At 65.8% G+C, this 49174-nt stretch carries 44 protein-coding genes and 4 pseudogenes; 21 read left to right on the top strand and 27 right to left on the bottom strand.

The window, feature by feature from the left end; translation table 11 throughout:
• Nucleotides 1-427: pseudogene (locus tag A7D16_RS12325) on the top strand (integrase core domain-containing protein); the annotation flags it as partial.
• A 328-nt stretch (nucleotides 428-755) separates the two neighbouring features.
• On the opposite strand, the gene A7D16_RS12320 reads toward A7D16_RS12325, so the two are convergent.
• The 6 genes from A7D16_RS12320 to A7D16_RS12295 form a co-directional block, all read right to left on the bottom strand.
• Nucleotides 756-1202, bottom strand: coding sequence for a universal stress protein (locus A7D16_RS12320; protein ID WP_064633116.1), 447 nt, complete (start codon nucleotides 1200-1202; stop codon nucleotides 756-758).
• Between the two features lie 248 nt (nucleotides 1203-1450).
• A complete protein-coding gene (locus tag A7D16_RS12315; protein WP_064633114.1) occupies nucleotides 1451-2032 on the bottom strand; it encodes a sugar O-acetyltransferase in 582 nt (193 codons plus the stop codon).
• A 514-nt stretch (nucleotides 2033-2546) separates the two neighbouring features.
• Complete coding sequence (gene uvrD, locus A7D16_RS12310; RefSeq protein WP_064633112.1) at nucleotides 2547-4733, bottom strand: DNA helicase II; 2187 nt, start codon at nucleotides 4731-4733, stop codon at nucleotides 2547-2549.
• A 273-nt stretch (nucleotides 4734-5006) separates the two neighbouring features.
• Nucleotides 5007-6401: an FAD/NAD(P)-binding protein gene (locus tag A7D16_RS12305; protein ID WP_064633110.1), complete on the bottom strand. Its 1395-nt coding sequence runs from the start codon at nucleotides 6399-6401 to the stop codon at nucleotides 5007-5009.
• A gap of 224 nt (nucleotides 6402-6625) precedes the next feature.
• On the bottom strand, nucleotides 6626-8044 hold the full coding sequence (gene cls / locus A7D16_RS12300; RefSeq protein ID WP_064633108.1) for a cardiolipin synthase: 1419 nt from the start codon (nucleotides 8042-8044) through the stop codon (nucleotides 6626-6628).
• 16 nt (nucleotides 8045-8060) lie between these two features.
• On the bottom strand, nucleotides 8061-9368 hold the full coding sequence (locus A7D16_RS12295) for a LysR substrate-binding domain-containing protein (RefSeq protein WP_064633106.1): 1308 nt from the start codon (nucleotides 9366-9368) through the stop codon (nucleotides 8061-8063).
• A gap of 101 nt (nucleotides 9369-9469) precedes the next feature.
• Between A7D16_RS12295 and A7D16_RS12290 the strand changes: the two genes are divergently transcribed.
• The 3 genes from A7D16_RS12290 (at nucleotide 9470) to A7D16_RS12280 (ending at nucleotide 12440) form a co-directional block, all read left to right on the top strand.
• Nucleotides 9470-10141: a 4-carboxy-4-hydroxy-2-oxoadipate aldolase/oxaloacetate decarboxylase gene (locus A7D16_RS12290; RefSeq protein WP_064633104.1), complete on the top strand. Its 672-nt coding sequence runs from the start codon at nucleotides 9470-9472 to the stop codon at nucleotides 10139-10141.
• The gene (locus A7D16_RS12285) at nucleotides 10134-11189 is read left to right on the top strand and encodes a 4-oxalomesaconate tautomerase (RefSeq protein ID WP_064633102.1); all 1056 of its coding nucleotides are present in this window, start codon (nucleotides 10134-10136) and stop codon (nucleotides 11187-11189) included. The genes A7D16_RS12290 and A7D16_RS12285 overlap by 8 nt, the downstream gene beginning before the upstream one ends.
• A 228-nt stretch (nucleotides 11190-11417) precedes the next feature.
• Entirely contained in the window at nucleotides 11418-12440 is a 1023-nt protein-coding gene (locus tag A7D16_RS12280; RefSeq protein WP_064633100.1) for an amidohydrolase family protein, read from the top strand.
• A 300-nt stretch (nucleotides 12441-12740) separates the two neighbouring features.
• Here the strand turns inward: A7D16_RS12280 and rpmG are convergent, their stop codons facing one another.
• From rpmG to A7D16_RS23630, 9 genes are all read right to left on the bottom strand, one after another.
• Nucleotides 12741-12908 carry a 50S ribosomal protein L33 gene (gene rpmG / locus A7D16_RS12275; protein ID WP_002809462.1) on the bottom strand — a complete coding sequence of 56 codons (168 nt, stop codon included), beginning with the start codon at nucleotides 12906-12908 and terminating at the stop codon, nucleotides 12741-12743.
• A 13-nt stretch (nucleotides 12909-12921) separates the two neighbouring features.
• On the bottom strand, nucleotides 12922-13158 hold the full coding sequence (gene rpmB / locus A7D16_RS12270; protein WP_002809459.1) for a 50S ribosomal protein L28: 237 nt from the start codon (nucleotides 13156-13158) through the stop codon (nucleotides 12922-12924).
• Nucleotides 13159-13639: 481 nt separating this feature from the next.
• Nucleotides 13640-16855 (bottom strand): efflux RND transporter permease subunit, encoded by a 3216-nt coding sequence (locus A7D16_RS12265; protein ID WP_064633098.1) that lies wholly within the window; start codon nucleotides 16853-16855, stop codon nucleotides 13640-13642.
• Nucleotides 16856-16932: 77 nt separating this feature from the next.
• The gene (locus A7D16_RS12260; protein WP_064633096.1) at nucleotides 16933-18204 is read right to left on the bottom strand and encodes an efflux RND transporter periplasmic adaptor subunit; all 1272 of its coding nucleotides are present in this window, start codon (nucleotides 18202-18204) and stop codon (nucleotides 16933-16935) included.
• A 197-nt stretch (nucleotides 18205-18401) separates the two neighbouring features.
• Nucleotides 18402-19673, bottom strand: coding sequence for a TolC family protein (locus A7D16_RS12255; RefSeq protein WP_064633094.1), 1272 nt, complete (start codon nucleotides 19671-19673; stop codon nucleotides 18402-18404).
• A gap of 55 nt (nucleotides 19674-19728) precedes the next feature.
• Nucleotides 19729-20112, bottom strand: coding sequence for a hypothetical protein (locus A7D16_RS12250; protein ID WP_064633092.1), 384 nt, complete (start codon nucleotides 20110-20112; stop codon nucleotides 19729-19731).
• A 542-nt stretch (nucleotides 20113-20654) separates the two neighbouring features.
• A complete protein-coding gene (locus tag A7D16_RS12245) occupies nucleotides 20655-22472 on the bottom strand; it encodes a DUF885 domain-containing protein (protein WP_064633089.1) in 1818 nt (605 codons plus the stop codon).
• Nucleotides 22473-22628: 156 nt separating this feature from the next.
• Entirely contained in the window at nucleotides 22629-23267 is a 639-nt protein-coding gene (rsmG, locus tag A7D16_RS12240; RefSeq protein WP_064633088.1) for a 16S rRNA (guanine(527)-N(7))-methyltransferase RsmG, read from the bottom strand.
• A complete protein-coding gene (locus A7D16_RS23630; RefSeq protein ID WP_153043160.1) occupies nucleotides 23264-23548 on the bottom strand; it encodes a hypothetical protein in 285 nt (94 codons plus the stop codon). Before A7D16_RS23630 ends, rsmG begins: the two co-directional genes overlap by 4 nt.
• 123 nt (nucleotides 23549-23671) lie before the next feature.
• Between A7D16_RS23630 and A7D16_RS12235 the strand changes: the two genes are divergently transcribed.
• Together A7D16_RS12235 and A7D16_RS12225 are read left to right on the top strand one after the other, a co-directional pair.
• Entirely contained in the window at nucleotides 23672-25300 is a 1629-nt protein-coding gene (locus tag A7D16_RS12235; protein ID WP_064633085.1) for an alkaline phosphatase D family protein, read from the top strand.
• A 251-nt stretch (nucleotides 25301-25551) separates the two neighbouring features.
• Nucleotides 25552-25851 (top strand): annotated as a pseudogene (locus A7D16_RS12225) (PhoD-like phosphatase N-terminal domain-containing protein); the annotation flags it as partial.
• A gap of 105 nt (nucleotides 25852-25956) precedes the next feature.
• Here A7D16_RS12225 and A7D16_RS12220 read toward each other — a convergent pair.
• Nucleotides 25957-26553, bottom strand: a complete 597-nt coding sequence (locus A7D16_RS12220; RefSeq protein ID WP_064633079.1) for a 4'-phosphopantetheinyl transferase family protein — start codon at nucleotides 26551-26553, stop codon at nucleotides 25957-25959.
• Between the two features lie 126 nt (nucleotides 26554-26679).
• On the opposite strand from A7D16_RS12220, the gene A7D16_RS12210 reads away from it, so the two are divergent.
• Nucleotides 26680-26931: a GlsB/YeaQ/YmgE family stress response membrane protein gene (locus A7D16_RS12210; RefSeq protein ID WP_039404974.1), complete on the top strand. Its 252-nt coding sequence runs from the start codon at nucleotides 26680-26682 to the stop codon at nucleotides 26929-26931.
• A gap of 60 nt (nucleotides 26932-26991) precedes the next feature.
• Here the strand turns inward: A7D16_RS12210 and A7D16_RS12205 are convergent, their stop codons facing one another.
• The 4 genes and pseudogenes from A7D16_RS12205 to A7D16_RS21570 form a co-directional block, all read right to left on the bottom strand.
• Nucleotides 26992-27429, bottom strand: a complete 438-nt coding sequence (locus A7D16_RS12205; RefSeq protein WP_064633075.1) for a GFA family protein — start codon at nucleotides 27427-27429, stop codon at nucleotides 26992-26994.
• Complete coding sequence (gene xth, locus A7D16_RS12200; RefSeq protein WP_064633073.1) at nucleotides 27426-28205, bottom strand: exodeoxyribonuclease III; 780 nt, start codon at nucleotides 28203-28205, stop codon at nucleotides 27426-27428. The genes A7D16_RS12205 and xth overlap by 4 nt, the downstream gene beginning before the upstream one ends.
• Nucleotides 28206-28473: 268 nt before the next feature.
• Nucleotides 28474-28857, bottom strand: a complete 384-nt coding sequence (locus A7D16_RS12195; protein ID WP_239686992.1) for a hypothetical protein — start codon at nucleotides 28855-28857, stop codon at nucleotides 28474-28476.
• A 361-nt stretch (nucleotides 28858-29218) separates the two neighbouring features.
• Nucleotides 29219-29695: pseudogene (locus tag A7D16_RS21570) on the bottom strand (ankyrin repeat domain-containing protein); the annotation flags it as partial.
• A gap of 249 nt (nucleotides 29696-29944) precedes the next feature.
• Between A7D16_RS21570 and A7D16_RS12190 the strand changes: the two are divergent.
• On the top strand, nucleotides 29945-31090 hold the full coding sequence (locus A7D16_RS12190) for an ROK family transcriptional regulator (RefSeq protein ID WP_064633070.1): 1146 nt from the start codon (nucleotides 29945-29947) through the stop codon (nucleotides 31088-31090).
• A gap of 80 nt (nucleotides 31091-31170) precedes the next feature.
• Here A7D16_RS12190 and A7D16_RS12185 read toward each other — a convergent pair whose 3' ends face one another.
• The 4 genes from A7D16_RS12185 to A7D16_RS12170 form a co-directional block, all read right to left on the bottom strand.
• The gene (locus A7D16_RS12185; RefSeq protein ID WP_153043159.1) at nucleotides 31171-31437 is read right to left on the bottom strand and encodes a hypothetical protein; all 267 of its coding nucleotides are present in this window, start codon (nucleotides 31435-31437) and stop codon (nucleotides 31171-31173) included.
• Nucleotides 31438-31935: 498 nt separating this feature from the next.
• Entirely contained in the window at nucleotides 31936-33663 is a 1728-nt protein-coding gene (locus A7D16_RS12180; protein WP_064633066.1) for a cation acetate symporter, read from the bottom strand.
• Entirely contained in the window at nucleotides 33660-33977 is a 318-nt protein-coding gene (locus A7D16_RS12175; protein ID WP_005995490.1) for a DUF485 domain-containing protein, read from the bottom strand. The genes A7D16_RS12180 and A7D16_RS12175 overlap by 4 nt, the downstream gene beginning before the upstream one ends.
• 69 nt (nucleotides 33978-34046) lie before the next feature.
• Nucleotides 34047-35429 carry a DcaP family trimeric outer membrane transporter gene (locus tag A7D16_RS12170; RefSeq protein WP_064633064.1) on the bottom strand — a complete coding sequence of 461 codons (1383 nt, stop codon included), beginning with the start codon at nucleotides 35427-35429 and terminating at the stop codon, nucleotides 34047-34049.
• A 295-nt stretch (nucleotides 35430-35724) separates the two neighbouring features.
• On the opposite strand from A7D16_RS12170, the gene acs reads away from it, so the two are divergent.
• The 5 genes from acs to A7D16_RS12150 all read left to right on the top strand — a co-directional run bounded on the left by acs (nucleotide 35725) and on the right by A7D16_RS12150 (nucleotide 40420).
• Complete coding sequence (acs, locus tag A7D16_RS12165) at nucleotides 35725-37668, top strand: acetate--CoA ligase (protein ID WP_064633063.1); 1944 nt, start codon at nucleotides 35725-35727, stop codon at nucleotides 37666-37668.
• Between the two features lie 316 nt (nucleotides 37669-37984).
• Nucleotides 37985-38653: a response regulator transcription factor gene (locus A7D16_RS12160; protein WP_016901792.1), complete on the top strand. Its 669-nt coding sequence runs from the start codon at nucleotides 37985-37987 to the stop codon at nucleotides 38651-38653.
• Between the two features lie 524 nt (nucleotides 38654-39177).
• Nucleotides 39178-39579 carry a hypothetical protein gene (locus tag A7D16_RS23530; protein ID WP_161945033.1) on the top strand — a complete coding sequence of 134 codons (402 nt, stop codon included), beginning with the start codon at nucleotides 39178-39180 and terminating at the stop codon, nucleotides 39577-39579.
• A 70-nt stretch (nucleotides 39580-39649) separates the two neighbouring features.
• Nucleotides 39650-40213, top strand: coding sequence for a peroxiredoxin family protein (locus A7D16_RS12155; protein ID WP_082925790.1), 564 nt, complete (start codon nucleotides 39650-39652; stop codon nucleotides 40211-40213).
• A gap of 3 nt (nucleotides 40214-40216) precedes the next feature.
• Entirely contained in the window at nucleotides 40217-40420 is a 204-nt protein-coding gene (locus A7D16_RS12150) for a hypothetical protein (RefSeq protein ID WP_064633058.1), read from the top strand.
• A 221-nt stretch (nucleotides 40421-40641) separates the two neighbouring features.
• On the opposite strand, the pseudogene A7D16_RS12145 reads toward A7D16_RS12150, so the two are convergent.
• Nucleotides 40642-41067: pseudogene (locus A7D16_RS12145) on the bottom strand (MBL fold metallo-hydrolase); the annotation flags it as partial.
• A gap of 263 nt (nucleotides 41068-41330) precedes the next feature.
• Here A7D16_RS12145 and A7D16_RS12140 point away from each other — a divergent pair.
• Nucleotides 41331-41636 (top strand): ArsR/SmtB family transcription factor, encoded by a 306-nt coding sequence (locus A7D16_RS12140; protein ID WP_064633056.1) that lies wholly within the window; start codon nucleotides 41331-41333, stop codon nucleotides 41634-41636.
• Nucleotides 41637-41748: 112 nt separating this feature from the next.
• Here the strand turns inward: A7D16_RS12140 and A7D16_RS12135 are convergent, their stop codons facing one another.
• Entirely contained in the window at nucleotides 41749-42738 is a 990-nt protein-coding gene (locus tag A7D16_RS12135; protein ID WP_064633054.1) for a quinone oxidoreductase family protein, read from the bottom strand.
• 45 nt (nucleotides 42739-42783) lie between these two features.
• On the bottom strand, nucleotides 42784-43593 hold the full coding sequence (locus A7D16_RS12130; protein ID WP_064633052.1) for an oxidoreductase: 810 nt from the start codon (nucleotides 43591-43593) through the stop codon (nucleotides 42784-42786).
• Nucleotides 43594-43744: 151 nt separating this feature from the next.
• On the opposite strand from A7D16_RS12130, the gene A7D16_RS12125 reads away from it, so the two are divergent.
• The 7 genes from A7D16_RS12125 to A7D16_RS12095 form a co-directional block, all read left to right on the top strand.
• Nucleotides 43745-44347 (top strand): TetR/AcrR family transcriptional regulator, encoded by a 603-nt coding sequence (locus tag A7D16_RS12125; protein ID WP_064633050.1) that lies wholly within the window; start codon nucleotides 43745-43747, stop codon nucleotides 44345-44347.
• A gap of 237 nt (nucleotides 44348-44584) precedes the next feature.
• Nucleotides 44585-44782: a hypothetical protein gene (locus A7D16_RS24480; RefSeq protein ID WP_064633118.1), complete on the top strand. Its 198-nt coding sequence runs from the start codon at nucleotides 44585-44587 to the stop codon at nucleotides 44780-44782.
• On the top strand, nucleotides 44779-45789 hold the full coding sequence (locus tag A7D16_RS12115; RefSeq protein WP_064633048.1) for an aldo/keto reductase: 1011 nt from the start codon (nucleotides 44779-44781) through the stop codon (nucleotides 45787-45789). The genes A7D16_RS24480 and A7D16_RS12115 overlap by 4 nt, the downstream gene beginning before the upstream one ends.
• A complete protein-coding gene (locus tag A7D16_RS12110; RefSeq protein WP_064633046.1) occupies nucleotides 45786-46658 on the top strand; it encodes an amidohydrolase family protein in 873 nt (290 codons plus the stop codon). The genes A7D16_RS12115 and A7D16_RS12110 overlap by 4 nt, the downstream gene beginning before the upstream one ends.
• Nucleotides 46655-47425, top strand: coding sequence for an SDR family oxidoreductase (locus A7D16_RS12105; RefSeq protein ID WP_064633045.1), 771 nt, complete (start codon nucleotides 46655-46657; stop codon nucleotides 47423-47425). Before A7D16_RS12110 ends, A7D16_RS12105 begins: the two co-directional genes overlap by 4 nt.
• A gap of 228 nt (nucleotides 47426-47653) precedes the next feature.
• The gene (locus A7D16_RS12100; RefSeq protein WP_064633044.1) at nucleotides 47654-48511 is read left to right on the top strand and encodes a fumarylacetoacetate hydrolase family protein; all 858 of its coding nucleotides are present in this window, start codon (nucleotides 47654-47656) and stop codon (nucleotides 48509-48511) included.
• Nucleotides 48512-48725: 214 nt separating this feature from the next.
• The coding region (locus A7D16_RS12095; RefSeq protein ID WP_153043145.1) for an IS110 family transposase at nucleotides 48726-49174 on the top strand (449 nt) is incomplete at its 3' end.

Raw genomic sequence — 49174 nt, 5'->3', positions numbered from 1 at the left:
GGTTGCAGCGCAATTGCTGCGCAATGTGATCCAGGCGGTGCCCTACACCCTGCACACGGTTCTGACGGATAACGGCATCCAGTTCACCAACCGCAGTTCCGACCGCCATGCCTGCCCCCACATTTTCGGTCGAGTCTGCGAGGAGCACGGCATCGAACACCGCTTGACCAAGGTCAAGCACCCCTGGACCAACGGGCAGGTCGAGCGGATGAATCGGACCATCAACGAGGCCACTGTCAAACGCGTCCATTACGACGATCACGCACAACTGCAACAGCATTTGGCCGACTTCATCCACGCCTACAACTACGGTCGCAGGCTCAAAGCCCTGAAGGGTCTGACACCGTATGAATTCATCTGCAAACAGTGGACATCCGAACCCGATTTGTTCAAGGTGGATCCGATCCATCTAATGCCGGGACTGAACAACTACGTGCCGATGTGGGGTTTCATGCGCGAGCTGAGCCAGGATGCACAACACGGTTATGCACCGGCGCGTGCCGGTTCGCTGCTGGCGCATCCTGCTCCGCTGATGCATACCGAAGCACTACGGCGTCTTGCCCAGCCGGCACGCCGCTTTGCGGGTCAGCCGGAACCAATGGAAAACTGATCCGCTCGACGTAGGAGCACGCCTGCGTGCGATGAAGTGTTACCGATAACGCTTCATCGCGCGCAAGCACGCTCCTACGAAAGAATCTGCGCCCTGAACCATATGCCGCGTTGCGGGTGTTCTTGTGCAGCAAGACATCTGCCGATCAACGAATCACCAGCACCGGAATCGTGCTATGGGTCAGCACTTCCACCGTCTGGCTGCCGAGCAGCATGCGCCGCACACCGCGGCGGCCATGCGAGGTCATGATGATCAGATCGCTGTTGCATTCCTTGGCGGTCTGCACGATGCCTTCGGCCGCAAAGCGATCCAGCACGTGCCGCGGCGTGGCCTTGATGTTGGCGGCGGCGGCCAGCTCCAGCGCCGGGCGCAGGATCTTTTCGGCGGCTGCTTCGCGCTCGGCGCGGTATTCCGGGCTGGCCTCGTAACCCACACTCCAGCCCATTGCGTCGTACATACCCATTGCCCACGGTTCGGACACGGTGACGATATCCACTTTTGCAGCGGTCGCCTTGGCCAGCTCCAGGCCTTGGAACAAGCCGCGATGCGACAGCTCGGATGCATCGATGGCGATCAGGATTCGTTTGTACATGATGACCTCCCGGATGGACCGGCGGCCTCGCCGGCGACTTCAGATTGACAGCACTCAGCAACACATACCTTGATACGGATCAATCGGGCAACTGGCAGACGGTAACGCTTGCAATGCCGGCCCACCGTGGCGAGCGGCAGTCAAGCACGTGCCGGCAGCACGCGCGAACCTGCAGTGTAAAAGCGACATCCCTCGCGCGGTGTCGGCCGTGCCTGAATGACCGCACGCAGCCACCCTGTTCACCGCTGTCAGTCGGTGGGCACGGCATCGGCCGCGTGCCGCGGTTCGCGCACGCGCGCCGGGTTGCCAACGGCGGTGGCGCCGGCCGGCACGTCGCGCGTGACGACCGCACCGGCACCGATCAGCGCATCGTCGCCGATGCTGACACCGGGCAGGATGATCGCCCCGCCCCCGATCCACACGTTGCGCCCGATGCGGATTGGCCGCCCGAACTCCAACCCGCTGGCACGCCCGGCCGCATCGCGCGGATGGTCGGCGGCATAGAACTGCACCGCGGGGCCCACCTGGGTGCCATCGCCGATATGCACGTCGCAGATATCCAGAATCACGCAATTGAAATTGAGGAACACGCCCGCACCCAGACGGATGTTGTAGCCGTAGTCGCAATGAAACGGCGGCCGGATCACCGCGCCCTCCCCCACCTCGGCTAACCGCTCGACCAGCAATGCATGCCGCTGCGCGGGCGGCTGCGCGCCGGTGGCGTTATAGCGCACCATCCACTCCGCAGCTGCCGCCTGATCGGCCTGCAGCTGCGCATCGGCAGCGTTGTAGAGTTCGCCTGCCAGCATCTTTTGTTTTTCGGTTTGCATGCCGCCGCGTGCCTGTGTGCAATGAAGTGGTGGCAGGGTGGCATGGGTGGAGCTCGGTACGCATCGAGCGATGCACCAATCGACTCGATTACCGATCTAAAGCGGCTAATAAACGTAGTGCGCGCGCTTGGCAGCGAGGGCATGGTTTGTCGGCCGCAATGGTGGATGCAGTCGGAAATCCGGATCAAACCCTGAGTGAGTCGAGCGCGCAGTACCCTCGCCGCTCGCGGGACACGCCATGAACCCGTCCATGGGCTCGCTGGCGGCATCCATGCCGCCAACGGTCCCGCAATCGGTAAGGACACCGCACCAGATGGTTTGCTGGTGGTGTTATTGAAAGCCAAAAGCAACGGAGGCCACGCTTCATCCAGCTACCGCTTGCCGCACACAGTCACCCGATCTTGGCTCAGCGCGTAACCTGCACCAGCGGCCGGCTGCTCTTGCTCCGCTCACAATGCACTCGCGCGCCGTCTTCGCTGCCAAACAAAAAGCAATCGCAGGCAAGTGAAACTGACTACACCACCGTCAGATTCGCGTACGCCATCACCAGCCACTTGGCGCCGACTTCGTCGAATTGCACCTGCACGCGCGCATGCGCGCCGGCGCCTTCGTAATCGACGACCACACCGCCACCGAACTTGGGGTGCTCGACGTTGGCGCCGAGCTTGATCGGCGCCGCTTCCACCACGCCATGCACGGGCCCGCCGCGCGCCGCGCCCAGCGAAGCAGTGCGCGAAACCTGTACCTTCGGGCGCACTTCGTGCAGCAGATCGCGCGGGATTTCGCGCAAAAAGCGCGAGGGCACGTTGTAGTTGTCCTGGCCGTGGATACGCCGCGATTCGGCATAGCACAGCACCAGTTTCTGCCGCGCGCGGGTGATACCCACGTACGCCAGGCGCCGTTCTTCTTCCAGCCGCCCGCTCTCTTCCAACGAACGCGCGCTCGGGAACAGTCCATCTTCCAGGCCGACCAGAAACACGATGGGGAATTCCAGGCCCTTGGCCGAATGCAGCGTCATCAACTGCACGCCTTCTTCGCCGGCCTGTGCCTGGCCTTCGCCGGCTTCCAGCGAGGCATACGCCAGGAACGCGACCAGCTCGGTCATGCCCTGGCTGTCTTCATCGTCGGGGCGATTGAAGCGCGAGGCGACCGAGACCAGTTCGTCCAGGTTCTCGGTACGCGATTCCGAATCCAGCCCGCCGCGGCTTTCCTTGGCCCAATGCTCGCGCAGGCCCGAACGCATCAGCACGTGGTCGATGCGTTCGGCCAGTTCCATTGCACCGGTTTCGGCATGCAGCTGGCCGACCAGGCTCAGGAACGTAGCCAGGGCGTTGCGCGCGCGTGCGGCCAGCGTGTTCTGCTGCGTGCACAGCATCGCCGCTTCCCACAACGACAGCGCATTGGCGCGCGCCAACCGGCGCACTTCGTCCAGCGTGCGATCGCCGATGCCGCGCGTGGGCGTGTTGACCGCGCGCTCGAACGCCGCGTCGTCGCTGCGATTGGTGAGCAGGCGCAGGTACGCCAATGCATCCTTGATTTCGGCACGTTCGAAAAAGCGCATGCCGCCATACACGCGGTAGGGCAGCTGCTCGGAAATCAGCGCTTCTTCCAGCGCGCGCGATTGCGCGTTGCTGCGGTAGAGCACCGCCACTTCGCCGTAGCTGCCGCCGTCACGCACCCACTGCCGTGCGCGCTCGACCACATAGCGCGCTTCGTCCACTTCGTTGTAGGCCGCATACAGATCGATCGGGTCGCCATCGCCCGAGTCGGTCCACAGCTGCTTGCCGATGCGGTCCGGGTTGTGCGCGATCACCGCATTGGCCGCGCCCAGAATATTGGCGCTGGAGCGGTAGTTCTGCTCCAGCCGCACAGTCTGCGCACCAGGGAAATCCTTCAGGAAGCGCTGCACGTTTTCGACCTTGGCACCGCGCCAGCCATAGATGGCCTGGTCGTCGTCGCCCACCACGAACACGTTGCCGGACTCGCCGGCCAGCACGCGCACGAAGGCGTACTGGATGGCGTTGGTGTCCTGGAACTCGTCCACCAGAATCTCGCGGAAGCGCGCGCGGTAATGCGCCAGCAACGCAGGCGTGTCGCGCAGCAGTTCGTGCGCGCGTAGCAGCAATTCGGCGAAGTCCAGCAAGCCGGAGCGGTCGCAGCGTTCCTGGTAGGCCGCATACACCTGCCGGCGCACCTCGGTCCAATCGTCGTTGGGCTCGGGCTGGATGTGCTGCGGACGCCGGCCTTCGTCCTTCTGTTCGTTGATCCACCAGCTCATCTGCTTGGGCGGATACTTGCTCTCGTCCAGTTCCAGCGATTGCACCACGCGCTTGACCAGCCGCAGCTGGTCGTCGCTGTCCATGACCTGGAACCCTTCCGGCAAGCGCGCGTCCTGCCAATGCAGACGCAACAGCCGATGCGCGAGCCCATGGAAGGTGCCGATCCACATCCCGCGGCTGCCATTGCGCAGCTGCAGGTCGGTGCGGTGGCGCATTTCGCCGGCGGCCTTGTTGGTGAAGGTCACCGCGAAGATGCCGTGGTTGGGCACGCCCTGGACTTCATTGAGCCAGGCGATGCGATGGATCAGCACGCGCGTCTTGCCGGAGCCGGCGCCGGCCAGCACGAGGTAATGCCCCGGCGGTGCGGAAACGGCCTCGCGCTGGGCGGGGTTTAAATGATCGAGCAAATGAGAGACATCCACCGCAGCATTTTACCGGTTGTGGCGTCGCTGCGGCTGAGATTGCGATGAAGCGGTTGGGATTGCGAGGCTTCGCACGTACCCTCATCCGGCGCTATGCGCCACCTTCTCCCGGCGGGAGAAGGAACAAAGCCCCTCTCCCGGCGGGAGAGGGGGTGGGGTGAGGGTACGGGGCGAAGCCGCTCCCAATGGTGGGTGGCCCAAGGCTTCGCCCGTACCCCCATCCGCCCCTGCGGGGCACCTTCTCCCGAGGGGAGAAGGGAACAATCGGACCAATCACCGCCCCAGCATTACCAACACATCCCGCGCAATCGCCGCAGCCTGCTCGCGCAACTCCGGCACCGCCAGGCTTTCCCACAACGAACCGATACGCAGGCTACCGATCACCCGCAGCCGCGGATTGGTGCGGCCATCGGCATCGATCAGGCTACCGTCCGCGGCACTCTCCACACCGATCCCGTGCGGGCCGGCCACCGCAATACCCTGCCCCAGCAATTGCTGCAGCAAGGGGTTGCGCATCGCCTGCACGCGCATTTCCACGCCGGTGGCATTGACCAGGGTCTGCACATCCAGCTGCAACGCATGCACGGCACTGGCGGCCCCGGCGCTCACGCGTACGCAGGCGCCCACCTCGAAGGCCACATCCAGCCGCGCGCGATGCACCTGCAGCTGCCCACGTGCCTGCATCGCCTGCAGCTGCGCATGCACCGGTGCGGCGATGCGATGCCGATGCACATCCCAGTAACGCACCACATGCCGCAGAAAACGGCGCTGGTCGGCCACCGACAGCGTCTGCCACAGCGCCTGGCTCAACGGCCGGATGCGCTCCATCACGCTCTGCCAGGGCAGGCCCTGCGCTGCGGCGGCACGCACGTGCCGGCGCAGCGTGCGCATGCGCATGCGCAGCGGCATCGCCAGCAGCGGTTGCGGATCGAACGCGGCCACGCCGCCATGCGCCTGCGGCAACGGCAACAACCCATGCCGCGAGACCACATGCACGGCGCCGCGATGCGCCTGCGCCGCCAGCGTCACCACCGTATCGGCCATGCTCAACCCGGAGCCGACGATGCATACCGCCGCGTCCTGCGGCAATGCTGCCACCGCCTCAGTGTCCCAGGCCTCCACCCGCTGCGCATGCGACAACCCGGCGGCACCGCGCAGCGGTAGCGGCCGCAGCGCATTGCCGACCGCCAGCACCACGCTAGTGGCCTGTAGCGTTTGCCCATCGTCCAGCTGCAACAGCGCGCCGGCTGCGTTGGGCTGCAACGTCTGCACGCGTGCAGCGTGCATGGTCAGCGTTGCAGGGCTATGCACACGGGCAGCCTGCAGGCGATCGCGCAGATACGGCGCGTAATGCCGGCGCCCCACGAACTGCTGCGGCAGCTGTGCATCGTCCAGCTCGGGGCAACACGCATTCGCACGCAGGTAATCGACGAAATCCTGTGGCGCTTCCACCAACGCACTCATCCGCATCGCCGGCACATTGAGCAGGTGTTCGGCACGCGCTGTGGAATACGCCACGCCTTCGCCAAGCGCCGCGTGCGGCTCGATCAACACGATTCGCACCGGCGCGGTGGCCTGACGCAACAGCTGCAGCGCCACCAGCACACCGGATGCGCCGCCGCCGACGATGGCGATCACTGCATCGCCGGGATCACGCAATGTATTCATGGGGCAATTGTAGGCGATGCGTCACGCCGCACCGATGACAGCCGCCATCCGGCCGGCGCGCAGATAGAGCGGTCGCCTGACGCGTCCGTTGCAGGGCCGGCACTCCAGGGCCTGGCCAGGGCGTGCCAATGCGCGCTTGCTCGCACCACTGCCCCCACAGCCGCAGACATCGACACACCTACCAACCGGCACTGCGCCGCCCCAGACCACGCATACGCGCCCCCTTACATCAACGCATCGGCCAGGCGCGCAATGCCCTCGCGGCTGCGGCGCCAGGCCGGGCGGCGGCGCCACTGCTCCAGCTCCAGTTGGCGTGCATTGGCCAGATAGTCCTGTTCGATCTCGCGCAAGCGCCGCACCACGCCGCTGTCGTAGCACAGCATGCCGATCTCGGCGTTGAGCGCGAACGAGCGGATATCCAGGTTGATCGAGCCCACCAGCGCGATGTCCTCGTCCATGCTCAGATGCTTGGCATGCAGAAAGTGCGGGCGGTACAGCGCAATCTTCACGCCGCAGCGCAGCAGCTCTTCGAAATAGGCTTCCTGCGCCCACGCAGCCAGGCGCTGGTTGTTGCTCTCCGACAGGATCAACTGCACATCCACGCCCGAGACCCCGGCGATGCGCAACGCGCTCAGCAAGGCCTCATCCGGCACGAAGTAGGGCGTCACCAGCACCACCTTGCGCCGCGCCAGATGGATCACCGCATTGATCGCATCGCGCGCGTTTTCGAACGGGTACGCCGGCCCGCTGGGCAGCAACTGCGTGGCGATATTGGCCTCGCACACCGGTGCGTCCGGCCAGACATCCAGGCGCTGCCCGGTTTCGGTGAACCAGTCGCTGGCGAACACCGCTTCCAGATGATTGACCACCGGCCCGCGCACGCGCGCCACCAGTTCGCGATTGGGCACCCCATGGATGAAGCCGGCCTCGGCCAGATTCTGCGAGCCGACAAAGCCCACATGGTTGTCGATCACCGCAATCTTGCGATGGTTACGCAGATCCATGCGCCCGCTGCGACGCCAGCGCAGGCCGCCCGGCAATACCGCCAGCACCTCCACGCCGCCGGCCTGCAGCCGCTTGCGATAGCGCCGCAGACCGCGCTTGGCGCCCACCGCATCCAGCAGCACGCGGCAGCGCACCCCGCGCGCACTGGCGCGCTGCAGCGCCGCCACCACCGCATCGCCCACCGCATCGTCGAACATCAGGTAATACAGCAGGTGCACGCGTTTTTCGGCCGCATCGATCGCGGCGATCAGCGCCTGCAACGCGTGCGCGTAGTCGTCCAGCAATTCCACCGCGTTGCCCAGCGTCGGCATGAAATCACCTTCGCGCTCGATCAGCGGCACCACTTCGGCGCTGCTGGTGTCTGCCTGCGGGGTCCAGCGCAAGGCGTGCAATGGCAGTTGTTGTTCGCGAATCACCTGCGAGGCGGTGGCCTGCCGCTCCACCCGCAGACGCGACAACCAGGGGTGGCCGAACAGCAGATACAGCGGCAGGCCGACCACCGGCACGAAGCCGATCAGCAGCAGCCAGCTGCGCGCCGCACCAGGCGTGGTGCGGGCGGGAATCCATAGCAGCGCGGCCAGGCGGATTGTCCAGTCCAACGCCAGCAGCCAGGTCCCTGTCACCCAATCGGGCAGCATCAGTGTTCCGTTTTCATCAGGAAGCCGATTCTGACTTGGCCGCGCGTAAACGCAACGGCAGCGGCGCACAGGCAGGCACGCAATAGCGAAACGGCCCGCCCTGCGCATCGGCCGGCTGCACGCGTTCGGCACAGACCTGCCGCAACGTCTGCACGAATGCCGACTGCGCGCGGGTGGGGTACCAGTCGCTGCGCGTGGTCATGCCGATCTGCCGGCGCAGCAACGGCCCGGCGCTGCCGATCTCCTCGAGCAGCCCGGCGCGCCGCTCGAACAGGAACTGATCGCGCGACATCAAGGTCAGCCAGTCGTCCTCCAGCAGCAGCCCGCGCACAGTCAGCTCGGCGCCGCATTCGATCCGCAGCGGCGGCGGCTCCAGCTGATGCTCGCGGAACAGCTGTTCCCAGCGCGCGCGCACCGGTGTGCCGGCGGCGGCGATCACCCAGGGGTAATCGAGCAATTGCGCAAACGCATAGGCCCGCCCGGCCAAGGGATGGCCGCTGCGCGCCACGATCACCGGCTCGTCGTCGAACAGCGGCTCCTGCAGCACATCGCGCACCGGCAGCGGCTCGCGCAGCGCACCGATCAACAGATCCAGCCCGCCTTCGCGCAGATGCGCCAGCAATTCAGCGTACGGGCCCTCGACCACCTGGACGCTGGCCCCGGGATACGCGCGCGCAAACCGCGCCAGTACCTGCGGCAACAGGATCGCCCGCGCCAGCGGCATCACCCCCAGGGTGAGGCGGCCGGCGTGCTGCGAGCGCAGTGCGGCGACATCGTCCAGCCCGGCACGCAACTCGGCCAACGCCAGCCGCACCTGCCGCAACAGCCGCACCGCCACCGGCGTGGGCTGCATGGTCTTGCCGCGGCGTACCGTCAGCGGCACTTCGATCACATCGGCCAGCGATTGCACCGCGCGGTAGATCGCCGGCTGCGAGACGCCGGCGCGCACCGCCGCCAGCGAATAACTGCCCGCCACATCCACCGCCACCAAGGCCTGCAATTGGCCCAGCGACACCCGCCGTTCCAGGCCGGGGCGCGCCGGCAGGCGCAATGCACGCCGGGCCACCCGGATGCCCCGGCCCAGATGCGCCAGCACCCGCTCGATGCGCGGCACCAGCAACTGGGTGGCCTCGGTGCCCAGCATGCCGCCCGGATGCCGGTCGAACAGGCGTACCCCCAGTTGCTGCTCCAACCGCGCCACCGCCTGGGTCAACGCCGGCTGCGACAGATTCACCTGCGGCGCGGCCGCGCTGATGCTCCCGGCCTGGTGCACCATGGCCAGGGCATAGAGGTGACGCAGATTCGGTTCCGGGATCGGCTGCATGCTCTAACTATAAGCAAAACCAATATGCATACCTCAAATGAATCTTGAGCCAGCTTGCTCTGCCCAGCCAGACTCGGCGCACCCTTAACGAGGATGGATGGATGAGCCAGGTCGTCACCCGGATCGCGCGCACCCCGCTGGCCATCGTCGACGGGCTGGCGCAGGCCGGCGTGGCCACCGTGCACGAGGCGCAGGGCCGCAGCGGGCTGCTGCATCACCGCCTGCGCCCCATCTATGCCGGCTGCCGCATCGCCGGCACCGCGGTCACCGTGTCGATTCCGCCCGGCGACAACTGGATGATGCATGTGGCCATCGAGCAACTGCACGCAGGCGATGTGCTGGTGGTGGCGCCCACCAGCGACTGTTGCGACGGCTACTTCGGCGACCTGCTCGCCACCTCGGCGCAGGCGCGCGGCTGCCGCGGGCTGATCATCGATGCCGGCGTGCGCGATGTGCGCGATCTCACCGCCATGCAATTCCCGGCCTGGAGCCGCGCCATCTGCGCGCAGGGCACCATCAAGGAGACGCTGGGCTCGGTCAATGTGCCGCTGGTCTGCGCCGGCGCCTTGGTGCAACCCGGCGATGTGGTGGTGGCCGACGATGACGGCGTGTGCGTGGTGGCGCGCGAACGCGCCGCCGATGTGCTGGCCGAAGCGCAGGCGCGCGAGGCACGCGAGCTGCTCAAGCGCGAGCGCCTGGCGAATGGCGAACTGGGCCTGGACATCTACGCGATGCGCGAACGTCTGGCAGCCAAAGGCCTGCGCTATGTCTGAGTGCGTGCGCGCGATGTGGATGCGCGGCGGCACCTCCAAAGGCGGCTTCTTCCTGGCCGACGAGTTGCCCGCCGACACCGCCGCGCGCGATGCGTTTTTGCTGCGTGCTTACGGCTCGCCGGATCTGCGCCAGATCGACGGCATGGGTGGCGCCGACCCGCTGACCTCGAAGGTGGCCGTGGTGTCGCGCTCCACACGTGCCGACGCCGACGTGGACTATCTGTTCCTGCAGGTGGCCGTGGAACAGGCGCAGGTCAGCGATGCGCAGAACTGCGGCAACATGCTGGCCGGCGTCGCCCCGTTCGCGCTGGAACGCGGCTTGCTACCCATACGCCATGGCCAGACCGAGGTGCGCATCTTCATGCGCAACACCGGCACCCTGGCCACCGCCACCGTGCAGACGCCCGATGGCCAGGTGCGTTATGACGGCGATACGCGGATCGATGGTGTGCCCGGCACGGCGACGCCGATCGCGCTGGCATTTGCCGATATCGCCGGTTCTTCGTGCGGCGCGCTGCTGCCGACCGGACACGCGGTGGATACGCTCGACGGCTCGCAGGTCACCCTGATCGACAACGGCATGCCGTGCGTGGTGGTGCGCGCCAGCGATGTCGGCATCAGCGGTTACGAAGACCGCGCCACCCTCGATGCAGACGCTGCGCTCAAGGCGCGCCTGGAAACGCTGCGCCTGCAGGCGGGCCCGTTGATGCGGTTGGGTGATGTGCGCGAGGCCACGGTGCCGAAGATGATGCTCATCGCCGCACCGCGCGCGGGTGGCGCGATCAGCGTGCGCTCGTTCATCCCGCACCGCTGCCATGCGTCCATCGGCGTGCTGGGCGCAGTCACCGTCGCCACCGCCTGCCTGTTGCCCGGCTCGCCTGCACATGCGCTGGCGCAGTTGCCCGGTGGGCGGACACAACGGCTGGATGTCGAACACCTCAGCGGGGCGAGCAGCTGCCTGATCGATCTCGACGCACACGGCGCCGTGGTCCGTGCCGCGGTAGTGCGCACGGCACGCAAACTATTCGATGGGGAGTTATATGGCTGACTATTCCGATGCATCGCTGCGCTGCAGCGACCGCGATCACCGGGTCACATCTCTGCGTGTGCCGCGCGATGCGGCTGCTGGAACGCAGTGCGCGGCGACCTTTACGCGCCTGCATGCGGGACCTACGACATATGTCGGGGCCTGCAGATTCCGTGCACCCAACCGGCCCACCTTACGCACGGGCAACCGCTCGCTCGCCGCTTCCGCTGCAACCCACAGACCATTGCCATGATCATCGACTGCCACGGCCACTACACCACCGCGCCCGCCGCGCACGATGCGTTCCGCAAGGCGCAGATCGCGCATTACGACGATGCGCAAGCGCCTGCACCGGTGTATCCGCACATCGGCGACGACGCACTGCGCGAAAGTATCGAACTGCATCAACTGCGTCTGCTGCGCGAGCGCGGCGCCGACATGACAATCTTTTCGCCACGTGCCAGCACCATGGCCCATCACATCGGCGACGAAGCGGTCAGCCAGGTGTGGACGCGCCACTGCAACGATCTGATCGCGCGCGTGGTGCAGCTGTATCCGCAGACCTTCATCGGGGTGTGTCAGCTACCGCAGTCGCCGGGTGTGTCGATCGCGCATTCGATCGCCGAACTGGAACGCTGCGTCAATGAACTTGGATTCGTCGGCTGCAACCTCAACCCCGACCCATCCGGCGGCCACTGGAACGGCGTGCCATTGACCGATCGCGCCTGGTATCCGTTCTTCGAAAAGATGGTCGAACTCGACGTACCAGCCATGGTGCATGTATCGGGCAGCTGCAACGCCAATTTCCACGCCACCGGCGCGCATTATCTCAATGCCGATACCACCGCGTTCATGCAGTTTCTGGAAGGCGATCTGTTCGCTGATTTCCCCGACTTGCGCTTCATCATCCCGCACGGCGGCGGCGCGGTGCCGTATCACTGGGGCCGCTTTCGCGGCCTGGCCGACATGCTCGGCAAACCGCCGCTGTCCACGCATGTGATGCGCAATGTGTTCTTCGACACCTGCGTGTATCACCAGCCCGGCATCGATCTGCTGTTCGAGGTCATCGACATCGACAACATCCTGTTCGGCTCGGAAATGGTGGGCGCAGTGCGCGGTATCGACCCGCAGACCGGCCACTACTTCGACGACACCAAACGCTATATCGATGCCCTGGCGATTTCCGATGCCGACAAACGCAAGGTATTCGAAGGCAATGCGCGGCGGGTGTATCCGCGGCTGGATGCGCAATTGCGTGCGCGGGGTTTGTAGCCCTTCTCCCACCGGGAGAACGTGGCCCGAAGGGCCGGATGAGGGTACGTGCGAAGCCTCGTGTCATCCGTCCCGAGTGGCTTCACCCGTACCCTCTCCCCAACCCCCGCTCCGCGCCCCGGCCCGCGCCAGCGGCGCGAGCGCTCCAAAGCACGCACACCTTCGGTGCGCAAGCCGTGCCTTGTCGCCCCGAGGGGAGAGGGGCTTTGTCACGCACCAATACGGAATTCCAAATCCACAAACGCAAACACCCGCCGTTCGGCGGGTGTTTGCTTGGATGCAGATCGCGTAATCGGTGGATTACTTGATCTTGCCTTCCTTGTACATCACGTGCTTACGCACGACGGGGTCGTATTTCATCATTTCCATCTTCCCCGGAGTGTTTTTCTTGTTCTTGTCCGTGGTGTAGAAGTGGCCGGTAGCGGCCGAGGAAATCATACGAATCTTGTCACGCTTGCCTTTTGCCATGACTGCTTACTCCTCAGACCTTTTCGCCGCGCGCACGCAGCTCTTTCAGAACGGCATCAATCCCGTTCTTGTCGATGGTGCGCAATGCATGCGCGGAGACACGGAGCTTCACCCAGCGGTTTTCGCTGGCAACCCAGAAGCGACGCTCGTGCAGGTTGGGCAGGAAGCGACGACGGGTTCTGTTGTTTGCGTGGGAGACGTTGTTACCCGTCTGCACACGCTTGCCGGACACTTGGCATACGCGGGACATTACGCACCTCGATAAAGTTCGGTGTCTTCCTTAGCCAGGAAAACGGCGGCCCCGACAGCAGCCTGGCTGCCACGCAACGTTGGGAATCAATCACTTAACGCTGGGAACAGGCCGGCACCACATCGCGCTGGGTGCCGCCGTCCGGAACGATCCGGGCACAGCGAGCCGCGCATTATGCACGGCAATCCCTTGTGCTGCAAGCACTTAGCCAGGCGCCGATGACGTGCGGCAGGCACCTTGCGCACGGTGCCTGCGATGCGGCCTGCCTGCCGCATCGCTTGCCGTCGCCGCCCCCAGCACTCCCCTGCCGATGTGGCGAGCGAGGTGCCGGCCGCTTGCGCGCGCTCGGGCCGCAGCAGAAAACGCCGCAGCACTCCCGGGACAGGTCCCGCCCCGGCATCGGCACGAGCCCGCCCGCGTTGATCGCCGCCCCGGTTACACCCGGCGCCACCGATGTCCCTCCAGCGCGAACAGGGCACGCTCACGCCCCGCCCCGCTGCGGAACAGCGCCATCCGCTGGCGCCGCACGCGCGGCCTTGTCCCGATGCAGCCAGCGATACAGCACCGGCAACACCAGCAGCGTCAACAACGTGGAGGAGACGATGCCGCCGATCACCACCGTGGCCAGCGGGCGCTGCACTTCGGCGCCGGCACCCACATTGAAGGCCATCGGCACGAAGCCCAGCGCAGCCACCAGGGCGGTCATCAACACCGGGCGCAAACGCGACAGCGCGCCTTCGCGCAGGGCCTGCTCCAGCGACATGCCTTCGGCACGCAGGCTGCGCACGAAGGCGATCATCACCAGGCCGTTGAGCACCGCCACGCCCGACAACGCGATAAAGCCCACGCCTGCGGAAATCGACAACGCCAACCCGCGCAGCGCCAATGCCACCACGCCGCCGGTCAGCGCCAGCGGCACGCCGCTGAACACCACCAGCGCATCGCGCAGCGAACCGAACGACCAGTACAGCAGCGCAAAGATCAGCAACAAGGTGCCCGGCACCACCCAGGCCAGGCGCTGGCCGGCGGAGATCAGTTGCTCGAAGGTGCCGCCGTAGCCAATCCAGTAGCCGGTGGGCAGTGCGACCTCCGCCCGCACGCGCTGCTGCACCTCGGCGACAAAACTGCCCAGATCGCGATCGCGCACGTTGGCGGTGATCACGATGCGGCGTTTGCCGTCTTCGCGATTGATCTGGTTCGGGCCAAGCACAGTCTCGATCCTGGCGACCTCACGCAACGGCACGGTGGTCGGCGCGCCGCTACGCCAGCCGGCCGCGCGGCTGGATTCGTCGACATCGCCACGCTCGCCGTCGCCGCGCAGCGGAATCGGCAGATCCGCCAATGCCGTCGGGTCCTGTCGCAGCGATTCCGGCAGGCGCACCACGATGTCGAAGCGCCGGTCGCCTTCGAACAATTGCCCGGCCTGCCGCCCGCCCACCGCAGCCGCCACGGTGTCCTGCACCACGCCGGGATTGAGCCCGTAACCGGCCAGCGCGGCGCGATCGGGCACCACCGCCAGCATCGGTAGCCCGGTGGCCTGTTCCAGGCTCACATCGGCCGCACCCGGCACCGCGCTGGCAATCTCCTGCACGCGCTGCCCGAGCGTGACCAGCGTGTCCAGATCGTCGCCATAGACCTTGATCGCCACATCCGCACGCACGCCGGAAATCAGCTCGTTCATGCGCATCTGGATCGGCTGGGTGAACTCGTAGTTGTTGCCGGGCAGTTGTTTGACCGCCTGCTCGATCTCGGCCAGCAACTGCGCCTTGGGCTTGCGCGGGTCCGGCCATCGATCGCGCGGATGCATGATCAAGAACGTATCGGCCACCGACGGTGGCATCGGGTCGGTGGCCACTTCGGCAGTGCCGAGTTTGCCGAACACATGCGCCACTTCCGGAAACTGCTTGATGCGTTTTTCCAGTGTGGATTGCATGGTGATGGCCTGTTCCAGGCTGGTGCCGGGAATGCGCAAGGCATGCAGCGCGACATCGCCCTCATCCAGGTTCGGGATGAACTCGCTGCCCAGGCGCGTGGCCAGCACCGTGCATAACGCCACTGCTGCCAACGCCGCAATGCCCACCCAGCGCCCGTGTTGCAGCGCGCGATCGAGCAAGGGCGCATAGACGTCGCGCGCCCAGCGCATCGCACGATTTTCCTGCTCGGCCACCTTGCCGCCGAGCAGCAACGCAATCGCTGCCGGCACGAAGGTCAACGACAGCAGCATCGCCCCGCTCAGTGCCAGCACCACGGTGATCGCCATCGGGTGGAACATCTTGCCTTCGATCCCGGTGAGCGCGAACACCGGCAGATACACCGCGGTGATGATGCCCAGCCCGAACAGGCTGGGGCGGATCACCTCGGCGGTGGCTTGGGCGGTGAGCTCAAAACGCTCATCGCGCGCGAGCACGCGTCCCAGGCGCAATTGCGCTTGGCCGAAGCGGCGCAGGCAGTTCTCCACGATGATCACCGCGCCATCGACGATCAAACCGAAATCCAGCGCGCCCAGACTCATCAGATTGCCGGACACGCCGCCGCGCACCATGCCGGTGAGCGTGAACAGCATCGCCAACGGAATCACCGCGCCCGTGATCAACGCCGCACGCACATTGCCCAGCAGCAGGAACAACACCACGATCACCAGCAACGCGCCTTCGATCAGGTTCTTGGCGATGGTGACAATGGTGCGGTCGACCAAGGCGGTGCGGTCGTATACCGGCACCGCCTGCACGCCGGCCGGCAAGCTGGCGTTGGCCACTTTCAACCGCTCGGCCGCGGCCTGCGCCACGGTGCGGCTATTGGCACCGACCAGCATGAACACCGTGCCGAGCACCACTTCGCTGCCGTCCTGGGTGGCCGCACCGGTACGCAACTCGCGTCCTTCGCCCACCTGCGCGACATCGCGCACGCGAATAGGCACCCCTTCGCGCCGATCCAGCACGATCGCGCCGATCTGCGCGATGTCGTCCACCTGCCCCGGCACCCGCACCAGAAACTGCTGGCCGTTACGTTCGATATAGCCGGCGCCGAGATTGCGGTTGTTGGCCTCGACCGCCTGCGCGACGTCATCCAGGGTGAAGCCCAATGCCACCAGGCGCGCCGGATCCGGCGTGATATGGATCTGCCGCGCATAGCCGCCGATGGTGTTGACCTCGGTCACGCCCGGCACATTGCGCAGCTGCGGGCGCACCACCCAATCCTGCAGGGTGCGCAGGTCGGTCGCTGTCCACGCACTGCCATCGGGCTTGCGCGCATTCGGCTTGGCTTCGACCGTATACATGAAAATTTCGCCCAGCCCGGTGGCGATCGGGCCCAGTTGCGGCTCCAGGTCGGCCGGCAGTTGCGACTTGACCTGCTGCAAGCGCTCGGCCACCTGCTGCCGCGCGAAATACAGATCGGTGCCATCGGCAAACACCGCCGTCACCTGCGACAAGCCATAGCGCGACAACGAGCGGGTGGATTCCAGCCCAGGCAGCCCTGCCAGCACCGTCTCCAGCGGAAATGTCACCCGCTGCTCGGATTCCAGCGGCGAATAGCCAGGCGCCGCGGTGTTGACCTGCACTTGCACATTAGTGATATCGGGCGTTGCATCGATCGGCAAGCGCGAAAAGCTCCACGTCCCGATTGCAATCAACACGCCGGTCATTGCCAGCATCAGCCAGCGCTGTGCGATCGCAAAGCGGATGATGTTAGTCAGCATGGCGACGACCTCCACGCACACGCAGCATGAGTGCGCGCGCTTGCGGTCGAGGAAGACGCAAACCGGAGAGGCAACGATCAATGATCATGCGAGGCCCCCGACTTTTCGATATCGGCCTTCACCAGATAACTCTGCTCCACCACCACCGCATCGCCCGCTGCCAGACCCGATAGCACTTCCACCTGCTGCGCATCGCGCGCGCCCAGCTTCACCGGCCGCGCCTCGTACACATCACCCACGCGCACGAACACCACGTCCCAGTCGCGGAACTGCTGCAACGCCCCCACCGGCACCACCATCGCCGCCGGCTGCTGCGCCACCGTCACCCGCGCCTTCACTGCAGAGCCCGGCCGCCACAAGCCGTCGCTGTTGCGCAACACTGCGCGCGCCACCGTGCTCTGGCTCGCCGTGGCAGTGCCCGGCAATACGCGCTCCAAGGTGGTTTGCGCCACCATGCCATCGCTGATGCGCGTCACTGTCACCGGTGCGCCGGCGGTGATGTGGCCGGCGTCGGCGCCGAAGATGTGCAGATCCACCCACAAGGTGGACAAATCGGCGATTTCGAACAGCGTCTGGCCTTCACCGGCGTTGCTGCCCAGGCTGGCATTGCGGGCAAGCACGGTGCCAGCGATCGGTGCGCTTACCGAATAGGTGGTCAGGCTCAGGTTGCTCTCCACCGTGGCCAGTACCTGGCCGGCGCGCACCTGGTCGCCGACATTGACGCGCAGGCTGCGCACCGGGCCGGGGAAGCGCGCAGTGGCCTGCGCCTGCGCACCTTCTGCCGGCGTCAACAGACCTTGCACTTCATGCTGGTCGGCGATGCTGCCAGCGCCCACCGGCGCGATGCGAATGCCGGCGTCCTGGGCGATTTTGGCCGCGATGGTGGTGCGGCCTTCGTAGCTGGGATAGCGCCAGCGATGCGGCTTGCCCTGCACGGTGGCGCGCACGTCCACATCGAACGAATGCGGTTCGCCCACGGTGCTGTCGGCCAGCAGGCTGCCATCGTCACGTGGCCGCAGCCGATGCACTTCATCGACGCCGCCGAGCCGTTTCAGATGCACTTCCACGTTGCCAGCAGTGGCCGGCAACGGTTTGCCATCGCGGTAGAGCCAGGCCTGGTAGGTGGGCGGTGTGCCGTCTTCGGCGATCGCCAGCTCCACGCTGTCGCCGTCCTGGCTGAGCAGGCGCCCGCCGTGTGCGCCTTTTTGTGCTTCTTCGCCATGTGCGTCGGCTTCGCTTTCGCCTTCGGCGGCGTGCCCTGCGTGGTCGTCGTGCGACTCTTCGCTACTGCGGCCGCAGCCGCTCAGCAGCAGCGCCAACAGAAGCGGCGCCATCAAAAAACGTGTCATCGCAATGGGTCCTGGTTGGCGCCGATGCAGTGCGTCGGGCGAACGAATGGAGATGGCTTGTGCTGGACGCGCGCCAGGCATGGGCAGTGCTTCGCGGCCGCTGGAGGATGCAGTTGCGACTGCAGTTGCAGTTGCAGTTGCAGCAGAGCCAACCGTGCGTACGCAGTCCGCGCGAAAAGATGAGAAGGCGTCAGCGCTCATGGCGTCACCTGCGCGGCGCTGTCGAGCACGAACGGCTGCCCGGTCAGGCGCTGGATTTCGATCAACGCGGTCTGCGCTTCCAGTGCGGCGGCCAGTTGCTGCTGACGTGCATCGCTGCGCTGCGCCTGTAGCTGCGCCCAATCCAGATAACTGGTGGCACCGGCGCGGTAGGCGCGTTCGGCGGCGGCATCGGCGCGCGCGAGTGCGGGCAGCACATCGCTGCGCATGCGCGTGGCTTCCAGCTGTGCGGCGCGGTAGCGGCCATGCGCATCGGCCAGCGTGGCGTACAGCATCAACGCCTGCGATTGGCGTTCGATATCCAGCAACGACAGCTCCGCTTCGGCGGCGCGGATCTCCGGCTGCGCACGGGCAGCGCTGCCCAACGCCAGCGAGACGCTGCCAAGCAATGCAGTGGCGTCGTTGCCTTCGAGCCGGCGCACGCCCACCTGCCAGTCCAGATCCGGGCGCGCCTGGCTGCGTGCCAGCCGCACACGCGCCTCGCGCACGCGCTGCTCGCCGTTCAAGCGCGCCAGTTCCGGCGTGGCATCGAGCAACTGCGCCAGCACCTCGAATTCGGGAATGGCCGGCAGCTGCAACGGGTCGCCAGTGATTGCGCCGAAATCCGGCGTGCGCTGCCCCCATAACACCGCCAGCTGGCGGCGTGCGGCGAGCAGTTCCTGCTGGGCGCGGTCGCGTTCGAGTTCTGCGCGCGCCTGCAGGGCCTGGGCGGTCAGCAGCACCGATTCGGGCGAGGCACCGGCCTGCAGCCGTTGGCGCGCGGCACTGACGGTGCGCTGGCGCTGGGCCAGGGTTTCCAGTGCCACCGCATGCCGTTGCGTGGCCATGCCGATGGCCAGATAACGCCGGGCGACATCGGCCAGCACATCCAGCCGCGCCATTGCACGCTGCGGCGCCAGTGCGTCGATACGCGCCTGCGCCAGGGTGCGGCGCGCGTCGAGCTTGCCGCCGCGTTCCAGCACGCCGGCCAGGGTGACAGTGAGCTCGGCCTGGTCCAGCTCGCGGGTGGGGCCGGTGCCGAACACGTTTTCCAGTTCGGCGCCGATGCGCAGTGGCGGGCGCAGTGCATCGCGCTCGGCGTCCGCAGTGAGGACCGCGCGTTGGCCATCGGCCAGGCGCAGGTCGGGATGCTGACGGGCGACGCGCGCAATGGCGTCGTCCAGGGTCAGCACGGGTTTGGGCAGCAGGCCCTGCGCATTGGCGCACGGCACAACTACAAAGACGGCGAGCGCCGTCAGTCGCAACCACATGAGGGTGTCTCCAAAATCGGGATCGATGGACAGGCCGGCAACTGCCGGCGGTGCATCAGGCCGCGATCGGAGGGCGCAACAAGGTCTCGCTCAGATGCGAGCGGTAATCGGTGGCCAGCACGGGCGGCTGGGTCTGCGCGCGCGCAGGCAACGGGCCCCAGGCCAGCGCCGACAGCATGGCCGGGCTATGCCCATGGCAATAGCCGCTGTGCATCAAGGCGTGCAGCAAACCGGCGCCATCGCGCTCGCCGGCATCGCCTTCGTCAGCGCCGTCATGGCCGTGCGGTGCGGTGTCATCCAGATGCGCCTGGTCGTGCGCCAGCGCATGCACATCGCCCAGCGCGCAGGCGATGGGTGCGACCAGCACGCCCATGACCAACACCGCCAACGCCAACAGGCGCAGCAGCGGGTGCAACAGGCGGGTGCGACGAAGCAGCATGGACGCAGCGTATAGACCCCAGGGTGGTTACACAACTGCATGCGGGTGTGGCGTGGTTTGGTCTGCTCGGATGGTCTTTATGCTTGGATGCTCTTTCTGCTTGGATGCTCTTTCTGCTGGGATGCTCTTAAAGCTTGGTGGGTCGAGTGCGCGGTGCCCTCACCGCTCGCGGGACACGCCGTTAACCCGTCCATGGGGGCTCGGTGGCGGCATCCATGCCGCCAACGGTCCCGCAATCGGTAAGGACACCGCACCAGACAGTTGGCTGGTGGTTTACTGAAGAGCGAAGTCAGCGCACCAGACAGTTTGCTGGCTGCTTTATTTTGCACACCGACCATCTCGACTGGTCCTTGCCCGCTCACTATCGCGGGACCTTGAGCGGCATGGATGCCGCGCCAGAGCCTCCAGGGACGGATTCACGGCGTGTCCTGCGATGGTGGGCGGGCAAGGGCCCTGCAGCAAACGCGAAGACGTCGAGTGCGCGGTGCCCTCAGCGCTCGCGGGCTCTCAACTCGATGCCCTCGGACGCCGTTACCGGCACATCACGGTGCGCTGGCAGCGGCTGGCGTGGACTTGATCGGGCGTGCCTTGCTCTCGGCGATGAAGGCGCGCACCTGCTGCTCCAGCACTGGCAAGGTGACCGAGCCCTGGCGCAGGACCGCGTCGTGGAAGGCCTTGATGTCGAAGCGCTCGCCCAGTTCCTTTTCTGCCTCGGCGCGCAGCTTGACGATGGTGATCTCGCCCAGCTTGTAGCTCAGCGCCTGGCCGGGCCAGGAGATGTAGCGGTCCACTTCGGTGGTGACTTCGTGCTCGCTCAGCGCGGTGTGGTCGCGCAAGTAAGCCAGCGCCTGGTCGCGGCTCCAGCCGTCGTGGTGCACGCCGGTGTCGATCACCAGCCGGCAGGCGCGCCACATTTCGTAGGTGAGCCGGCCGAATTCTTCATACGGGGTTTCGTAGATGCCCATTTCCTGGCCGAGCTTTTCGGTGTACAGCGCCCAGCCCTCGCCATAGGCGGAAATGTAGTTCTGGCGCCGGAATGCCGGCTGGTCGCCCTGCTCTTCGGCCAGTGCGCCCTGCAGCGAATGGCCGGGCGAGGACTCGTGCAGGGTCAGCGCCGGCAGGTTGTACAACGGTCGCGAGGGCAGGTTGTAGGTGTTGAGCCAATACGTGCCCACGCCGCCGCGGCCGGCGGTCCAGAACGGGGCGATGTCGGCCGGCACCGGCTTGATGGTGAAGCGCCCGCGCGGCAGCGTGCCGATGAACTTGCCCACCTGCCCATCCACGCGCTTGGAAATCCACGCGGCGCGATCGAGCAGTTCCTGCGGGGTCTTGGCATAGAACTGCGGGTCGGTGCGCAGGAAGGTGAGGAACTGCGCGAAGCTGCCCTTGAAGCCAACCTGCTGGATGATCGCGTTCATTTGCGCCTGGATACGCGCCACTTCGTCCAGGCCGACCTGGTGGATCTGCTCAGGGGTCAGTTCCAGCGTGGTGTATTCGCGGATCTGCTGGCGATAGAAGGCCTTGCCGTCGGGCAATGCTTCGGCGGCCAGGGTGGTGCGCGCCTTGGGCATGTAGTCGTTGCGGAAGAAGGTCAGCAGCTTGCCGTAGGCCGGAAGGACGGCGGTGCTCAGCGCGGCTTTGGCCTGTTCGCGCAGCTGCGCCTGTTCGGCGGCGGGGATCTGCGCAGGCAGTTGCTTGAACGGCGCATAGAAGGTCGATTCGGTGGGGTCTTTGACATCGGCCACGGTGGCGATGGAGACATCGCGCCCGTCCAGCACCGCGCGCGGTACGCTGAATCCGCGTGCCAGGCCGGTGCGCATGTTGACCATCTGCTGGTCGAAATAGCGCGGCACATCGTTGAGACGCGCGATATAAGCGCGGAACTCGGCGGCGCTCTTCATCGGCCGCTGCGCCATGAAGCCCAGGTTCGACCAGAACGAGCTGTCGGAGTTGAACGGCATTTCGTACAGGCGCAGGCGCACTTCGGCGGCCAGGTTTTCCACCTGCGGGCGGTAGATGGCGAGGTTGATCCGGTTGGCCGGCGAGAGCTGTTTCGGGTCGATGCCATCGAGCTGCTTGAGCACACCGTCCCACACCGCCAGGCGCGCCTGCTGCGCGGCTGCGCTGACATCGGGCAGATGGGTGTTGTCGCCGGTGGTGTCGCTGTCCTCGTCGGCCTGGCCGGTTTCGGCCTGGCGCCAGGCCCACTCTTTTTCGTAGATCGTGCGGAAGCGCGCGTCGGCGGGTGCTTCGGCGGTGAGCGTGGCCGGGGCGGGCGGCGTGGCGGCCTGCGCCGAGGTGGCGGCGAAGCCTGCGCCCAGCAGGGCGAGCGAGAGTGCGGCGGCGAGCGGAGAGGTCACGTGCGGAAAGCCTGAGCTGGAACGAACGCCCGATGATGGCAGCAGCGGGGAGCGCTGCCATGGGCCGGAAGTCCCTGCAGGTGTCGTGGCGCGCTGCCGTGCCCGCTTGTTCTCAGGCGACGGCGCTGCCTATGCAGCTGCCATCGGTCTCGGCCCTCAGGCCTTGCGCACCACCACCAGATGCCGCTCGCCGTCCAGGCCGGGCACCTGCAGCGGATGCACCTCGCTCATGGTCCAGCCGGCGGGCAATGCGGCGATTTCGTCGTGCGGGTAGAGGCCCTTCATCGCCAGCAGGCTGCCGCCCGGGCGCAGCAGGTGGCCGCCGACGGCAATGATGCCGGCCAGCGTGTCCAGCGCGCGCGCGGTGAGGTGGTCGTAGGCGGCCGGCTCGTCCAGCGCCTCGGCGCGCGATTCGGCCACGCGGGCGTTGCGCAGCTCCAGGTGGCGCAAGGCCTCGCGCATGAAGCGCGCTTTCTTGCCGTTGCTTTCCACCAGGGTCACCTGCAGCTGCGGGCGGGTGATGGCCAACGGGATGCCGGGCAGGCCGGGGCCGGTGCCCAGGTCGGCCAGGGTGCCGCTGGCGATGTAAGGCTGCATGGCCAGCGAATCGAGCAGGTGGCGGGTGACCATCTCGCGCGGGTCGCGCACCGCGGTGAGGTTGTAGGTCTTGTTCCAGCGCACCAGCAACGTGAGGTAGCGCAGCAGCGGTGCGGCGAAGGCCGCGTCCAGGGATTGGGCCTGCAGGCCGCGTTCGAGCGCGGCGGAGACATCGGGGGCAAGTGCGGCATCGTTCATGCTGCGATTATCGCAGCTGGTGTGCCGTGCGGGCGCGCGGGTGCGGGCGTCTGTTGGGTACAGGCTTCCGTGCTGCCGGGAAAATGATTGCTTGATTGCTTGATTGCTTGATTGCTTGATTGCTTGGTTGCTTGGTTGCTTGGTTGCTTGGTTGCTTGGTTGCTTGGTTGCTTGGTTGCTTGATTTCTTGATTGCTTGATTTCTTGATTGCCTGATTGCTTGGTCTGCCGGTGCCGGTGCCGGTCTGCAAGCATCACCAGTCGATGCGGCACCTGCCGCATCACCGCCGCCGCCCGTTTCGACCATGACGCCCTGTGCGTCGGCAGCGACACCCCTGCCGCTGCCACCGAACGGACATCCGCCGGTCGCACTATGGTCGCGTCCGCTAAATCGCTTGCGTCCTCATGTCCCTGATAGACCCGTCTTCCGCATCCCCCCTGCCCGGCCCCGACCACGCGACACCCCCGGTGGATCGCGGCCGCCGGCGCATCCTCGTTGCCGGCGCCGGTCTGGCGGCGGCGGGGCTGCTCAGCCCGTTCGCACGCGCCAGTGGCAGTGCCGACCCCTTCACGCTGGGCGTGGCGGCAGGCGACCCGTTGGCCGACGGCTTCGTGATCTGGACGCGGCTGGCGCCCCGCCCGCTGGACCCGGACGGCCGCGGCGGCCTGCGCGCAGTAGTACCGGTGCGCTGGCAGGTGGCCAGCGACCCGAACATGCGCAACGTGGTGCGCCAGAGCGAGACTGTCGCCAGCCCGGCGTGGGGCCACGCGGTGCACGTGGAGCTCACCGGTCTGGCCGCCGATCGGCCTTACTGGTACTGCTTCCAGGCACTGGGCGCACGCAGCCCGATCGGCAGCGCGCGTACCTTGCCGGCAGCGCATCAGATGCCGGACACGGCGCGGTTCGGCTTCGTGTCCTGTTCGCATTGGGAGCTGGGGTACTTCAGTGCCTATCGCCACCTGGCTGCCGAGCAGCCGGATCTGGTGTTCTTCCTCGGCGATTACATCTACGAATACAGCAACCACGGCGAGGCGGCCAACAAGATCGTGCGCCCGCATGGCAGCGGCGAATGCCTGGATCTGGCCGGCTACCGTAATCGCTATGCGCTGTACCGCACCGACCCGGACCTGCAGGCGCTGCACGCCGGCAGCGCCTGCGTGGCGACCTGGGACGACCACGAGGTGCAGAACGACTACGCCAACCGCTGGTCGCAGGATCCGTCGATTGGAGTCGACACCTTCCTGGCCCGACGCGCCGCCGCCTACCGCGCCTTTTACGAACACTTCCCGCTACGCGCGCGGCACCGCCCGCATGGCGCGGACATGCGCATCTACCGCGCGCTGGACTACGGCCAGCTGGCACGCCTCTACGTGCTCGACGGGCGCCAGTACCGCAGCGAACAACCCTGCCCGCAGGCCAATGGCTGGCGCCGCGGCCGCGTGGTGGACGACAGTTGCCAGGAGCGCACCGACCCGCGCCGTACCATGCTTAGCTGGGAGCAGGAGCGCTGGCTGCATGGCGGCTTCGCGCAATCGCCCGCACGCTGGAACGTGATCGCGCAGGATCTGCTGGTGGCGCCGATGGCGCAGACCGGTCGCGATGGCACGGTCGGGCACTGGACAGACGGCTGGGACGGCTACCCGGCCACGCGCGAACGCATGCTCGATGCGATCGCCAAGACCCGGCTGCGCAACCCGGTGTTCTGGGGCGGCGACATCCATTCGTACTGGGTCACCGATCTGAAGGCCGACCCGGCCGACCCGGATTCGGCAACGCTGGCCACCGAATTCGTCGGCACCTCGGTCACCTCCGACGGCCAGCGCAATGCCGAACTGCACCAGACCATGGCGCTCAACCCGCACGTGCATTACGTCGACGGCGAAACACGCGGCTATGTCTCGGTGACGCTGACGCCGGGCCGGATGGAAACGCGCCTGCAGGGCATCTCCGACCGCCGCGACCGCCAGGCCACGGTGTCGACGTTGAAGCGCTTCGTGGTCGAAGACGGCAAGCCCGGTGCGGTGGAGGCGTGATTCCTGCGGTGTGCTGCGGCAGCTTGTGGTTGCTGCATCCGCCACTGCGCATGCGTCGTTCGCCGACACCAGTGGCAGCACGCATGCAGCGCTAGCCCACGACCTCGCCACGCACACGCTCTCCTGTGTGCAACGCAATGCGCTGCCTGCACGCCCACAGCGCACGCGCGGCTGCGCCCCACGCCGATAGACACTGCCGGTAAGACAGCGGCGCTATAGCTGGACACCGCTGCCAGAGCTTGGAGAACGCCATGCCCGCCTCCGATCCCGCCCGCCGCCGCATCCTGCAAGGCCTGGGTGCCGGTTTGTTGCTGCCGGCCACTGCCGGTTGGCCCGCACGTCACCTGGCCGCACCGTCCGGGCGGCCGATCATCACCGATGGCGTGCAGAGCGGCGATGGCGTGGATGCCCGCGCCATGATGTGGAGCCGCGCCGATCGGCCGTCGCGGCTACGCGTGGAATGGGATACGCGGCCCAGCCTGCGCCAGGCGCGGCGCGTGGACGGGACGATGGCCGGTTACCAGTTCTTCGGCGAAGTGGAAATCGATGGCGGCAGCGGCGTGCTCACAGTGACCTTGCGCGATCTGGACGGCGTGGCGCAGTTTCGTCAGCCGATCCTGCCGCACGGCGCCGCGTAGGCAACCGCAGCGGGCGTGTCAGGCGCCCGCCAGCGGATAAAACGCCAATGCGGCACGACATTCCGGCGCGGCCCACCATTCGTGCAGCTGCCATTGCGCAGCCTGGCCAAGTGCCGGATCGCACCACTGCAGCCGCAGCGCACCTTCAGGCGTGAGTGCATACGCCAGCCGATGCAACCCGAACGACAGGCCATGCCCGTAGGCCTTGAGCAAGGCTTCCTTGGCGCACCACAGCCGAAAGAACAGCGCATGTTGTACCTCCGGCGCCAGCGCGGTGAGCAAGGCGATTTCGTCGGGATGGAAGAAGCGTTGCGCGATCTCCAGAACCCGCGGACGCGCGCGAATGCGCTCCAGGTCCACGCCCAACCGCACGCCGTTGCCCAGGCCCACAAGCAAATACTCGCCGCTATGGCTCCAGCCGGTATCTCGTTCGGGCAGCGCCGGCTGCAGCGAGGGACGCCCGCGTGCATCGCGCTGCAGCGGCACCTGCGCAGGGTCAATACCCAGCGCCGGGCCAAGCAATTGACGCGCCTGCGGCTCGCCACGTTCGCCATGCCGGTGCGGGCGCAGCCACAGCTGCACCGGCCCGACCTGCCAGCTTGCGTACGCTGTCACGCCTCGTGCACCAAACCGAACACTCGGCCATCTCGTTCATTGCGCTCGACAGCTGCTTCACGCACGGCTGCGTTGAATGGCGCCCATGCACCACTTCCGGTGCAATCGAACGAGGAGATCGGCAACATGGGCATCATCATCTGGTTGATCGTCGGCGGCATCGTGGGTTGGCTGGCCAGCATCATCATGCGCCGCGATGCGCAGCAGGGCATCATCCTCAATGTGGTGGTCGGCATTGTGGGCGCACTGATCGCCGGTTTCCTGTTTGGCGGCGGCATCAACCAGGCCATCACGCTGTGGACCTTCGTCTGGTCGCTGGTGGGCGCGGTGATCCTGCTGGCCATCGTCAACCTGTTCACCCGAGGCCGCGTGCGCTAACGCGCAGCGGCAGTTACACATCGCGTCATCAACGCCCGGGCCTGCCCGGGCGTTGTCGTTTCAGCCCTCCGCCGCAAGCCGATCGGCCGGGTGGTGCACGCCGTCTTCCACCGGCACGGCGATGTTCAAGGCATACGGGTTGACGCCTTCCAGGCAGCCGACGTTGTAGCCGTATTCGTTGGGGTTGGAGCGGCGCCGGTGATGCGTATAGATCCCGCACACACCGCAGAAATAATGCGCCGCCGTCTGCGTGTTGAACTGATACAGCCGCAACACGTCTTCGCCCTGCAACACATGCAGGCCGTCCAGCGTGACCGAAGCGACGATGGCGCCGCGCCGGCGGCACATCGAACAATCGCAGCGGCGCGGGTCGAGCAGGCCGTGCGGCAACTCCAGATCGATCTGCACTGCACCGCAGTGGCAACTCAAACGGTGCACCGGCCCCAGCGTGACATCGCCCACCTTGTGCGTGCTGCGACGCAGATGCCGCTCGCTCATGCGCCCGCTTCCGCCAGCCGCACCCACGCCGGTGCGTGATCGCTGGGGCGCTCCCAGGTGCGCGGTTCGCGGTCGATGCCCGATTCCACGGCACGTGCGCGCAAGGCCTCCGAGACCAGGGTCAGGTCGATGCGCAGGCCGAGATTGCGGCGGAAACCGGCCTGGCGGTAATCCCACCAACTGAACTGCTCGGCTTCCTCGTGATGCAACCGGAATGCATCGTGCAGGCCAAGCGCCAACAATCTTTCCAGCGCGGCGCGCTCGGCGGTGGAGGTGAGGATATGGTGCTCGTTCCACACCGCCGCATCGTGCACGTCACGCGCATCCGGGGCGATGTTGAAGTCGCCCAGCACCACCAGCTGCGGATGGCGTTGCAGTTCCTGCGCGATCCAGTCGTGCACCGCGTCCAGCCAGCGCAGTTTGTAGGCGTATTTGTCGGTGCCCACGTCCTGACCATTGACCACGTACAGATTGATGATGCGCACGCCATCGACAGTGGCGGCGATCACGCGCTGCTGCACGTCGTCGAACCCGGGGATACCCAGTTGCACGTCCAACGCCGGCGAGCGCGACAGGATCGCCACGCCGTTATAGGTTTTCTGCCCGCAAAACACGCTGCGATAGCCCAGCTCGGCCAGCGCGGCATCCGGGAACTTGTGGTCTTCCAGCTTGGTTTCCTGGATGCCCACCACGTCCGGCGCAAACGCGCCGAGCCACTGTTGCAGGTGCGGCAGGCGCACGTTGAGCGAGTTGACGTTCCAGGAGGCGATCTTCATGGCGGCGGCCGTGGTTCAAACCGCCAATGGTACCGCGGCCATGCTGGTCAGTCCGACGCGCCCGGCCGGTCGTGATGCTCGGGGCCGGCCGTCATGGCCGCGGCCTGACCGTGCGGTATTGGTTGCGCTCCCCGCTGCGTGCTCCGCGTAGGTCGACGTTGGCGCACAGGCGGTCTCCACACAGGACGACATCGCTGTTGGCCACCGCGTGCAGCACCTTGGCGTCCAGCCGGTAGCGGGTCAGATCCTGGCGCGCTTCGGTCAGCAGTTACACGCTTGAAGCACAGGCCAGCACCGTCGCCACGATCAACCCAGCGCAGGTAAGCCAGGCGCGGGTGAGCCACCGCCTGCGCGGCGCCTCGTGCGCGGTTTCCACCGCCTGCAATGCGGTGCCGGAGCGCGAGATCACTGCGTCCAGCCGGCGCGAGGCCGGTGCCAGACTGCTATCGAGCGCCTGTTGCCAGGCCTGCTGCAGCTGCGGCACCGCGCCGCCGACCAGGCGGTCGATTTCATCGCCGTTGCGCGCGAACAGGGCGCGCAGCGCTGCCATCTCCCGCTCCAGTGCGGCGTGCTGACGCTGATCGCGCGCTTCGATGGTGGCCGCCAGCGTGCCCAGCGCCCTGGCCAGGTCCTTGAGCTCTTCTTCGCGCATCCGTCTTCTCCGTCACCACGCATCTCACCCTGGACGTGATAGGCGACCACGGTGTCGGCGGTGTCGTAAAGCTGCACACCGGGCGTGCTCTTTGCAAAGCGCTGCGCGGTTTCTGGATGCAATCGGGCTGCGTTGAACGTGGTTGCCGGAACGCCGCTCACCGCCGAGGCTGCCGATCCCATGCCGCCGCCCAGGGAATGGCCGGCAATTTCAAAATCGATTCGCTGATCCTTCATGCGCAATGCCAATCGCATGGCGCGATCGTAGTGATCGGTCTGCATGCCAACCGACTGCGGGAAGTTGTTGGCCAGAAAATCTTCGGCGCTGGTGTCCCGCAGACCATCGGCGGTTGCCACTTCTCCCGCTGAGCCTTTGTAGACCACGGTGGGCTTGTAGCCGGGTCCGAGAACTGCCGGATCGGGATAGCTTCGATCGTTCCAGAGTCCATGCGATGCACGGGAACTCCTCTATTGAACACCAGCGTAGGATCCGCCTTGCGTTTCAGCAACCAATGGACCTCCTCGAATGCGCCACCAATTGCGTAATTATCGATCAGCGTTCCTCCCATGCCTGCTAACGCATTCACGTCAGCGCCGCGTTCGACCAACAACTGGATGTCCGCCCGTTTATTTTGTTTGATGAGTGCGTGAAAAAGTAAGGTTTCGTTGTTCGCATTGCGTGTATTGGGATCACCACCATGATCCAACGGCAATTTGAGATAGATCGGGTCATCCTGCTCGGCTGCCCAGACCATTGCATTTGAGTTATTGCGTGCGCCTCGATCCAACGTCTGGTAAGGCAGCGCCACATTCGGATCGGCCCCATTGTCCAGCATCGCCCACCCTATCCAGCGGCACCGGCGCGTCGCCGCCGGCAGGCGCGGCCGGGACGGCGGGCTCGCCGGCATAGACGCTCAGGCTGGCGCTCACGCACAGCGCCAACAGGCACACACGGGGAAGCGGACAGGAGCGATCGCGTGACATGGGACAACCGTAAGTGGCAGAGGCTACCGATTTAATACCTTACTGTGAATTAATTATTTCATGGAAGCAGGTAAGCTAGCCATTCCCACGTGACACCGCTCGCCATGCCGTCCTCCGTCGCCGTCGCCTTGCCTCCACATTCGCCTGCCTTCCTCGGCCTGAGCCTCAACGAGCGCGACATGCTCGACCGCCTGCGGCTGGCCGGCGTGCTCACCCGCGCCGACCTCAGCCGCGGTACCGGGCTGACCGTGCAGACCGCAGTGCGCCTGATCGAAGGCCTGCAAGCACGCGGCATGGTGCAGATGGGCGAGGCGGTGGCGCGCATGGGCCGCGGCAAGCCCGGGGTGGCGGTGTCGCTGAATCCGGCGCACGGCCACACCCTGGGCATTTCCATCGCCACCGACGCGCTGACCCTGGCGCTGGTGGATTTTTCCGGGGCGGTGCTTGCCGTCAGCGAGGTCGCGCTAACCGATACCACGTTGTACGGCGTACTCACCCAGTTGCAGGCGGCCGATGCCGCGGTGCTGGCGCGCGTGGACGATGCCGGCCAGCGGCTGGGCATCGGCGTGGCGATGAGCGGGTTTTTCACCGGCGAGGATGCCTTCATCAACCCGCCCGAGCCGCTGCGCGCCCTGGGCCAGATCGCACTGTGCCCGTGGCTGGCCGATGCCTTCGGGCAGCCGGTATGGATGGACAACGACGGCAGCGTCGCCGCTGCCGGCGAAGCGATGCTGGGCATCGGCCAGCGTCATCGCGACTTCGCCTATCTGTATCTGAGCTACGGCCTGGGCGGTGGCCTGGTCATCGACGGTCAGGTGATGCGCGGTGCACGCGGCAATGCCGGCGAGTTCGCCGGCATGTTGCCGGCGCTGCAGCTGGAACGCGCCACGCTGGAATTGCTGCGCGAACTGCTGGCCGAAGACGGCGTGACATTTACCGATGTGCGCAGCTTGCTGGCGGCTTACGACCCGGCCTGGCCGGCGATCGACCGCTGGATCGCGCGCAGCGCACCGGGGGTGTCGTTGATCATGTCGGCCATCACTGCAGTGTGCGACCCCGAAGCCATCGTGTTCGGCGGCCGCCTGCCCGGCAATCTTGCCCAGCGGCTGATCGCCGCGGTGCAGATCGACAACCTGCCACGCCATGGCCAAGCGCGCCCACTGCCGTTGCTGCTGCCGGCCGAAGCGCCCGCCGATGCCTGCGCGATCGGTGCGGCCACCTTGCCGTTGAAAGCGCGTTACTTTCGGTAACGCCGCAACCGCGCCGGCCGGCACCGAATCCGTCCCGGCATGCGCATCGCGCATCGCGCATCGCCCGGATTGGAGCAGCATCACTTGCATGGCGGCAAACATCTCAGCGAGCGCAGCACCTTGGCATGCAACTCGCGGGCAAGCAGGACCACCTGTTGCTGCGTGACTGCATCCATGTCGTCGAACATCTCCTCGCCGCGCAACGGCGTTGCGGGCTGCAACGGGCGGCCAAACGGCTGCTGGGACACCAGCCGCCAGGCATCGCCATACAGCGGCTCGGCTATGTCCAACAGGGGCGAAGACAGCAGCTGATCCAGCACCGGCATCGCTGCCCGGTCGCCGCGCATCGCCCTTTCTTCCAGGTTGGCCAGTACCTGCTCGGCCTCGGCACGGCCCGGGAACGAGAGTGGTTGTGGCCGGCGAGGTCGGGCTGCTGCTCGATGAACCGACGTGCGTGTTGACGCAACAGTTCGAGCTGCGCATCCGGATCACCGCCGACTGCGGCCTGACGCAGCGGTTGCTCCACCTGTGCGTAGTCGCCCTGGCCGATGTGCCGGCAGGCCATCAGCTGTGCCGCGTGGTCAGGCGCGCGTTGCAAGGAGCCCTCAGTCGCATCGCGCGCCGTCGCATCCGCGGCACCCACCGAGCCTGCGGTGGAATGCGCCGCCTCGGTGAGCGCGGCGCAACGCGCGTACATGTGCGCGCGCGCGTAAGGCGCCGCGACGGCGGTGCGCATGGCGGCACGGCCACAGTGACGCCACTCGGCCACACCACCTTCCGCCAAAACGCAGAACGCCGGCACTGGGCCGGCGTTCTGCGTTGTCAGCTGTTGCTTGCGCTATCGGTCAGTGACCCGAGGCACCGCTCGCACCCAGGCCGGTTTCGGCACGGATCTGCTGCGCCTTGAACGCGGCACGTTCGTTGGCGGCCTGCGGGCTGCGGTCCAGCACCGAGAACAGCCAGATGCCGACAAAACCAACCGTCATCGAGAACAGCGCCGGCGAGGTGTACGGGAACGGCGCCGAGCCGGCCGCATTGCCCAGCGTGTCCACCCACACCGACGGCGACAGCACCGTCAGCACCAGCGAGGAGATCAGGCCCAGGAAGCCGCCAGTCACCGCGCCACGGGTGGTGCAGTTCTTCCACAACAGCGACAGGATCAGCACCGGGAAGTTGGCCGAGGCCGCGATGGCGAACGCCAGCGACACCATGAAGGCCACGTTCTGCTTCTCGAACACGATGCCCAGCAGCACTGCGATCACCCCCAGCACCAGGGTGGTGGCACGTGAGACCTTGAGCTCCGAGCCCGGCGCCGGATTGCCCTTCTTGATCACCGTGGCGTACAGGTCATGCGACACCGCCGACGCGCCGGACAGGGTCAACCCTGCAACCACCGCCAGGATGGTGGCAAAGGCCACCGCCGAGATGAAGCCCATGAACACATTGCCGCCCACCGCATTGCCGACCAGCACCGCCGCCATGTTGGCTGCGCCCTTGCCGCCGTGGATGGTGCCGGTGGCGACATCGGCAAACTGCGGGTTGGTCAGCACCAGTGCGATCGCACCGAAGCCGATGATGAAGATCAGGATGTAGAAGTAGCCGATCCAGGTGGTGGCCCACAGCACCGATTTGCGTGCCTGCTTGGCATCGGGAACGGTGAAGAAGCGCATCAGGATGTGCGGCAGGCCGGCGGTGCCGAACATCAGCGCCATGCCGAACGAGATCGCCGAGATCGGGTCCTTGACGAAGCCGCCCGGCCCCATGATCGACAGGCCCGCTTTGGCTGCATCCTCCGGCGATGCACCGCCGTTGGCCGCAATCGCGGTCTTCACCCGCACGCCCTCGGCAAACAGCGCCTCGAAGCTGAAGTTGAAGTGCCACATGATCGCCACGGCCATGAAGGTCACGCCGGTCAGCAGCAGCACCGCCTTGATGATCTGCACCCACGTCGTTGCGGTCATGCCGCCGAACAGCACGTAGACCATCATCAGCACGCCGACCAGCGTCACCGCCACCCAGTAGTCCAGGCCGAACAGCAACTTGATCAACGCACCGGCGCCGACCATCTGTGCGATCAGATAGAACAGCACCACCACCAGCGTGCCCGATGCGGCAAAGCTGCGGATCGCCGTTGGTGCGAAGCGATATCCGGCCACGTCGGCGAAGGTGTACTTGCCGAGGTTGCGCAGGCGCTCGGCCATTAGGAAGGTCAGGATCGGCCAGCCGACCAGAAAGCCGATCGCATAGATCAGGCCGTCGTAGCCATTGGCCATCACCGCCGCGGTAATGCCCAGGAACGAAGCCGCCGACATGAAGTCACCGGCAATCGCCAGGCCGTTCTGGAAGCCGGTAATACCGCCGCCAGCGGTGTAGAAATCTGCGGCCGATTTGGTCTTGCTGGCCGCCCACTTGGTGATCCACAAGGTGCCCAGCACGAAGAGGCCGAACATGGCAATCGCCACCCAGTTGGTGGGCTGCTTGTCGACCTGGCCCATGTCGCCACCGGCGGCCAGTGCCAGGCCGGTCGGCAGCAGGCCGGCCAAAATCAGGAGAAGGCGCGAAGTCTTGCTCATTTGCGGGCTTCCTCCAGGATCTGCGCAGTCAGCTGGTCGTAGGTGTTGTTGGCACGGCGCACGTAGATGGCGGTGATGATGATGGTGAACACCATCACTCCGATCGCGATCGGAATGCCGATCGAGGTCACCCCTGCGCCGATCGGTTTGGCAAGGAATTCCTTGTCGAAGGCGATCAGGCCGATGTAGCCGTAATAGGCCAGCAACATCAGCACGGTGAGTGTCCAGCCCAGCGTATTGCGCTGACGCTTGAGTGCGTGGTACTTCGGATTGGCATCGATCTTGGCGATCAGTGCGTCATTCGAGACGGTCATGGTCTGTCTCCTGGAGTGCGGGCGGCACGGCCCGCCCACATGCGTGGCGGGCTGCCGGCGGGGTGAATCTTAGAAGCTGTACTTGGTGGTGAACTGCAGACGCGAGATGTCGCCGCTGTCGCCGTTTTCGGCTTCGCGACGGCCATACATCAGCTCTGCACCCACGTCGACCTTGGGCAGTGGCGAATAGAAGACGTTGGCACGGATGCTCTGCTGCGACTTGCTGGCAAGCCCGCCGGTGTTGGCCAGGCTGTGGTCGTAGTCCACGCGCGAATACATGATGGTGCTGCGCAGCTTGGCGTTGTAGTCGTGGCGCCAGGCCACCCAGCCAGCCACGGTGCTGACAGTCTGGATGTTGCCGTCGATGTCGATCTCCACATCCGAGCCGTTGCCCAGACCCAGATAGCGGCCAAGACCTTCGCCATAGGCCAACTGATAACGCAGGTCGTTGCTGGAGTTGATGATCCAGCGCCCGCCGCCGGCAATGGCGCCGCCGAAATCGGTGTCGTTGGTCAGCGCACTGCGGGTGCGGTACTGGCGCGCGATGGCCGACAGGCCGAACGTACCCCAGGTGCCCTTCCAGTTGTAGCGCGCGGTCAGGTCCGGCATCGCGCCGTGGTCTGCGGCCAGGATGGTGTTGCCGCCCTGGTAGGGCGTTGTCAGTGTTTCGGTGTTTTCGGCCGAGACGCTGAAGGCGCCGCGGGTGTAACGGATCTGGGTCTGACGGCTGAACAACACACCGTCGGTCGGCCCGACGATATCGGCCGCTTCGGGCAGGATGGTGGCATCGACGAAGTTGGACCAGGTCTGGCCGGCCAGCCAGTTGTTCCAGCTCATGTAGGCATGTCGCAAGGTGCCGCCGTACAAGTTGTTGACCTGGTTGGCCAGCGCGTTGCCGAAGAAATCCAGTTCGATGAAGCCGGTGAGCTTGTCGCCGTTTTCGGTAACCGTGTCCACGCCCAGGTTGAAGCGCGAGAACTTGGCGTGGAAGTCGGTGTCCGTGCTCGACGCCTGCCCCCCGACAGGCGTCTGCGTCGGAATGTACAGGTAACGCCCAACCGCACCTTCCGGCAAGGCGCCGTCGCTGGTCCGGGTGGTCATGAAGTCGGCCTTGATGAAACCGTCGAAACGAAACGTTGTCCCCGGCAACGCGTTCGGCGTAATGCTGCTCAGCTGGATCGGCCTTTTGCCGGCAGGCACCACCGGCGCGGCAGGCATCTGTGCCTGCAAGGTGCGCACTTCCGTGACCTGGGTCTGCGTCTGGGCAATCTGGCCCTGCTGCTGTTGCTGCGCCGAGACCAGCAGCTGGACCTGACGCTCGAGCTCGGCAATGCGGGCTTCCAGCGCTTTTTCCTTGGACGTTTGCGCGAACGCCACGCCCGGCAGGATGCTGGCCACGAACAAGGCAGCCGCCAACGGATGGCGCACCAGCGGTGCAGTACGGTGTTTCATGGAACCCTCTCCCCAATGAAGGCCTCGCGCTTGATGGCGATGCTGTGCGGAGCGTGAGGCAGTCCGCGCTTCGCAGCCTATTCGCCTTTGGTCGTAGCTGCAACGCAGCATTCCACAAGGTGACCATTGGTCGCACCAGAACTCGCAATGGGTGTGCGGCAGCGCACACCCCAGGTTACGACCATGGTCTAACGCGCCGTTGACTAACGGGACAGAGTGGATACGGCACACTGAGAACCTACTGAGGGCAGCGGCAACGCCTTCTCCCGACACGTTCATTGCAAGTGAGGCTGCCATGGCTGATGTTTATCCCGTCGATCCCGCGTTCGCCAACGGCGCACGCGTCAATGGCGAACAGTACGCAACGCTGTACCGCGAATCGATCGAGCATCCCGAGCAGTTCTGGGGCAAGGCCGCACAGCGGTTGAGCTGGTTCAAGCAACCTACCCAGATCAAGGATGTCAGCTACGCGCTGGACGACTTCCACATCCGCTGGTTCGGCGACGGCGAGCTCAACGCCAGCGTCAACTGCCTGGACCGCCAGCTCGCCACGCGCGGCGACAAGACCGCGCTGCTGTTCGAACCCGACAGCCCGGACGCAGCCTCTTACCCGGTCACCTACCGGGAGTTGTACGAGCGCGTCTGCAAGCTGGGCAATGCGCTGCGCAACCTGGGCGTCAAGAAGGGCGACCGGGTCACCATCTACCTGCCGATGATCGTCGATGCCGCCGTGGCCATGCTGGCCTGTGCGCGTATCGGTGCGGTGCACTCGGTGGTGTTCGGCGGCTTTGCCGCCAACTCTATCGCCGACCGCGTGATCGACTGCCAGAGCAAGTTGATCATCACCGCTGACGAAGGCCTGCGCGGCGGCAAGAAGATTCCGCTCAAGGCCAATGTCGATGCGGCGCTGAAGATTCCCGGCACCAATACGGTCGAAACGGTGCTGGTGGTGCGCCACACCGGCGGCGCAGTGGAGATGCAGGCACCGCGCGACCGCTGGTTCCATGATGTGGTCGACGGCCAGCCGGCCGAGTGCGAACCCGAGCGCATGAACGCGGAAGACCCGCTGTTCATCCTCTACACCTCCGGTTCCACCGGCAAGCCCAAGGGCGTGCTGCACACCACCGCCGGCTACCTGTTGTTTGCCAGCTATACGCACGAAGTGGTGTTCGACCTGCGCGAGGACGACATCTACTGGTGCACCGCCGACGTGGGCTGGGTCACCGGCCACAGCTACATCGTCTACGGCCCGCTCGCCAACGGCGCCACCGCGCTGATGTTCGAAGGCGTGCCCAATTACCCGAACGTGTCGCGCTTCTGGGAAGTGATCGACAAGCATCAGGTCACCTTGTTCTATACCGCGCCCACCGCGATCCGCGCGCTGATGCGCGATGGCGAAGCGCCGGTCAAGAAAACCTCGCGCAAGAGCCTGCGCCTGCTCGGCAGCGTTGGCGAGCCGATCAATCCGGAAGCCTGGCGTTGGTATTACGAAGTGGTCGGCGACAGCCGCTGCCCGATCGTGGACACCTGGTGGCAGACCGAAACCGGCGGCATCCTGATCTCGCCGCTGGCCGGCGCGGTCGATCTGAAGCCCGGCTCGGCCACGCTGCCGTTCTTCGGTGTGCAACCGGCGCTGGTCGATGCCGAGGGCAAGATCCTGGAAGGCGCCACCGAAGGCAATCTGGTGCTGCTGGATTCGTGGCCCGGCCAGATGCGCTCGGTCTATGGCGACCACCAGCGTTTCATCGACACCTATTTCCGCACCTATCCGGGCAGCTACTTCACCGGCGACGGCTGCCGCCGCGATGCCGATGGCTATTACTGGATCACCGGCCGCGTGGACGATGTGATCAATGTCTCCGGCCACCGCATCGGCACCGCCGAAGTGGAAAGCGCGCTGGTCTCGCACCCCAAGGTCGCCGAGGCGGCCGTGGTCGGCTTCCCGCACGACGTCAAGGGCCAGGGCATCTATGCCTACGTCACCCTGATCGCCGGCGAGACGCCGAGCGAAGAACTACACAAGGAATTGATCACCTGGGTGCGCAAGGAGATCGGCCCGATTGCATCCCCGGATCATCTGCAGTGGGCACCAGGCCTGCCGAAGACCCGCTCGGGAAAGATCATGCGCCGCATCCTGCGCAAGATCGCCGAGAACGCACCGGATCAACTCGGCGACACCTCGACCCTGGCCGACCCATCGGTGGTGGATTCGTTGGTAAGCGAGCGGTTGACGCGCTAACGCGCTGGCGCGCGTTGGGCATCGGGAGTGGGGAATCGATCAAGCGGTTCCCTGCGAACGGAGGGAATGAAGAATGGGGAATGGGGATCGTTGGGCCGGTTCCCTGCCAGCGGGCGCAGAGGCGGCAGGGGGATTGTAAAAACAGTCCTCCGCCCACCTCTGTTAACCGGTGTTTAGCACTCTCCCGAACCACCATCCGCACCCAATGCACCCATTTCTCGCTGCTGTCCTTAGCTGTTGATGTCACTCTTGGCGTTTGCTTTTGCGATTCCCGATTCCCGATTCTCGATTCCCCCTCCCGATTCCCGGCGCCAAAATGACCACCCTGCTGATCGCCGACGACCATCCCCTGTTCCGTGAAGCCTTGCGCGGGGCGGTGCAGCGCGTGATGCCGGGGGTGCAGTTGTTCGAGGCTGACACGGTGGATGCCTTGTACACCCTGGCAGATGCGCAGCCGGATGCCGATCTGTTGCTGATGGATCTCAACATGCCGGGCGCGCAGGGATTCAGTGCGTTGGTACACATGCGTTCGCTGCATCCGCAGTTGCCGGTGGTGGTGGTGTCCGCGCGCGAAGAGCCTACCGTGATGCGGCGGGCGATCGACCACGGCGCGTTCGGATTCATTCCCAAATCTGCCGATTCGGACACCATCGGTCGCGCGCTCGCCACCGTGCTCGATGGCGAGCGCTGGATCCCGGCCGAAGCGCAGAACCTGCCGCCCACCGACAGCGAAGAGCGCGAGGTCGGCCAGCGGCTACGCGATCTCACCCCGCAACAATTCCGCGTGCTGCAGATGCTCGGCGCCGGGCGGCTCAACAAGCAGATCGCCTACGACCTTGGCGTGTCCGAGGCCACCATCAAGGCGCACGTCACTGCGATCCTGCGCAAGCTCGGCGTCACCAACCGCACCCAGGCGGTGCTGATGGCCGGCAAGCTCGCCATCGATGCCGACGGCATCGTGCTGCCGCCGCCGGAAGAGGATTGATTTGCGCGGTGCCTGCGGGGGGCGCACTGGAATCGCCGCATCGCGTCCGCGTCCGCGTCTACAGACCGATTCGCACTCCAGCTGGCCGTGCGGCAAGAGCAACAAACCAACACCGTTGTAGGAGCGCCCTTGGGCGCGAGGGCTTTATCGATAGAGCCTCATCGCGCGCCAGCGCGTACCGCTCCGACGCCTCGCGCCCTGCCCTCGACTCCGGCGCGCGGGCAGGGCCTTGCGACCCTTCGGTGGCATGGACAAGTCGGTGAAGCCAGCGGGTCCAGCCGGTGGCGGCGAAGGCTCTGGAGATGTCGCTGCCGTCGTCCAGCAGCGCCAGCCCACACAGCCGGACGGAAAACGCCATCGCACGCATTACATGATCCTTCGCCGGTCGGCGCGCGCCGTGGCGCATGGCATAGGCAGGTATGGCCGCACGCCGGGTCGTGCATAGCGTTGAGCAGTAGTCCACCAGGTACTTTGGTGCATCTGGCGCTTCTGTGATGTGGTGCCACTGGTGCGCCTGGAAACCTGTGAACACCACGCTGGTGGCGAGCAAGCTCGGGGTTCGCTCGATCGCCGCGGCTTCTTGTGCCGGAAATCACGCACGTGGGCGAAATGGAACGGGGTTGGTTGTCGACCGCAAGCTGACGGACGCAGTGTTCAGCGCATCCCTTGGTCCAGCGTATCGCCTGCGTGCATTTCCGCGACCATTGCGGCGTGCACGTGAAACGCAGCGTTTAAACGTCAACACGCTTGTGTCTGCACACTCGCACCGACACGTCGTCGCATCGGTGCGCAAAGAGCTGATTGCGCAAACACCATCCCAACCATCACGCGCCAGTGACAAGCCCAAGCGCAGGGGCGTGATCGCATCCACAGCCGCGCGCCGCGCGCCATCTCAGTTGTCGACATCACCATTGACCATGAGCTGATGCCTGGGCAAGGCTCGGGCATCAAGGACGCTTTGGAGCTGGCATGGCGCGACGTTTCCCCTGGCTCTGGATGGGCCTGTTGATGGCATGTGCACTGATTGCGGTGCTGGCCTGGCAAAACAAGCAGCTGCGTGTGCAGCAGCAATGGCTGCAGGCGCGCATCAGCACGCCGTATGACGGCATGTATGTGCCGCGTATCGAAGTCACCGATGGCGATGGTCGGCGGCACATGCTGGGCGCACCGCACGGGCCGGCGCAGGTGTTGTTCTTTTTCACCACCACTTGCCCGTACTGCCAGCGCTCGGCGCCGACCGTCTTGCGCGCAGCGCGGCAGCTGCAGGCCAACCTGCCCGGCCGGCCGCAGCTGGTGGGCGTGTGCCATTGCGACGCCGCGCAGGCCGCGCGCTATGCGCATGTGCACGGCTTCGATTTTCCGGTGGTCACGTTGACCGATCGTCGCGCGTTGATGCTGTTTCGCGCGCGCAACGTGCCACTGCTGATGGCCATCGATGGGGAGGGGCGCGTGCGCCATTCGCATCTTGGCGTTTTCGATACCACGGAGCGGGTGCAGGACCTCGTCGCCGCCTTGCGCCGCACGGATGCGCCAGCGGCTTTTGCAACGGTGAAGGAGTAATGCATGAAGAAGCGTTGGGCAACCTTGCGCAGTGCGTTGATGGCGGCGACCTTTCTGGCCAGCACCGGGTTTGGTGCGTTCCAGGTGATGGCAGTCGACAACGCACAGCCGAAAGTGGAATCGTGTAGTGCATGGGCCTGCAAAGCCGAGTGTCCGGAGTTCGGCGGCGACCTGGGCCAGGGCAACGTCTGCTACTGCTGCGGCTAACAGCGCCCGATAGAGCAACTACGCCGCTGTCAGATGGAGAGGGCTGGTGGGACGGAAGCGGTGTGCACCACGCACACATGCCGGTTGTGCGTACTGCCAGCATCTTGCGGACACTGCACGCATCATCTTGATCATCGCTGTGACCAATGACGGCGAGGTCCCCCAGGGCTTCGCCGTTTATGGGTGAAATGCCGCAACCCGATGCCGGGACAGGGAAAGGCATGCAGCGCCACCGCTTGCAGATGCCCGATGGTGAATGCTTCGCCGTCGGCGAAGAGATGGTCGAACTGGCTGCCGTCCCGCCTGAATTCCGCACCGGCGTTGAAAATGCTGCCGAAGGTGTCCTGCACGGAGCGAATGCGCTCGCCGATGGCGAGCTGCCCACCCAGGTGCTGCTGCAACCATGGCGCAGCCGACAGATGGTCGGCATGCGCATGTGTTTCGAGTAGCCACTGCACCTGCAGGCCCTGGTCACGCACGTATTGCGCAAGCGCCTCAGCCGAGCCGGTTGCGGTTCGGCCGGACGCCATCTCGAAGTCGAGCACGCTGTCGATGATGGCGCAGGCCGACGAGCCGGGATCCCGCACCACGTGGCTGGCGGTGAATGTCGCAGGATCAAAGAACGTCGCCACGTGCGGCGCGGGCATGCTGCCGGAGTGGGCGCCGGTCACCACCGTGCGCGCCATTGCCAGAGAGGTGTCGAGTGCGGCAGAAGCAATCACGATCACAACGCCGAGAGGAAGTGCAATGACAATTTCATAGATGCATATACACTGCAACTATTAATCGCTATGCGGAGCTGTCCGTTCAGTCGCCAGAGGGCTCAGCCGTTACGCTCTACATCTCCCTGACCCGTAGTCCTCCACGCCCCGTGACCGAAACAACTCTCTCCGTCAGTGATCTTGCCGCCATGAAGGAGCGCGTGCCGGAGGTGGCCGAACTGCTGCGCTTCATGGCCACACCGTCACGTCTGCTGCTGCTGTGCCAGTTATCGCAGGGCGAGTCCACCGTGAGCGGCCTGGAAGCAACGACAGGCATCCGGCAGCCGGCCTTGTCCCAGCAACTGGCCGACCTGCGGCAGCGGCAATTGGTCCTCACCCGTCGCGAATCCCGATCCATCATCTACCGCTTGGGCGATCCAAAGGTGGCTGCCTTGCTGAGCGCCATGCATGCGATCTTCTGCGCAGAAACCGGCCAGGACGATCGCCACCCCTGAGCCTTGCGTTTTGTTGACACTGCAGACTTCGCAAACGCAAGCGACGTGCAGAGGTGCAGAGGTGCTACGACACTGCGTCGAACCCCCGCACCACGTCTGCTGCTTGCTCGAATCAAGCGTCGACCCAGGGTTGCAGCACCATTTTGCCCGTCGTCTGGCGGCTTTCCAGAAGCCGATGCGCCTGGGCCGCCTTTGACAACGGCAGCACGGTGTTGACTTGCAGTGCAAGTTGTCCGGACAGGATCAAGCCCATGATTTCCGTCAGCGTGGACTGGATCAGTTGCGGGAACGCCAGGTAGCTACCCACATAGAAACTGGTCAGCGTGTGGTTGGGAACGATCAACTGCCATGGGTCGATCAGGGCGGTGTTGCCGCTGGATTGGCCGACGAAGATCAGGCGCCCGAACGGTGCCAGAGCCTTGAACGCCTCGGCGACGTTGTCGCCGCCAGCGATTTCGACGATGACGTCCACACCCTTGCCATCGGTCAGGGCACGGACCTGTTCGGCCCAGTCGGCAGCGGTGTAGTCCACCGCCGCGTCAGCGCCCAACCGGATCGCCATGTCCCGCTTTTCCTGCGTGCTGGCTGCAGCGATGACCTTGCCGGCGCCATAGAGTTTGGCCAGCTGCACCGCGAGGGAGCCCAGTCCGCCGGCTGCGCCTTCGATCAGGACGGTTTCACCTGGCGCCAGCCGCGCGGCATTGCGCAACACCAGCGCGGCGGTCAACCCGTTGGCCATCACGGCCGCGGCCTGGACCGCCGGTACGCCATCGGGCAGCGGCACCACGATCGCCTCCGGCACACAGATGTACTGCGCGTAGCCGCCGGCGCCCGGTGTTGCCAGTACCGACATGCCCGCTTGCAGCGCAGTCACCGCCTTGCCGACCGCAACGATCGTGCCGGCAACTTCCGCGCCCAGAATGAAGGGCGCTGGCGACGGCTCGGGATAATCGTCTCCCCGGCGTCGCATGACGTCGGCGAAGTTGAGGCCGGTCGCTTCGACCCGGATCAGCACCTCGTGGTCCTGCGGCGTCGGATCGGGAACGTCCTCGTAGATCAGGACATCGGCGTCGCCGGTCTGGTGAAATCGAACAGCTTTCATGTCGCATCCTTCATGTCGTGGATTGATGGGCCTGATGCCCGGGAATTACGCCAGTCCGAACTGCTTGTGCAGCACCTTGTCGAACAACGCGCGAGGCAGGAACCGACGGGCGAATGCGCCTTGTCTGGCGTCCTTGCCCGACGCATAGCGCAACTGCGGACGCTGCTCGCGTGCGGCCAGGACGATGGTGTCGGCGACGCTCTCGGCGGTGGCCGCGACGGCGATCGCGCTTTCGTAAGCCGCCCGATACTTGGCGCGGAGCGCGTCGTAATCGGCCAGTGGCCGATCCGACCAGACGGTGCTGGTCTCGAATGCGGTGCGGGTCGCGCCCGGCTCGATCACCACCACCCGCACACCGAACCCGCGCACTTCGTGGTCGAGGGATTCGGAATATCCCTCCAGCGCATGTTTGGTGGCCGAGTAATAGGCGTTGAATGGCGCAGGGATCAGACCCAGGCCTGAGCCGACATTGAGGATGCGCCCGCTCCCCTGCTTGCGCATGAGGGGCAAGACCGCGTTGGTAACGCGGACCACGCCGTAGAAGTTGGTTTCGAACAGCGAGCGGACCTGTTCGATCGAGCTTTCTTCCGCCGCACCCTGGACGCCGACACCGGCGTTGTTGACCAGCAGATCCAGACGGCCTTCGCGCTGCTGCAGCTCGGCGATCGCAGCGGCGACCGACGCGTCATCGGTCACGTCCAGCGCCAGCAGCGGAAACGCCGCCTGACCGGCTCCCGCACCGCGCCGGCTGGTGCCATAGACCGTATAGCCGGCGGCGAGGAGTTGCCGGGCAGCCGCTTCGCCGATGCCCGAGGAAGCGCCGGTGACCAGCGCCACAGGTTTATGTGTCTTCATGAAATGTCCTTGGTGAGGTGAGGCGGTGGTGGTCGACAGGTGCGTTCGACCGCGTGAATTTATGATGTCGATCAAACTCAAAAATGTCAACAACTTTGATTGTGGTCGACATCAATGTAAATTGGCGGCCTGCCGTCGACCCTGGAACACAATGAAAATCACCAAAGCGCAATCGCTGGAGAATCGGGCCCGCATCGTCGAAACGGCCTCCGCGTTGTTTCGTGAACGTGGCTACGACGGGGTGAGCGTGGCCGATCTGATGGCTGCCGCCGGCCTCACCCATGGCGGCTTCTACAAGCATTTCGGGTCCAAGGCGGATCTGATCGCCGAGACGGCCCAGCATGGCCTGCAACAGATCGCCGGCCAGATCGAAGGTACGGATATCCGTCAATTCATCGATTTCTACGTCTCGAGAACGCACCGGGACGGGCGCGGCGACGGCTGCACAATGGCGGCACTCGGCGGCGACGCAGCGCGTCAATCGACAGATATCAAGGCGATGTTCACCGTCGGTATCGAGAACATGCTGGCGATGGTGGAGCGGACCGCAATGCTCTCTGGCGGCGATGGGCACGATGATGTTCGGTCCAGAACGATCAATCTGTTCGCGCATGCAGTGGGCGCGGTTGTGCTGTCACGGGCCTGCGCGGACGACTCGCCATTAGCGGATGAAGTTCTGGACGTGTGCCGCACGCAGTTGGTTGCGTCGCTTGCACCAGCTGACAGCGCTCAACCCATGCCTGCGTCTGATTGATCCAGGTTGCAGGCAAGCGCGTAGCCGCATCGCACGTTGCCAGCCTGGCGACCTCTCATTTCGACTCGGCCGCGCATGGCCATCGTCTGACACTGGATGAACGTGCAGGCGCGCATCGTCAGCCGGTCGCCGCCAGGTGAGCACGGAGACATCGGGCCACGCGTGGAGCGATGGTTCGGGAGCCTGACAATTCCTGAGCCGGTTAAGCCGCATAGCGCGGGCAAACGACTCCTAACTCTGTCGCTGGCTCACGCGCAGCGCCTACATGGCCCCCTCATGCTGCACTGCAGCGTGATCTGTTCATTGATGATTGCCATATTCATATGCGAACAGCCCGGCACCTGTCGGCTGGTGGACGTTGCAATGCTCAGCTCCTGCTTTCCAGATCCTTCCAGCGCCTGCGCTGCCGCCCTCGCTCCGGAGCGGTGCGCATGAGCGGCGTGGCACGGCAGCGTCTCGGCAGCACCGACGTGCAGCTGTCGGCGCTGGGCTTCGGCGCTGCGCCGATCGGCAACCTGTACACCGAAGTGGACGAGGCGGACGCACTGGCTGCGGTGGCGGGCGCGTTCGAGGCCGGCATCCGCCATTTCGATACCGCGCCCTACTACGGCTACGGCTTGAGCGAAGCGCGCCTGGGCCGCGGCCTGGCCGGCGTGCCGCGCGCTGCGTACACGCTGTCGACCAAGGTCGGCCGCTGCGTCTACGACGACGCCCAGGCCGTTGCCGGCCGCGATGGCTTTGCGGTGGGCGGCCGCCGCGCCGAGTTCGACTACAGCGCCGACGGCGTGCGGCGCGCCTTCGCCTCCAGCCTGGAGCGCCTGGGCACCGACTACATCGACGTGCTGCTGCTGCACGACATCGGTGCGCTGACCCACGGCGACAACCACGCCCGTGTGCTGCAGCAGGCCTTGGAGGAGGCCTTGCCGGCCATGGCGGAGTTGAAGGCGTCCGGGGCGTGCGGGGCGATCGGCCTGGGCGTCAACGAGCAGGACGTGGCGCTGGAGGTGCTGCCGCGGTTTCCGCTCGACTGCGTGATGCTGGCCGGGCGCTACACCCTGCTGGAACAGCACGGCGCACGCGCGCTGCTGGATCAGGCGCAGCAACGCGGCGTGTCGATCCTGTCGGCCGGGCCGTACAGCTCCGGCCTGCTCAGCGATGCGCGCGGCCCCGGCGCCACCTACAACTACGCCCCGGTCGATACCGCCACCTTGCAGCATGCGCAGCGCCTGTATGCCGCCTGCGCCGCGTTCGGGGTGGATATCGGTGCGGCCGCGTTGCAGTTCCCGCTGGCGCATCCGGCAGTGATCACGGTGGTGGCCGGCATGCGCACCGTGGCCGAGGTGCACTCGGCCGCTGCACGGTTGCAGGCGACCATTCCGCCTGCGCTATGGCAGCGCCTGCGCGACGGCGGCCTACTCGATACGGACCTGCCCACGCCATGAACCGCGTCGATGCGCATCTGCATTTCTGGCATCTGGCGCGTGGCGATTACGCCTGGCTGACGCCCGAGCTTGCGCCGCTGTACCGCGACTTTGCACCGCACGATGTCGGCGCTGCGCTGGACGCGGCCGGCGTTGGCAGCGTGGTCGTGGTGCAGGCCGCCGCAACGGAAGCGGAAACCTGTTACCTGTTCGAGCTGGCGCACGCTGCGCCGCGCATTGCCGGCGTGGTTGGCTGGGTGGATTTTGCCGCGCCCGACGCCGCCGCCCGCATCGGCGCGCTGGTGCGCGCCGGCGGCGGCCTGCTCAAGGGCCTGCGCCCGATGGTGCAGGACATTGCCGACGTGCAGTGGCTGGCAGGCGCCGAGTTGGACGCCGCCTTCGATGCGATGCTGGAACACGATCTGGCTTTCGATGCCTTGATCCGCGCAGCGCATGTGCCGGCCTTGCAGGCGCGCCTGAAACGGCATCCGGCGTTGCGCGTGGTCGTCGATCACGGCGGCAAGCCGCAGATTGCGGCCGGCGAATTCGTCGCCTGGGCCGCCGGCATGGCCGCGTTGGCGCAGCATCCCAACGTGCATTGCAAACTCTCCGGCCTGCTCACCGAAGCTGCCCGCGGCGCCGGCATCGACGCACTGGAGCCATATGTCGCGCACCTGTTCGCGCGCTTCAGTGCGCAGCGCCTGCTGTGGGGCAGCGACTGGCCGGTGCTGACCTTGCGCGCCGATTACGCACACTGGGTCGATCTTGCACAGCAGCTCGTCACCCGGCATGCCGCCGAACACGCCGATGCGGTCTTCGGCGACAACGCACGCACGTTCTATCGTCTGCCACGGCCGGCGGCCCCCACCCACGGAACTTTATCGGTATGACAGTCTCCATTCCCACCACACCCACCGCCCGCCTGCAGGGCAAGCGTTGCCTGATCACCGCCGCCGGCGCCGGCATCGGCCGCGAAAGCGCGCTGGCCTGCGCACGTGCCGGCGCGCAGGTGATCGCCACCGACATCGACGCCGCGGCCTTGCAGGCGCTGACGGCCGAATCGGACGCCATCACCACCCAGCTGCTGGACGTCACCGATGCTTCGGCGATTGCTGCGCTGGTCGCGGAGCACGGCCCGTTCGATGTGTTGTTCAACTGCGCCGGTTACGTGCATCAGGGCAGCATCCTGGACTGCGACGAGCCGGCATGGCGCCGTTCGTTCTCGATCAACGTCGATGCGATGTACTACACCTGCAAGGCGGTGCTGCCAGGCATGCTCGAACGCGGACGCGGCAGCATCATCAACATGTCCTCGGTCGCTTCCAGCATCAAGGGCGTGCCGAACCGCTTCGTCTATGGCGTGACCAAAGCCGCCGTGATCGGCCTGAGCAAGGCCATTGCCGCCGACTACGTGGCGCAGGGCGTGCGTTGCAACGCGATCTGCCCGGGCACCATCAAGACGCCGTCGTTGGGGCAGCGCGTGCAGGCCCTGGGCGGCGACGAGCAGGCCGTGTGGAAGAGCTTCACCGACCGCCAGCCGATGGGCCGCTTGGGCGACCCGCGCGAAATCGCGCAGCTGGTGGTGTATCTGGCCTCGGACGAATCTTCGTTTACCACCGGCCAGACCCATATCATCGATGGCGGCTGGTCCAATTAAACGCAGACGACCACACTGCTGTGCAGCGGCCAGACCCATGGCCGCACGCGATGGTGTCTTAGCCGCACTGAAGACCGCCGACAACACGCCGCACCGCACGCCTGCCGTGGCTTGTTGCCAGCACGCATCACCGACATTCCTGTTCCGAGCCCGTCGTCCACCTCCTGCTGAAACACCTTGCAACAGGTGGCTGCTCGCTCCGACTCCTCCCCTGCAAAGGAAGACTGCATGAAACTCGTACGTATTGGCGCCGAAGGCCACGAACGTCCCGGCGTGATCGATAGCGAAGGCCGCATCCGCGACCTAAGCAGCGTCATCGACGATGTCGCCGGTGCGCACCTCACCAATGCCGGCCTGGAAAAACTGCGTGCAGTGGAGCTGTCCACGTTGCCGCTGATCGAAGGCGAGCAGCGCTATGGCGCCGCAGTGGGCCGCATCGGCAAGTTCATCTGCGTGGGCTTGAACTACGCCGACCACGCCGCCGAATCGGGCATGGAAGTGCCCAAGATGCCGATTCTTTTCATGAAAGCCACCACTGCGGTGTGCGGCCCCAACGACACCGTGATCATCCCGCGCGGCTCGGTCAAGAGCGATTGGGAAGTGGAACTGGGCGTGGTGATCGGCGATGTGGCGCGCGATGTGTCGGTGGACGAAGCCTTGAACCATGTGGCCGGCTACGCGGTGATCAACGACCTGTCCGAGCGCGAATTTCAGCTCGAACACGGCGGCCAGTGGGTCAAGGGCAAGAGCGCCGATACCTTCGGCCCGATCGGCCCGTGGCTGGTCACCCGCGATGAAGTGCCCGACCCGCAGAACCTGTCGATGTGGCTGGAGGTCAACGGCCACCGTTACCAGAACGGCAGCACCCGCACGATGGTGTTCGGCGTGGCCGAACTGGTCAGCCACATCAGCCGCTACATGACGCTGATGCCGGGCGATGTGATCAGCACCGGCACCCCGCCGGGCGTGGGCCTGGGCCAGAAACCGCCGGTCTACCTCAAGCCGGGCGACGTGATGGAGCTGGAGATCGAAGGCCTGGGGCGCCAGCGCCAGCCGGTGGTGGCGCATCCGCGTGATGCGGCCTGAAGCCCCTTATCTCTTGGCGATCTGCCAGATTAGGTGTCGAGAGCCGGCGTGGTCGACCGATAACCCACAGGTCTAAACAACCGCGGGAGAGCGAGGTCGCCACGCCGGGATCTCCTGGCAAACGCCCGAACAGTTGCTGGAGTTGGCACTCGTAACGATCAGGCTGGGCAGCCCAGGAGAGCTCTCGACCCTTCGAGCATAGCGGAGTTTTTCCATGGCATACGGCGTAGGTATCGATGTCAGCAAGCAGTGGTTGGATGTGCATGTGCATGGCTGCAAAGGCGAGCGGCGCTTCCCCAACACGGCGGCAGGTCTGCGCCAGCTGCGCAGCTGGCTGGGACACATGGAGCTGCACCAAGTGGTACTGGAAGCCACGGGCGGCTACGAACTGGCAGCGTTGGATGCGCTGCATGCGGCCGGCCTGCCGGTGGCGCGTGTGAACCCTCGCCAGGCGCGTGACTTTGCCAAGGCCATCGGCCAACTGGCCAAGACCGACACCTTGGATGCGCGCGTGCTGGCGCAGATGGCGATGGTGGTATCACTCACGCCCTACCAGCCGCTGGAAGGCTGGCGCCGTCAGCTGCGCGAGTACCAGCAGCGCCGCACGCAGGTGTTGGCGACGGTGCAGCAGGAGCGCCAGCGGCTGTCTCAACTGACCGATGT

Source organism: Xanthomonas nasturtii (genome assembly GCF_001660815.1).
In the GTDB taxonomy this organism is placed as follows: Bacteria; Pseudomonadota; Gammaproteobacteria; order Xanthomonadales; family Xanthomonadaceae; genus Xanthomonas; species Xanthomonas nasturtii.
Note: the sequence above shows the minus strand (reverse complement) of the source record. Positions and strands in the feature narration are given on the sequence as shown.

Bases quoted from the DNA above. Each gene is read 5' to 3' on its own strand.
- A7D16_RS12140 (WP_064633056.1), top strand. From the start codon at position 41,331: ATGAAGGAGCGCGTGCCGGAGGTGGCCGAACTGCTGCGCTTCATGGCC.
- A7D16_RS12195 (WP_239686992.1), bottom strand. From the start codon at position 28,857: ATGCGCGAAGAAGAGCTCAAGGACCTGGCCAGGGCGCTGGGCACGCTG.
- A7D16_RS12160 (WP_016901792.1), top strand. From the start codon at position 37,985: ATGACCACCCTGCTGATCGCCGACGACCATCCCCTGTTCCGTGAAGCC.
- A7D16_RS12210 (WP_039404974.1), top strand. From the start codon at position 26,680: ATGGGCATCATCATCTGGTTGATCGTCGGCGGCATCGTGGGTTGGCTG.
- A7D16_RS12290 (WP_064633104.1), top strand. From the start codon at position 9,470: ATGAGCCAGGTCGTCACCCGGATCGCGCGCACCCCGCTGGCCATCGTC.
- A7D16_RS12285 (WP_064633102.1), top strand. From the start codon at position 10,134: ATGTCTGAGTGCGTGCGCGCGATGTGGATGCGCGGCGGCACCTCCAAA.
- A7D16_RS12100 (WP_064633044.1), top strand. From the start codon at position 47,654: ATGAAACTCGTACGTATTGGCGCCGAAGGCCACGAACGTCCCGGCGTG.
- A7D16_RS12175 (WP_005995490.1), bottom strand. From the start codon at position 33,977: ATGACCGTCTCGAATGACGCACTGATCGCCAAGATCGATGCCAATCCG.
- A7D16_RS12205 (WP_064633075.1), bottom strand. From the start codon at position 27,429: ATGAGCGAGCGGCATCTGCGTCGCAGCACGCACAAGGTGGGCGATGTC.
- A7D16_RS12265 (WP_064633098.1), bottom strand. From the start codon at position 16,855: ATGCTGACTAACATCATCCGCTTTGCGATCGCACAGCGCTGGCTGATG.
- cls (WP_064633108.1), bottom strand. From the start codon at position 8,044: ATGCTGCCCGATTGGGTGACAGGGACCTGGCTGCTGGCGTTGGACTGG.
- A7D16_RS12110 (WP_064633046.1), top strand. From the start codon at position 45,786: ATGAACCGCGTCGATGCGCATCTGCATTTCTGGCATCTGGCGCGTGGC.
- A7D16_RS12180 (WP_064633066.1), bottom strand. From the start codon at position 33,663: ATGAGCAAGACTTCGCGCCTTCTCCTGATTTTGGCCGGCCTGCTGCCG.
- rpmG (WP_002809462.1), bottom strand. From the start codon at position 12,908: ATGGCAAAAGGCAAGCGTGACAAGATTCGTATGATTTCCTCGGCCGCT.
- A7D16_RS12280 (WP_064633100.1), top strand. From the start codon at position 11,418: ATGATCATCGACTGCCACGGCCACTACACCACCGCGCCCGCCGCGCAC.
- A7D16_RS12250 (WP_064633092.1), bottom strand. From the start codon at position 20,112: ATGCTGCTTCGTCGCACCCGCCTGTTGCACCCGCTGCTGCGCCTGTTG.
- A7D16_RS12125 (WP_064633050.1), top strand. From the start codon at position 43,745: ATGAAAATCACCAAAGCGCAATCGCTGGAGAATCGGGCCCGCATCGTC.
- A7D16_RS12185 (WP_153043159.1), bottom strand. From the start codon at position 31,437: ATGCGCGGCGACCGGGCAGCGATGCCGGTGCTGGATCAGCTGCTGTCT.
- A7D16_RS12320 (WP_064633116.1), bottom strand. From the start codon at position 1,202: ATGTACAAACGAATCCTGATCGCCATCGATGCATCCGAGCTGTCGCAT.
- A7D16_RS12295 (WP_064633106.1), bottom strand. From the start codon at position 9,368: ATGCAGCCGATCCCGGAACCGAATCTGCGTCACCTCTATGCCCTGGCC.
- xth (WP_064633073.1), bottom strand. From the start codon at position 28,205: ATGAAGATCGCCTCCTGGAACGTCAACTCGCTCAACGTGCGCCTGCCG.
- A7D16_RS12135 (WP_064633054.1), bottom strand. From the start codon at position 42,738: ATGAAAGCTGTTCGATTTCACCAGACCGGCGACGCCGATGTCCTGATC.
- A7D16_RS12170 (WP_064633064.1), bottom strand. From the start codon at position 35,429: ATGAAACACCGTACTGCACCGCTGGTGCGCCATCCGTTGGCGGCTGCC.
- A7D16_RS12115 (WP_064633048.1), top strand. From the start codon at position 44,779: ATGAGCGGCGTGGCACGGCAGCGTCTCGGCAGCACCGACGTGCAGCTG.
- A7D16_RS12105 (WP_064633045.1), top strand. From the start codon at position 46,655: ATGACAGTCTCCATTCCCACCACACCCACCGCCCGCCTGCAGGGCAAG.
- A7D16_RS23630 (WP_153043160.1), bottom strand. From the start codon at position 23,548: ATGCGGCAGGTGCCGCATCGACTGGTGATGCTTGCAGACCGGCACCGG.
- rpmB (WP_002809459.1), bottom strand. From the start codon at position 13,158: ATGTCCCGCGTATGCCAAGTGTCCGGCAAGCGTGTGCAGACGGGTAAC.
- A7D16_RS12235 (WP_064633085.1), top strand. From the start codon at position 23,672: ATGTCCCTGATAGACCCGTCTTCCGCATCCCCCCTGCCCGGCCCCGAC.
- A7D16_RS12155 (WP_082925790.1), top strand. From the start codon at position 39,650: ATGGGCCTGTTGATGGCATGTGCACTGATTGCGGTGCTGGCCTGGCAA.
- A7D16_RS12315 (WP_064633114.1), bottom strand. From the start codon at position 2,032: ATGCAAACCGAAAAACAAAAGATGCTGGCAGGCGAACTCTACAACGCT.
- A7D16_RS12130 (WP_064633052.1), bottom strand. From the start codon at position 43,593: ATGAAGACACATAAACCTGTGGCGCTGGTCACCGGCGCTTCCTCGGGC.
- A7D16_RS12260 (WP_064633096.1), bottom strand. From the start codon at position 18,204: ATGACACGTTTTTTGATGGCGCCGCTTCTGTTGGCGCTGCTGCTGAGC.
- acs (WP_064633063.1), top strand. From the start codon at position 35,725: ATGGCTGATGTTTATCCCGTCGATCCCGCGTTCGCCAACGGCGCACGC.
- A7D16_RS12305 (WP_064633110.1), bottom strand. From the start codon at position 6,401: ATGAATACATTGCGTGATCCCGGCGATGCAGTGATCGCCATCGTCGGC.
- rsmG (WP_064633088.1), bottom strand. From the start codon at position 23,267: ATGAACGATGCCGCACTTGCCCCCGATGTCTCCGCCGCGCTCGAACGC.
- A7D16_RS12150 (WP_064633058.1), top strand. From the start codon at position 40,217: ATGAAGAAGCGTTGGGCAACCTTGCGCAGTGCGTTGATGGCGGCGACC.
- A7D16_RS12255 (WP_064633094.1), bottom strand. From the start codon at position 19,673: ATGTGGTTGCGACTGACGGCGCTCGCCGTCTTTGTAGTTGTGCCGTGC.
- A7D16_RS12190 (WP_064633070.1), top strand. From the start codon at position 29,945: ATGCCGTCCTCCGTCGCCGTCGCCTTGCCTCCACATTCGCCTGCCTTC.